Raw genomic sequence first — 57,671 nt, forward strand, 5'->3', positions numbered from 1 at the left:
CGTTTGTTAGTTTGCGTGCCAAAGTGACACAAAGATTGCTTATTGAACACTTTAACGCCATAATGCCCATGTGACAGTTTGACACAACAGGAGATAAAACTATGGCAACGACTTTGCCTCGCATCACCGCTAGAGTTGATGTCGATACTCAAGATTTACTCGCTAAGGCTGCTGCTCTTGCTGGCATGTCTAGTATTAACTCATTTGTTTTGAATGCAGCAATCGAAAAAGCAAAACAAGTCATTGAACGTGAGCAAGCTCTAAAGCTTAGCCAAGCTGATGCCGTATTGCTGATGGAAGCTCTTGATAATCCAGCGGTAGTAAATGCAAAGCTCAAATTGGCATCCGAACGTTATGAGAGCAAAACTCAATGATGAATACGGTACTTCTCGATAAAGATAAGCACGATAGGAACCGTTTCAATTGTGGCATTGAAGCCCTCAACAATTACTTAAAAGTAATGGCGAGTCAGCAAGCCAAAAAAGACAACACCAGAACCTTCGTTTTGGAAGATGACAATAATAGTGCTTATATCATCGGCTTTTACACTCTGACTTTGACACCCATTGATTTGAAAGCCTTGCCCGACAAGTTACAAAAGAAGCACCAATCTTCAACCTCTGGAGGGCTCATTGCTCGTTTAGCTGTCGACGATAGATACAAAGGAAAAGGTTTTGGTGAGTGGCTACTCATTGACGCTCTCAGAAAGCTACTCGCAGCCAGTGACAGCGTAGCGTTCCCTGTTGTGATCGTTGATGCCAAAGATGGTGCAAAACATTTCTATGAGCGCTATGGGTTTCAAGCGTTTCAAGATGCCGAAAACAAACTCTTCATCACCATTGCTGATATCAGAGCAAGCTTAGGCTAGTTATCCACTACCTTTAGCAAACTAACGCCCGCCTAAGGGGCTGGCAACGCATTACCACTAAACTCAAACACAACAACTGCAACCACCGCGGTTCAATGGGACTGGAAACGCCACGCGTTGACAGTCCCGCTTGAGGCGTTTGTTAGCTTCGTAGCCTATTGTTTAGCAATAACTTTTAAACACATTTGCTTGAAAAATATTTTACGTAAAAGCATCACTCAAACACACGTCCAACACCAAAAGCTGTGAAGTTGGCTGCCAAAACTCAAAACGCTCAAAGCCAAGTTGGCCACGGTTAAGAGTCCGCGACAAAGAAAGCCAGATCACAGCGATGATGCAGCATTTTGTAAAACTAAGCTGACCGCGCTGAATGTCCAACAACACTGAAGCATCGAAGCTTGATGGGTTTCAGCGACTTGAAAACTGCTTAACATTCAACACTTTCTACCAAATCAGCATCAGGCAAAACTAAAAAGCCAAATAGTATTACTTGAACGCTAAAAGCTGATTTTTCAGAACGATTGAGTTTGGATTTTGATGATTCCAGCCTTTAAGAAGCTAACGCCGCATTAAGGTGTGAGCAGCGCTCGCCTATACTTTGAGCGAAGCGAAAACGGCGAGCGTTGCGAATCACTCTTAAATGCTTTGTTAGAACTTTATAGCTCACGTGCATGAAAGTACTGACCGTGAGTCTTCGTAGTTTGTACCCAGTCAGCAATGATTACTTTAAAGCCTTGTGTTTTGATTTTATTACCAATTTGTTCCAAGTAGTCTGTGTTCATTGGGAATACACCTAACCTCAAGACCTCCAAGCCAAGCTTAGTTACTTTGTAAATTTCAAACTGGGCTTTTTTACTACTACTTTCATGAGTAAATCGGAGAATTTTATTGTTATGGAAAAGGACTTGCTCATATGAATCAGCAATGCGGGTACCTAGTGTAAGCTGTAACCCACCTCCTTTGACACCACTTAGAATACCAATATCTTCCATTTCTAAAAAGTAACTAAAATCCAACCCTGCATCTTCAATGGCTTTAACTTGGTAAACACTATCTGAAATAGCAAAAGGCGCAAGCCTAGATATTTCATGAGCCTCTGATTTAGAGATGTTTTTAATAAACTCAAGGGTTCTAAGTGAATATGAACCCGGACTAGCCAACTCACCAGCTAAAGCTTTAGCCCATAGTCTTTGCAACCGACATTCCGCAGCTAATTTAGGAATAAACTACCTCATAGAATCTACCGAGTAATTTGAGTAGTTGTGTTTGGTGCTCTTGAAGTCCAGTGATGAACCGTTGGCCGTTGATTTCTAACGTATCTATGCCTTCGAATTGCAAGAAGACCCAACGTGCCGTCGGTCTGGAGGTCGTCTTGTTCTTTACCATACTTGGGAAGAACGCTTCGGTTTGTGCGAGTTGCTCTCTGATTTTGTGTTCTAAACTGGCGTAAACAAGCAAGCTCAACGTCATTATCATTAGCAACGCTTCAATGCGTTCAGGCTTTTTCAAGAAGATGGAAGAGGTTAAAAATTCAGGGCTTTTTAGAAAGCGGAAGCCGCGCTCGACTTTTTGTTGCGATTTGTAATGTGCTAGAAGAGCCGTCATGGTGAGTTCTTCATTGTCGGTGTCATTTGTCGCGAGGATAAACATGCCTACTTTGAGCTTAGCCAGTTTTACTTTTTCTAGGTCGGTGAAGGGAGCGGCTTCGATAAAGTATTGGTATCCTGTCGGTGCTTCATCTGTCTTTGGGCGGCCCGAATGAGAGTAAGTCGGCAGTTTGATGAGAGTGCCTTGTTCAAACCCTAGTAAGTCAGATTGTTTCTTGAAATCGTTAAACGCTAATTCTGCGTCAACTTCACAAGCGAATGGTTTTTTACTTAGCTTTTCCAACGCTTTGATTTCTTTTGCTATGTTTTTCTCTAAGTTCTTGAAGAAAGTGATTTCTTCCCGCTTGGTGGCCTGTTCACTGTGAACGAGCAACCAACGTTGATTGACCTTTCCGTAATCCGAGTCTATCCAACATCCTGAGTAGCCATCATCAATAGCGATTAATTGCTCTGGCTCTAGCGCAAACAGTGCTTGTTTTGCGAGCTTGATGGTCATGGGTACACGGGTAATGAACTTTTGATTTTGCTCATCTAGCGAGGAGATGCTTTCTTCGGTGTACAAGGCGGCATCAGCGATAAAGTAACGACTATTTTGCGCGGCTTTTAGGCAATGTATGTGTCTTTTAGTGACTTCAGCGAATGCCTTGGCATCATTGGTGTTGCCACTCAGTGCTTGCATGTAAACAGGAATACCTGCTTGGTTTTCACAGATGAGTTCAAGCACCACTTGGTTAAGCTCTGGCCTATGATCCCGACTGTAGCCTCTTACAAGCTTAATGACGTTGGTGTTTTCATCTTGTGCATACTCACCATCAACGTGGAAGCTAGTGATATCAAGATGAACAGAATCCGTCGTCAAGCCCAGTTTATCAACAACACGCTCAGCAATAACCTGATAGAGCGCTGAGACATCGGCTTCGTATAGAGCATCTAAGGTGCGGCCTAGTACATCATCAGTAAGGTGGTGTGCTTCAATGTCTTTGGCGAGTAGCTTAGACACAGGCTTGGTCTTAAAAAAGTCCGAGAACATGTGCAGTGTTCTGCTATGAAAGCCAAGTCCATTTAGGAGCATGGCCAATACCGCGTCACCATGAGAAACATTGTGGTCAGAATATTTTGGGATAACGGCATCTATCATCCGTGGCAGGCCAATTTCGTGTATCCGCCCCATGAACCCACGGGGCGATATTGTTAGTGTTTGAAGTTCCAAGGCAGGAGTGCATCGATATCAGGTTCCGCTTTCGCTAACTCCTGCATGCACTTGACCATGTAGTCGTAAAGGATAAGGCCGTTGGCTTTCGCTGTCTCGACGATACTGTAAAGCATCGCGCTCGCTTCCGCCCCGTTAGGGTTGGTCGAGAAGAGCCAGTTCTTTCTCCCAATAACCAGCGGTTTTATTGCGCGTTCAGCTCGGTTGTTGTCTATCGATAAGTGACCGTCATCGATATAGCGGGTGAGCTTCGGCCATTGGCCGAGCGTGTATTTTATCGCTTTACCCAGCGGGCTAGACTCAAGCACTTTCTGAGTTGTCATCCATTCATAAAGCTCATCCAGTATCGGCTTAGCATGCTCTTGGCGCTCTGCTTTTCGTTTTTCCGCAGACTCACCTTTTAAGCGTGATTCTATTCCATAAAGCTTCTGGATTTTGGCCAGCGCTTTATCCGCTTTACCTGACTTGCCTTTGCCTTGAAGCTTCTTCGCCTCCATGAACTTGCGCCGAGCATGCGCGAAGCAACCGACATTGGTGACGAGATGAAGCCCATCATAAACACCATAGCCATCGGTTTGTAGATAACCACTGTAATCCCCCAAGAAGGCAACAGGGCACGCCCTAGCTCGACTGTTTTGATAGTCGTACAAGACGATATTTCTCACATTAGGGAGGGCGGCATCTGGCGAGTCTGCGCCCGAGCAGTAAAGCCACATATAACACTGTTTATCTTCTTTGAGGACATTGAGCGGCGTTTCATCCGCCTGAATCACCACTTGCTCAAGTAGGTGCGTTTTTAAGGCCGCGTAAAGTGGAGCGAACTTCTCACTGACTTGGATAATCCACCTTGCCATGGTGGTTCGTGAGAGTTCGATACCCGACTGGGTAAACAGGGATTCTTGACGGTAAAGTGGCATCGCATATTGGTATTTGCCGAGGATGATATTGGTCAACAAGCTTTCTGTGGCGAAGCTCTTCGGGATAATGCTTTGCGGCGCTGGCTTTTGAACAATGCGGCTGTTGTCCTGAGTTTGCTCGCATTGGCGGCAAGCATATTTAGGACGAACATATTCCAACACTTTAAGTACCGCAGGTGTGAACTCAAGTTTCTCGCTACGGTCTTCACCGATTTTATGCAGACTATGTTGGCAGCAAGCGCACTGCTTTTCATCGTCGTCTAAATCGAGTTCGATAACCTCACGAGGCAAGGTCTTTGGCAGTGGCTGACGTTTACCGCGTTTCTTCGTTGTGATGGTCGTTGTGACAACTTCAACCTCTTCTTCCTTAGCGGCTTCACATTCCGCTTCGTTGAAGAGGTCACCTTGTGATTCATTGTAAGGCTTTAACGCCTCCGAGCGTTTAGCGAACTGACGGTCGAAGGCAAGTTTGAGTTGTTCAAGCAGCGATTGGCGCTCTTGTTTCAATTGGTTTTCTGACGCCAACAGTGCTTTCACCATCGCTTGTAGCTCGGCAACATCTTGGCTTTCTGGGTTGATATTTGGCGTCTTTTTCATGGCATTGATGATACTAAAATCATGCCGTTAATGCTTGGTGGATAAGACTTTATTATCGCTTAAGTCATTGTAAAATCGTTTATTCTAACGGGTTTATGGCCGATAATCGTGAAGCCAGAAAGCAGTCTATCAAGCTCGAATTGAGTTAGGGTAAACACCTCATTTTGCTCTTTTGATGGCCACTTGTACTTGGCTTTTTCAAGGCGCTTATACCAAAGAGCAAAGCCTGTTTTATCCCAGTACAACACTTTGATTTTGTCGCGCTGTTTGTTGGTGAACAGGAACAGTGCGCCGCTGCCCAAGGGCAAGTCGGTGTCATTTTCGATAATCGCAGCGAGGCCGTTGATGGACTTTCTAAAATCGACGCTTTCACGATACAAGTAAATCTTTGGAGCGCTGAGCATGCGTTTCATGATAACGCACCGATAAGCTCTGCGAGATAGGTCGCTGGTGTGCCTTGTGGGATGCTCAGTTCAACATTGTTTACAAGTAGTGTCATGTTGGCAACGACAACGTGAGTGGCTTGATACTTTGTCGTCTTTTCAACGACTTCTGCTTTAACAAAGCCAACCGTGTTCGGTTTTTCGATGTGCTTTAACTGTTGGCGCTTAGCGTAAAAAGTGGAAAGGCTCAGTCCGTTACGTTCACAGAATAATCGTTGTGATAGCTGGCTGGATTCATAGTGTTCGAACAGGGTTCGCCATTCTTGGTTAGTGCGTCGTTTGGCCATTTCAAATCTCCTTTGGGTTGGAGGTTTGATCTTATTATTCGGGCTAGACGATTAGAATGCGGGGTTTATGATGCGCTTACAATTTCGTGACAAAAGGCGGCAATGAGACCAAGGTGATCTAAGCGTTTAATAACAGGATGGGTAGACATATTTTGAGACCGTCAAATAGCAGTAATAGATCAAAACTGTCGATCGCGGTCAAGATGGTGTCGTGGTTTTTATGAAAAACTGATCGCCAGATCACACTATTTAAATTCTGGAATTAGCTGCGGAATGACGGTTTGAGTTGTTAATGAACCTTTTAGCCTGAATTTCGTAGCATTAAGTTCGTAACTTTCCAGAGGCAAAACTCTCCTATTGCTAAACACATACTTATACCTATTAGCATATAGTGACGAGTTAACCATTTCTGGAAAACTAATGTCTGTTTTCAAAAGTTCGGGAATCGGTGACATCAACACCAAACAATCTGGTGACAAAGAAAAGATCCGTACCAAAAAACCATTAACAGAAAGATCCATTACTGGGTTATCTGATGTTATAAAATACTCTTCACCAGAACACCTATAAACAGATAAATAGCAAAAGTATCTACGAAACTTAGATTCAATTTCGGTCAGATAATGATAATTTTTAGAATAGTCCATTTCGTCATATGACCTAAACTTTTGATTCCTCAATAAATGAAGTTCAGACCACATAAATAGCTTTTCGGCCTTATCGTTGTCTATCGGTTCACCTTTTTGTAGAGCACGTATAACTTCAATTGCTGGCTTCTCAATATTTCGATTTTGAAAGTGCTCGGTATCGTGATTCTGAAAATCAACCTCCATAGTGCATTTTTTTGCTGGTATATGACGTGGAGGTTTTGTCGCCATTTCATGAGCCCAGATGCGGCCATTATCTTCAAAGGATTTTAAGTATGCTTCTTGTACACTATGTTGCTTCATTTCAATATTCCTAACGCCGCGTTAAGGGGCGCAGGCACGCAATAAAAAAGCTACCGCACAGTACCGTAACCACAAAACTCAACGCAAACTGAAAATGCCACGCGTGCCAAGTCCCACTTGAACGCATTGTTATATTTTTATTTGTGCACCACTTTGAACTGTTCTAGAACTAGCAGCATATCTTCCGACGGTGATATTCCTAGCTCTACGCACTCTCTCGAGAAGAAGTTCCAATGCGCCTCCCGCCACCAAGCTAAAGTCTTGTCACCCTCACCTTCTAAAGCCGCGAACTCAGGTGTTACTTCGCTGTATTTTTGCTTGGTTACAGACGTCATTTCTATAATACAAATAGGCATACCATCCCAATTTGTCACCACTTGAAGGTGCCCAACAACTGGCATTGGCTCGCATTTTTCGCTGTACCAATAGTCTAAGCTGCATGATGCACGCTTTTCACCACGAAGGATTAACTCGGCACAGAGATTTGCATTGCGTTCATCTGCACAGAAATAGTCTGAGCTGAACGAAGTGTATTTGGAAGCGACTTCATCAGGTAAAGAGTTCAGATATTGTTCCAGATAAACTCTACCTCTTTCATCCATGATTTTGACTCGAAAATTGATTAAAAATATAACGCTGCGTTAAGTGGTGAATGCCGCATAAACCAACTTTCCGCAAGCCACTTTCACCACCAAAACTCACAGTAAACCAAAAATGCCACGCGGCATGAATCCCTCTTGAACGCCTTGTTATGTTTAAGACTCAAAGGATTAAGTTTTACGATACCAAGAGCTTAACTCGACTTACCTTTGCACACCAAAACCATAGGCTAAAAAACTGAATTAACTCATAAAATTGATTGAATTTGCATTGGGTCTCAACGTGAGAAACGAAAGCTGAAGCTCTAACTTTGAAACTGAGCAAGCTGCACTCACCTCACCCAAACACTGCATTTCAATGAGGCAACTCTCTGAATTTTTTGCGCCCACGAATTAGAGTCCAGAAAACAGCGACCACTGAAGTCAACTTGCCGACAAGACCAAAATTAGAAAGTCGAGAAAACAAAGAAAAGATGCAACCAACTGATTTTACGTAATTAAACATAACGCTGCGTTAAGGGGTGAATGCCGCATAAACCAACTTTCTGCAAACCACTTTAACCACCAAAATTCGCTGCATACCAAAAATGCCACGCGGCATGAATCCCTCTTTAACGCTTTGTTATGTTTAAGCTTCAAGGGCTTACGTTTTACCAAAACCAAGATTAACTCGACTTTGATTCATAAACAAAAACCAAAACGTAGAAAACCGAAATGACTCATAGATTTGAAAAACAGACTTCGAATTTTGGCAATTCAAGCCTAAAAACTTGTGGTCAAAATACTGATTGAGCCAACCGCACTAACCTCGCGCATGCCCGAGAATTGACTGAGGCAACGCTCTGAATTTCCAGCGCCAAAGAATAAATGTCCAGAAAACAGCGCCAAATGAAGCCAGATTGCCAACAAACACAAAACCAACAAGGCAAGGGAGCAAAGAAAAGATACAACCAACTGATTTTGCGTGATTAAACATAACGCCCGGTTAAGGGGCTGGCAACGCAAAACACTGAACTCAAAATAACAACCGTAATCACAAAGGCCGATTTGAACAAAAACCGCCACGCGTTGGCAGTCCCTCTTTAACCGTTTGTTATGCAAATTCAATGAGATAAACTGACTTTACACGACCCAAAGCCACAATTGCAATGGTTGAGTGATTCAAGAATCAACCCAAGCCAGATCTGTGATAAATGAGCCGCCAAAACAAAGTCCACCTTTCAGCAACAAACCAAGCTTTTGTGTCAGGAAAGCTCAACGAGCGAAACCTTCAGCAAGTACAAAATGCTGGATAAACTTGCCCTTTCCACACTTTGCGCCCGCTAAATTCACAACAAACCAACGCTAAAACTGATTGAGGCAAACAAAGAACTTTACCTGTTTTACGGCTTGAGTTCACCACGAATTTGAGGGTGAAAGTGCTCATTTGCCGACAATGCAAAACAAATGGCCGGAGAAATCTAAAAAGATTGAACCCCTAAATTTCCCTGAGTTGCATAACGCCCGCCTAAGGGGCTGGCAACGCATTACCACTAAACTCAATCACAACAACCGTAACCACCGCGGCTCAATGGGACTGGAAACGCCACGCGTTGACAGTCCCTCTTGAGGCGTTTGTTAGCTGCGTGCCAAAGATTAAATTGTGTAATCAAAAACCACGATATCCTCAAGCAACGGACGAAAGACTTTTTTCAGGACTTCATGCTCTGGATGAGGCAAGTAATTTTGCCTGCCTTTCTCATCTGAAAATGTCATTAAAACCGAATGTGAATAGCCTTGATTTTTACCTTCAGGACTATCATTTTCTCCCCACTCAACAGATAAAACTCCATCCACTTTATCCGGCATTGAAGCAAACAAGCCTTTTAATTTTTCAATTTCGGATGGCTCTGCCGACGCTTTAAACTTTATAAGCAATATGTGCCGGATCATTTCTCTTCCTCTATAGCTGCTAACGCCCGGCTAAGGGGTTGACAATGCACCGCTGAACTTAAAAAACACACTGTAAACACTGAACTTCAATTTTGCACTAAAGTCGCCAAGCGTTGGCAATCCCTCTTGAGCCGTTTGTTAGGTGTATTACCCAAATGCCGATTATGTCCAACCTTGAGACCATTTTTCTTCATTTTTTAACTCAAGCCAATCAATGGAATATTCATTTTTGGAAAGAATAGATTCTAACTTACACAAAGTTACTGAACCGTCTTCTTCATAGTCAACCTCTGACACCAAAAAGTGTTTCTCTCGATTTATCGGTTTTACAGCTGTCCATTTGCTATTACACAATTTTGCCGGATTAATCTGATTCATTTTTAACTCCGTAATATTATGAATTCATTATTTTACGGACATTTTGAAAAATAAGTTCAATTGATGGCTGCGTTACTAAAGACACCTAACGCCGCGTTAAGGGGTGAGTGCCGCATAAACCAACCTTCCGCAAACCACTTTCACCACCGAAACTCACCGCATACCAAAAATGCCACGCGGCACGAATCCCTCTTTAACGCTTTGTTATGTTTAAGCTTCAAGGGCTTACGTTTTACCAAAACCAAGATTAACTCAGCGTTGATTCACAAACAAAAGCCAAAACCTAAAAAACTGAAATGACTCATAGATTTGAAAAACAGACTTCGAATTTTGGCAATTCAAGCCCGAAAACTTGTGGTCAAAATACTGATTGAGCCAGCCGCACCTACCTCGCGCTTTCTCTGAATTTCCAGAGCCAAAGAACAAGTGTCCGGAAAACTGCGTATTTCGGAGCATTCCGATCAGTCATTTCCCCCCTGTGTCAGCATAGTTGTCGCCTAGATTTTTAAGGAGATAACTATGCCAGCCAATCCAGTTCCAATTGATGTGAAAACGAAAGGCCAAACTTGGCTGTTACCACCATATAATTGGTCTCATCGAAGAATTGCTAAAGAATTAGATGTGAGTCCATCCGTGGTATCTAAGTGGAGAAATGAACTTGTTGAAAGCGGCCTATTGTCTACAGAGCTGCCCTTAGAAAATGCTACTACTGATTATTCAGCGGAGCAGAGATTTTTCATAGTGATTGAAACTGCAACAATGTCTGAACGCGAGTTAGCTGAATACTGTAGGTCTAAAGGGTTATTTGTCGATGACGTTAAAACCTGGCGAGCACTGTCTATCAAGGCGCAGAGTACAACATCGGCTTCAATGTCACACAAAGAAAATAAGCTACTACGTGATGAACGCAGAAAGGTAAAAGCGTTGGAGAAGGAGTTGGCACGTAAAGATAAAGCACTTGCTGAAACGGCTGCGCTACTGGTTTTGCGGGAAAAGTTCAATGCCCTCTGGGAAATCAACGAGGAAGACTTATTCCTATCTCAGAGCGGCTTAAAATAGTCACACTTGTTGATGAAGCTGTACGTAAAGGGGCAACAAAGACAAAGGCTTGTTCCACCGTTGGGTTATCAATACGAACGTTCCAGCGTTGGACACGGAACTCTGCCGAAATCACAAGTGATATGCGTCAGCATCCTCGGCAGCACGAGCCTCATAATAAGCTATCAGAAGCCGAAAGGCAGCAGATATTAGATATCTGCAATACACCAGAGTATGCCGATTTACCTCCGAATATCATCGTTCCAATGTTGGCTGATGAAGGCATTTACATTGCCTCAGAGTCCACATTTTATCGTGTATTAAAAGCAAACAACCAGCTAGGTAAGCGAACTCGTAACAAAGCTGGCACAAGTCCTTCTCGACCAAAGGTTCAAAAAGCCTGCAAACCAAATCAGGTATGGAGCTGGGATATCAGTTATCTGCCATCGAAAATACGAGGGAAGCACTATTACCTCTATTTGATAATGGATATCTTCAGTAGAAAAGTAGTAGGTGCAGAAGTGTATGATCAGGAGCTAGGCGAATATGCAGCGGAGTTACTCCAAAGAACAACATGGCGGGAAAAGTGTGTGCAAGGCAACATTACTTTGCACTCTGACAACGGTGCTCCTATGAGAAGTTACACCATGCTTGCAAAGATGTATGACCTTGGGATTGCAAGCTCTTACTCTAGGCCAAGAGTAAGCAATGACAACCCATACTCTGAGTCGTTGTTCAAAACAATAAAGTATTGTCCTTCATGGCCAATGGATGGGTTTTCTTCCATTGAAGACGCTCGGTGTTGGGTTGGTAATTTTGTTGATTGGTATAACAATGAGCATAAACACAGTGGCATAAAGTATGTAACACCTCAGCAGAGGCATTGCGGGGAGGATAATGAAATTCTCCGACAGCGTATGCAAGTCTACCGACGTGCTCAATTGACTCATCCAGGCAGATGGAGTCGGCAAACGAGAGACTGGAGTTATATCGATGAGGTGTACTTGAACCCTGAAAAGTGTGCAGCGTAATCATTCACGTTACTAAATTGTAAAAAAGACGACAACTTGCTTGAAAAACAGCGGAAACGAGCGATCGCAATCACCGAAATACGCAGAAAACAGCGCCAAACGAAACCAACTTGCCGACAAGCACAAAACCAACAAGCCGAGGGAGCAAAGAAAAGATACAACCAACTGATTTGACGTGATTAAACATAACGCCCGCTTAAGGGGCAGCCAACGCTACTACTAACTTACCGCACAATACCGCAATCACAAAAACCAACGCATGGTAAAAATGCCACGCGTTGGCTGTCCCTCTTGAAGCGTTTGTTATGCTTAAGCTTCAATGACTTACGTTTTACCTAAACCAAGATTAACTCAGCTTTGATTCACAAACAAAACCCAAAAACCAGAAAACTGAAATGACTCATAGATTTGAAAATCAGACTTTGAGACTGTGGCTACTAATGCTCAAAAACCTAAGATCAAATTTCTGATTGAGCTAACCGCCCTAACCTCGCGCTTGCCAAAAAATTGATTGAGGCAATTCTCTGAATTTCCAGCGCCAAAGAATCATTGTCCGGAAAACAGCGCCCACTGAAGCCAACTTGCCGAGAAACACAAAACTCACAAGCCAAGGGAACAAAGAAAGACCATAAACCACTGATTGTTGGTGATTAAGCATAACGCCGCATTAAGGTGTGAGCAACGCTACCACCAAGCCTAAACCATTGCACCGTAAACACAAAACCCAACGATGGAATGAAAAATGCCAAGCGTTGGGAATCACTCTTAAATGCTTTGTTATAACGAAGCTTCTTAGTGCGCTTGTGGCTTAACTAACCCGTTTACTGAACCTTTCTATGTTTAACGAAGGTAACAACCAAAGCCACTAACGCCAGTAGCTGAAAAAGCCAAAATAAAGGAATGAACCCAAATGGCTCAACTAAGAAGCCATTCTCATCTACGTATGAACCGATGGTGTTATAAGCAATTAAACACAAAATACCACTGACACAGAAAAGAACGCTTATTTTATACTTACGGAGAAATTTCATCGGAGCCTCAATATTTGAATATCTAACAATGTTAGACATTTTGTAAGAGTACATGGTTCACCCCAATAATCATGATTGGACAGACAAGTTATAACGCCCAATTAAGGGGTGAGCAACGCTACCACCCAACCTGAAGCATTGTACCGTAACCACTAAAATTGAAGTAGAAGCAAGAATGCCAAGCGTTGGGAATCCCTCTTAAATTGCTTGTTAGGTAGCAGTGTCAAATTTCTGAATCATTTGACTTTGTGATATAATTAAAAATGTAGCTTATTCCGCTATCTTTTCGTCTCAAATATAACACCAAACACCTCACCAAGCCATACGCGTCCTGCCGTAAGGACTTTCGCATGCCCAAAATACTTGAAGGTAAATAGTAATATACATATATACATATATACATATTGATATAAGGAGTTCCATTGGATAAAAACTACCATATTACAACAGGTAATTATCTAGATTATGAATTGCATCCAAGTAAGACGTACATCACCGAATACCTAGATAAACTAAACTACATTATTGAAGAAATAACCACACAGTACAAGCGAGTTCTCTACGTCAGATTTGACTTACGATTCCAACAACAAGGTGAATATGATGGAAAAGCCATATCCGAGTTTTTCGCCAAACTCAACAACATTTTAAAATCTAAGAAATACAACCAAACCAATGCCAAATACTTCTGGGTGCGTGAGATAGATACATCTTCCAAACCACATTACCACTGCCTTTTACTTCTCGATTATAACAAAACTCGATATGCCGGATTCCCCAATGGATACAAGGCAGCTGGTTTAATGAAAACTGTCAATGAAATTTGGTGTGGCATTTTGAACACTCAAGAAACCGCACTCGTGAACCTTTGTGACAGCAACCCTAATTTCAATTTTATAAACAGGAATGAACCTGAATCAAAGAAGGCTATTTTCACTCACTGCGCATATTTGTGTAAATTTGAGACAAAAGCTTTCAATATTTCAGGGAAAAACATAGGTCACTCACAAATAAAACATATACATCAAAAATAAGCCACCTAGAACGCATCAGGACAAACAAAACACAACAACCAATACCAACCCTAGACCATAGCCAGAAAATCACTCAAAATTGATTACAGAGCGATTAATGAGAATCATTATCAAAGGAACAAGGGTATCAGGTGTTAGGTGTTGTTCCTTTAAATTCTCAAGCAACCTAACGCCCTGCTAAGGGGTGAGCAATGCACTGCGAAAGCTACTGCACACCGACTGAATCACAAAACCCAACGCATGCTAAAAATGCCACGCATTGCGAATCCCTCTTAAGCAGTTTGTTAGCTTAAATTTCAGCACCTTAGATTTACCAAGCCTGAGATTAAACCGATTTGGAAAACCAACAAACCACTTAAGCTTTGAAACCCGAAATAACGCAAACTTTGTGGCCGTTCATTTACATTAAAAATCAGAATATTTTGACAACCCGTTTTCGCACAACTCAAAGCGAACGCCAAACTTCCAAAGCGACTTTGCGCCAAACTGGCTAACCTCGCGCGATCCCAAAACTCAATTGAGGCAACGGCTCAAAACTCGCGTTGGCAAACAATGCTGATTTGCCGAGAAACCTGACCGAATTGCCAATGGAAGAAAGAAAAGAGCACAACCAATTGATTTTATTTGTTTTAAGCTAACGCCCGGTTAAGGGGCAGACAACGCCACTACCAAGCTTCCGCATAACACTGTAATCACAAAAACCAACGCATAGTAAAAATGCCGCGCGTTGGCTGTCCCTCTTGAACCGTTTGTTATATTTTCGCTCTCAGCACTAATGTGACCAACAACTTAAGATTACAGAAAAACCATTAACAAACTGATACTTCTCGACTTTCTAAAACCGTAGCTGCGTCGGCTCGCTCAATAATTTTCAACAATACCGATTGAATTGCTTCATCTTCACGAACATCCTTATCACTCGTAAATCTCTGAATTTGCGCTTCAGCGTTTTCTTCAGGAACAAAAGTGATGACTACTTCGGTAGCAAAATCTGTCGTTTTCCCGAAATACTCTAAAGATATTTGCGGATAACCTTTGAAACCTCTTTGTACTCGTTTCAATATGCGTTTTTTCGCTTTATCCACGTTCATCATGAATCCTTTTGATTGCTGAACTTAAAAAAATATAACGCCCAGTTAAGGGGTGAAGCACGCAATGACCAAGCCACTGCATTGCTCTTCAACACCGAAACCAACGCATACCAAAAATGCCACGCGTGCTGAATCCCTCTTGAACTGTTTGTTATGTTCACAGTTTAAAATGCATAACAATTTCTTTAGGTTGACTTGCAACACGGACAAAACCAAATTTTTCATAAGATTTAATGGCAGCAAGATTACCGGAATAAACCGTTAACTCTAGCCTATCCTCATTGCGATCCTGTAACACCGACTTGGCTTTAGTTAAAAGAGTTTGTCCGATTGACTTCCCACGTGCATTTGGTGATACGTACATTTGAACTAGCTCTAATGAGTGCGATTGTTCCAAGGAAATCAAGCCACATAACCCGACTAATTCCTTATTGTAAAAAGCACCCAGCATAATGTGATCATTGCTCTCCTTTTCGATCATTTGTTCGAAGAACAACTTCGGCAATTGGGATTGAGTTTTGTAATCAGATCCAAATGCCTCAGGGTATAACCGTAAGCTTTCTAACCGTAACTCTCGATATTTCAGGCTATCTTGTGGCTTTAAAATTTTACAATAAACTTCCATGTTTCCTCATGTGAACATAACGCCCGGTTAAGGGGCAGCCAACGCCATTACCAAGCTTCCGCATAACACCGTAACCACAAAAACCAACGCATGATAAAAATGCCGCGCGTTGGCTGTCCCTCTTGAACCGTTTGTTATGTTTAAGCTTCAATGACTTACGTTTTACCAAAACCAAGATTAACTCGGTTTTGACTGACAAACAAAAGCCAAAACCTGAAAAACTGAAACGACTCATAGATTTGAAAAACAGACTTTGAATTTCGGCAATTCAAGCCCAAAAACCTGTGATCAAAATATTGATTGAGCCAGCCGCACCTACCTCGCGCTTACTCGAAAATTGACTGAGGCAACACTCTGAATTTCCAGCGCCAAAGAATAAATGTCCGGAAAACAGCGCCAAACGAAGCCAACTTGCCGACAAGCACAAAACCAACAAGCCGAGGGAGCAAAGAAAAGATGCAACCAACTGATTTGACGTGATTAAACATAACGCCGCGTTAAGGGGTGAATGCCGCATAAACCAAACTTCCGCAGACCACTTTCACCACCGAAACCACCGCATACCAAAAATGCCACGCGGCATGAATCCCTCTTAAACGCTTTGTTATGTGCGTAGTTCAAACTCATACTCGGTAAGACACCATTGCTTTGGGTTTCTCCAACTGATTTCTTTAAATGAAGTTGTTAAATCACCACTTAATAAAAGCTGCTTCATATAGTAGCTAGGTGAAATATAAGCTTTATAGTCGTAAGCAAATACAAAACCCTGTCTATTAAGCTCAAGCATTGCCTTCTTGGTTTCTTCGGATTCAATTCCATTACAAGCCATAACTGCATCAGTATAGCCACTGTCAAGGATATCTTGGCTGTTTCCACTCAACCGTATTGAGGTATTGTCTATAGAAGTAACGTGCATAGGTGGAACCTCTCCTAGCTGGCCAAACTCAACTTTGTAAGGGGGCTGTTTTATCAATTTTCCTCCTAGCACATAACGCCCGGCTAAGGGGTTGACAACGCACCGCCGAACTCAAAAAACACACTGTAAACACTGAATTTCAATTTCGCACTAAAGTCGCCACGCGTTGGCAATCCCTCTTGAGCCGTTTGTTATGTGATTTTTCGTTTTAACTCCATTTCTTGCTCTTTGAACAAAACGTAATCACTAGATTTTCTACTCTTCGCCGCTGTAAACCATTGAACCCCAGTTTCATCTAAGTGATTAAACTCTAAACGAAATTCATACTTATTACTGCTAACAAAACCCAAAAATGCACCGAATACAAATGCTACCAATGGCAAAAAGGATGCATACGCTAATCCATATTCCTGATGCTCTGATGGGATAAAGATAAAAAGTAAACTCGATGTAATTGCACCCAACAGAAACATTCTCATAAGATAGTCTTTGAACGTCAAAACTTTCACTTCAACACCAACAATTCGACTTAAATCATAAGCATCTGAATTTACTTTCAATTGATTATCTAATTGCTGAATTATCACTGAATTAGCCACTAAATTCTCCTTTATGTAGCTGAATTTACAAGATCACATAACGCCCGGCTAAGGGGTTGACAACGCATAGCCGAACTCAAAAAACACACCGAAAACACTGAACTTCAATTTTGCACTAAAACCGCCAAGCGTTGGCAATCCCTCTTGAGCCGTTTGTTATACGCGTGCTTCCGACCACACTGCAAATTCGTTACCGCTTGGCTCAATAAAATGGAAACGACAGCCTCCGGGAAAATCAAAAATTGGGCGAATAATTTGGCCACCGCTATTCTGGACTTTGGCTAAAGTTGTTTTTATGTTTGAGCTATAAAAGATAAGAAGTGCACCACCCGATGCTGTCTGACTACAACAGTCAGCTTTAAAAAAACCGCCATCTAAACCCTGATTTGAGAATGCTGTATATTCAGGACCATAATCAGTAAATTCCCAGCCAAAAACTGAAGAGAAAAATGATTTTGTTGCCTCTAAATTTTTTGCTGCAAACTCGACATAATTCAGCTTTTCATTCTGATTCATTTCACGACTCCATTGTTAAATTTCCATATAGCGTATAACGCTGCGTTAAGTGGTGAGCAACGCGACCACAATCCTAAACCATTGCGCCTTAAACACAAAACTCAACCTAGAGTCGAAACTCCCAAGCGTTGGGAATCCGTCTTAAACGCCTAGTTAGCTGCTTCACTTTCGCTAGCAAATTACGCCAAAATGCCTAATTTGAAACACATTATTGCTTTCAAACGGCAAAGTAAAACAGACAGCTGTGAAATTAAAACCCAATCCACGAAATGCGCTTGGCAAAGAAGAAATGACCGAGGAAATCACCATTCCTGAGCTCGGTAATTTGCAAAGAATTCTATCGAAAAAGCCAACGACAAAGCACACAAAACGAATTTAGGCATTCATGAATTTCAACAACAAAGAAACCACACCAACGAACTTAACAAACACAACACTTCCCGTAAGCAGACTTCGCTAAGTTCAAACACTTCCCGAAAAGTGCCACTGGCGAGATAGTTAAGAAACTGAGAATTATCCGGTGTGTAGCTAGAAAACCCAAAGCCTTTCCACCCCAAATTCACCGTTTTTCTTAACCCCAGCTAACGCCCGGCTAAGGGGTTGACAACGCACCGTCGAACTCAAAAAAACTACTGTAAACACTGAACTTCAATTTTGCACTAAAGTCGCCAAGCGTTGGCAATCCCTCTTGAGCCGTTTGTTATGCAAATTCAATAAGATAAACTTAACTTACACGACCAAAAGCCACAATTGCAATAGTTGAGTGATTCAAGAATCAACCCAAGCAAGAGCCGTGATAAATGAGCTACCAAAACAAAGTCCACCTTTCAGCAACAAACCAAGCTTTTATGTTAGGAAAACTCAACGAGCGAAAACTTCAGCAAGTACAAAATGCTCGATAACATTGTCCTTTCCACACTTTTCGCCCGCTGAATTGGCAGCAAGCCAACGCTAAAAATGATTGAGGCAAACCAAGAATCTTGGGTTCATCCGGAAAATCGATACTTCGCCTCATGACTGGCTTTGATTTTTAACTCAAAAAATTCCCAATCACGATACCCATAGGCGACTTTGTTCAGCGTCTTTATTCGGTTGTTCACACCCTCTACTCGACCACTATTCATCCTTTCATCATAAAATGCCAATATCCCATCCTTATGCTTCCTCAGGGTCTTAGTAAACTTCTCTAGCATCACAATGCCTGAGTGGTTCGCTTCATCTATCCAGCTTTCTAGCCATCTCTCACCCTCTATCTTTGATGGCTGCGACCACAGCATTCTTAACTTCTCTTTTAAATAATAAACCACCGCTAAGGGCTGATTGGCTGCGAGTGCTCGCTCCAATCTCGCTTGGCCTTGCTCATCTAACCTATCGGGATTACTTACCAATAACCAACGAGTATTCTTAAGGTATTGAGCGTCATTTTTGTTACTCATCGAATTTTGTAGTTCACGCCTGAACTCTGTCAGCTTTTCATTAAAACGCTTCACCACGTGGAAACGGTCAATGACCAACTTCGCCTTCGGGGCGTGCTGTTTTACCGAAGAGATGTATGCCTGTCCCATATCGGTGGCGACGGCTTCAATCGGCTTTTTACAACGCAGCTTCCGTTTCCAAAAACCGTCAAGGCTTTCGGCCTTCTTTCCTTTCTCTGTATAAATGACGGCACTTGTCTTCATATCAATCACAACCGTCATGAAGCCACTTTTTGAGCCACAGTAAATCTCATCAATTCCAATGTGAGTGACGTTTTTAAGACAAGGTTGAGAGTATCGCTTTTGCAGGTAATGCTTCTGAATATCTTTCACTGTATCCCAACAGACACCACATAGCTTGGCAATGGCATTGATGGTGACGTTCAATGCTGACAGCGAGAGAACATACTGTTCAAAGCCCTTTGTGTAACGCACTTTGGGACGAGGAACAAAGTTAAGCGGCAAATACCCGAGTGTATTACAAGCTCGGCATTCAATCCGCTGGTTTGCTATCTGGATGTAACAGGGGCTAGTGCCGATTGGCGTAGCGATGAAACGGCGAACCTTACCTCCTTTTTTTTATGACATCACGACTACGACATGATGGACATTTAATATGAGGATTGTGTGCTACGTGAAAGATGGTCGCGTCACCATCAAACTCTGTAGAGCAATAATGGAAAGGGCCGCGTATTCCAAAGCGATGGTAAAGAAGTGAAGTTGACATTAACTGGCTATTTTTGGCGATATGGTATCAGAAAAGCCATTCAGGTATCGATTTTCCGGATGAACCGAATCTTGTCTGTTTTACGGTTTGAGTTAACCACGAATCTGAGGGTGAAAAAGTTCATTTGCCGACAACACAAAACGAATAGCCGGAGAAATCCCAAAAGATTGAGCCCCTAAATTAACCTGAGTTGCATAACGCCGCGTTAAGGGGCGCAGGCACGCAATACAAAAGTGACCGCATTACGCCTTAACCACTAAACCCAACGCAAATTGAAAATGCCACGCGTGCCAAGTCCCTCTTTAACGCTTTGTTATATGCCTTTTAAATGACGCCATTCTTTAACTTTTGTCTTAACGTCTTGGCTAAACCCAGAACGAACATTGTTCATTAAGATATTGTCACTCCCATGTGCCGACTTTAGACCCCATAAATGACTTGATCTACACATGATGAGTAAAATATCACCCGCTTTAGCCTTTGGGATAAGGACTGTTCTAAGGTAGTTTTGCGCTATCCAGACACTTGGGAGACAATTGGCAATTTTTTCCACTTTGTCCATATTTCTAGACGCATAAGGGACCAGATTGAAAACAGACATATATTCACATGCGAGTTCAATGTCACCATCAAACAAGCTATTAGCTCTGGGACTGAACCATTCATTCCAACCAGCCAAATGGTGCGGATATTTATGAACACCTGTTAATTGCTTAAATAGTTCGTCTTTAAACTCAGAATCTTGAATTGTATTTAATGACAAATCATCGATTCCGGGGTTCGCATAACATAGTACAATTTTTGCAGTTTTTAGAGGACCAAATATTGGACCCGGAGGGAATGAAAAGTCCATATCATTCTCAACGAGGTGACTAAGTTCGATTAAGATATTTTCATCTTCTGGATGGATATATCGACCCGACTGATCATCGATTACATTGTTCCAATATTCAAAAATCATCGTAAACCTTCTCCTTTTTGGGTATCACCGTCGAATTGCATATAACGCCGCGTTAAGGGGATGCCACAAAGATAATTAACACTTATATTTCATAGATTTATATAAAAAAACGAATCACACCCCCATACCAATGTAGCAAACATGTAGCTTCCCAATATCTCTCGTCACCTAACCATTGGAGACATAAATAATTTATAAGGAATGCTCTTGTTTAGTTAATTTCGATTAGGCAAAGTAAGTCAAAACGTTACGAAGCAAAAGGCAATAGTTGATCCTGATGAATCCCGTGGCTAACAAACTGGTTTGATTTAGTTGATCTGCACCACCAATGCTGGATTCTTGATTATTGTGTATTTTTTAGTATTTCGTTCAGTCAGTTCGAGATTACCCGCCCTTAGCTGGGCGGGAAGATGGCTTTACAGATTTAATGAGTTAGCAAAGAGCCTCTATTTCAATCCAGATTTTTTTTAAGTTATGAGACGACTTTTTTACTGCACCAGAGAATGCCTCAATGTATGCATTTGTCGTCACTTTACTTGCCTGCCCTAATTTCTGCCATGTGTAATTTTTCGACAAATCATTTTCAAATGGTTGCAGAATAATTGAAGGTAACATACTTAAAAATGCGTGAGCAATTGCGGTAGAGTCTCTATTAGACTCAAGCCATTTAATGAAAATAGATTCAAGGAGGCCAGTACTCGCCTGAATTGGCGAATCATATAAGCATTTTAAAATTATACTTTTTGTTATTTTTTCTATATTGTGCTTAATTACACCTTTGTCGTCGTTTGATATATCACGAACGAATAGTTCTAGGTTATGTAGTGATTCCTCAGAACCATTAACACAAACCTCATCAAAGGCTACCCAAGGAACCAATAAATTGAAGTTATGCTGATGAAGAAGCAGTATATGTCCGATTGTTTCAGCATCAGAATTATCGAACATAAAGGCTTTTACATCTGCTGGTGCAACATTGACTTTAATAAATTCAGGTCTGGATAAGAACCCTCTTAGTTGATTGTCAACGGTAAAGTAACTAAAACCATTGGTAGCTGCTAAACCAAGAGAGCTTTTGGTGCTAGAAGTTAGCAGATCATTAGCAAAAATTGTTAATTTTAAAGGAACATTATAATTACGATCATTATGAACGTTACATTTTTCTAAAAGTTCTTCTGTTACGTTTCTCAGCTTTAACTTTTGTGCTAGCTTTTCTTCATCTCCTACAGCAACAAAGTCATCTTTTTGGGGATCAAAATCAATACCAAAATCCCCATAAGAACAGCACCATTCTTTTATTTTTTTATCTGTTTCACTTGTTACATGTATGTTGCACTCTATTTTTTTTGAGAGGCCGGACACAACAAGGAATGCGAAGGAGACTTCATCAAGAACGATATCATTACTATTCGACTCATTAAAAGAGATATTATTACCACTGAATAACTCCATATAAACTTTCTTAGAAAGCATTGCCGTAAGGGCTTTACCGTATGAGCTATTACCTTTTATGAAATTATATTTAAATATACAAGGAAAGTTACCACTTAAACACTCTTTCATAGCAGGTGTATAGCTGTATCTGCTCTCTACAATACTGTTAATAATATTTAATATTTCTTCAGCCGTAGGATTTTCCGGTAGAGACAGCAGAGAAAAGCATTGATTTTCATCATTATCCAAAATTTCAATTGCAATACGGTATGCTGCTAATGTCGGTGGCAGTATCTCTTTAATTGAGCAATGTTTAGTTCTGTTCAGAAAGTAAGTATTTATTGCTTTACTTTGTAGTGTATTGGCGAGGTCAGTACTTGAATGAATCAAGTACTGTGGATGTTCAGTTGCTAATATTTGGTCATCAACTTCTATACGGTACTTTGCTTGGCGGTTTTCTGTATATAGATAACCTTTTTTGAAAACTTTACTGTTATACCCTATATTCGATATATTAAAAGGTATATTCATAAACACTTTAAATAACTTGTTAGCATACCTGTTTGGGTCTTTAAAAAACCAAGTTAAGACCATATCCTCAACTTCTACATATCGTTCTCCAAAGAAGGATATGAGATCCCACGCGAGTTCATTGTCAGGTGTGGTAAAGATAGAGATTGGTATTTTCTTTACATATTCCGTTACAGAGGCGTTAGACGTGGCGTTACTTAAATTAACCAATAGATTTAGCCAGAGATATATGCAATGTTTTTTCTCTGATTCAGATAGCTCTTTGTCTTGATATTTTTCTAATAGCTCTTCGATGAGCTTTACTGCTTCGGGGAATTTATCTTCTCTAGTAGCAATACATGATTTTAGGTTGGCAATTTCAGGGTGAGACTGCTCTTGGTCGTTCATTGTACTTAGACGCGAGTTTAAGGAGTTGAATTGTTCATTTTCGTATAATAATGAAAGATATTGTACGTATGTATCCGATATCCACGGACGACTATTTTTAAATAACAATTCCAGAGCACACAATGCCAAACCATTATGACCTGCCATAGATAGCAGATTAGCAGTTGGAACTAAAAAGTCAGAATGAAGCCTTGTTTCCTTAAAGTCATCTGTAAGAATAGTTTCAACCTCAATCGAAGGAAATTTATTTTTGTCTAAAAAGTCAGCAGCTTTTGCAGCGAGCGCACAATAGTACCCCAAGCTTTCGTTAGTTCTTTCTAGCTTTAATAGTTCACTAAGAGTGAACTCCACCCATTCTGCACTTTTTAGTTCACATAATGAGAGTATTTTTTGGGTAGAAAACACTCCAGCTTTAACATCTTCGATGATTTCAAGAGCTATATCATGAGCAGATTTCTGCGTTTGTAAAGTTTGCCTAGGTTCTTCATGATCTAAATATGATACGACAACCTCTTTACCTATGAAGTCTATTTGGTTGAGTAGGGAACGGTGGTCTTGAACTAACTTGAGGAGTTTAGAGTTACTTAATTTAGTATAATTCAATAATTGACCAGCTATACCGATATACCGCTTATCAAGAACTCGTTGGCCAGCAGCGTATTCAATTAGATTTTCAATAATGCTATCAAGATGTTGCTTTTGTTCCGTTGATAATAACAAGTAGTCATTAACTTTAAAATTATTAATTGAGATGCATTCTAAAATTATTTCTTGTCCTGATAAATCAGTGAAAATGGCTTTCTTCTTTAGTTCATCAAATACTTGTTGACATACATCTACCTGCCCTGAAGCAAATGCTTTTTCCAGTAGTAAATGGAGGACAGGAAAAGAGAAGGTATCTAATTCTCTAGAAATATCATCGAGTGAGCTTATCTGATTTAATGTACTATAATATGCGATATCTGAGCAGATATTTGCTGGAAGGGCGCAATAAAAATCCTTTAACTCTTGCTCAGATTTTTGTTCTTTTAGCAGGTTAATTGCTGCGGCATTTAAAAAGTCTTGAAAATCTTTATCAGAACTAGAATTTAACTGGTAAGTGCTTGTTATTAAGTCTTTTTCCTCGCCAGTCAGTTCCAACGAACTTACCGCTTTTAAACATGCGATAGCAACTTTTGTTGATGAGTTTAGATTTCCCAGCATACTTAAGGTGTTTAGTGAAGCTACTGCTTGTTCCTTCTCACCTTCACCGAGTTTGTGGACAACATCTAACAGCACAGGTTTAAGTAACTCTAAAGATACGTCACTTTGTACTATGGTGACGTACTTGTCTCTCATTACTTTATCACCAAACACTGCATCACCAGTGTTCGGAGCTAACATTACCTTGTCGCCATATACTGCGTCACTACCGTTCTTCGCTAGTACACCTGTAGTATTGCTGTTTGTAAGATTCTCTGGTTTTTCGGTCATATACTATCTCTGCTAGGTGTTTTATTTATCTGTGAACACCTTGTTACCCATGATCTTGTCCCCCATCACCTTGTCACCATAAACAGCATCACCACTACCGAAAGTTTGAACAATTACTTTAGGGGAATTTGATTGATTAAGCTGACTTAGTAATGCTTGAATTTGTGTTGATGATTCAAGTTGTTGTATCACTTCGTCTTGGGATTTGCATTGGTTGATGCTCATTTTTGTCAATTCTGTACTTAGTGCTGATTCAATTGTTTCATCAAGGTTGACTACCTTACTCACCGTTTCTCGAATATTTTTTACAGTTGGAGCGGCTTGATACTTGATGAAATCCCAAAGTAATCCACCAAGTACTGCACTAGTGATAAATTCCATAATAACTCCCTAAAAATCAGAACTAAAGATTAATGGATATATAGGCTAACTTACAGATAATCAATACGTAGGCTATCGCTGCGAAAAGCACACTTACCCACCACGGGGCATCCATAAGATGCCATAGCAGCCCATCGTTCTTTCTTGCCATACTGTTTTTTTATTCATTGATTTGATATGAGTATTAAACCATATCAACGGTGTTCTTACTTTGATTTATCGCGCACTTCGCTTTCTAGACGTCAAAAATACAGTTATTCACAGAACTCCAAGTTAAAAAGCGTGACGCATGTTAGATTCGATGCGCCACTTAAACAGACGAGTGATGATTTCACGCCCTTCAATGGCCACCCCTTTCAACGCTCTAACCAGCTCGTTGGCACAGTACAACGTGGTTTTGATAACGCCTGTCTCCGTGTCGATGGAAAACGCATAGTGCGGTTTAAACACTTGCGCTTTGCGTGTGCTGAACACACCGCCCATGCGCTGCGTGAATCGCTTCCAGTCGCCTTTATCCGCCGCTTCGACAATCTCTTTTGCTACTGCTGGCAAATCTTGCATTTCTTTAAGGCGGCGCAGCTCTCGCCATACTGTGACAGAGCAGCCCCCGAGCTGTTGAAACTGGCGAATACCCCAGCAGGAAGCCCATGCATCTACTCTTGCGGCGGCGTCCTTTGGGTCTTCACCATAGACACCACAATCAAGGTCACTGCCATCAATGTTTTTCGAGATGTATTTGGCAATGTATCCGGTAGCGCTGCCTTTGGCGGGGTCGATTTTCACTTCAGTAAAACGATGCTCCGTTGCGCCCTTTTCCTCTCCCTCTTCGCGCATGGCGTAATCACGCATGGTTTGCACCATCAGGTCATAGTGTTTGGGCTCGACAAACAGCAGCAAATGCCAGTGCGGTGTGCCGTCATGTTGCGGCTCTGCTACACGAAAACCGTAGAAACGCACGCCCAAACGGTTGAGCGTTGAGCGCATCAGTTTCCAGATGTCATTAAGGTAGGTTTGCCCGTCCAGCGGGGTATACCCTGCCCATTTTGGGTTCACCTGTCCCGATGTGGAGTAACTGCGATGGTACTTTGACGGACAAGTAATCGTGAGAAAGGTTGCTACATGACCGAGTTCTTTGGCTAGGTCTTCAAAACCTCTGGCTCTGACCATCAGCTCACCTTTGCGAATGGTTGGGTCAGAAACGCCTTTTTGTGACAGTTCCAGTAAAGAGAAGGACTGTCCTAGCTCGTTGGTGGCGATGGTGTTTTCTAAATACGCCTTTTGATAGGCTTTCTGGTGACGTCTTGCCATCAGTGTTGGCATCGAGCAATAGAGGCTTTTGTGTTTGTTCACTTGGTTAATGTGATGCAAAACCAGTTCCGTGTTACGTCGTAACGCCTTGCGTAATCCTCGCAGCCACCATTTGCGGTCACTGTATCGAGCCACTTCACCCCTGAGCGAATATTGCCCCTCATAGGGCGTTAACCCTTTTTGGGCGACAAACTCACGCAACACACTTAATGCGCGTTCGTCATTGCGAAAACGGCGGCGGCGCTCCAAAACTTCCGCAGCGTTCGTTTTGGCTTTTGCGCGCAAGTCTTCTTCACTGACGTTGAGCGTGATTTTGTCAATCGGCAGCGACAACTTGGCCGCAATCGCATCGACCGTGGTTCTAAGGTAGGTATTACGTTCAAACTTGGTCGGATAGCTCAAATATTCTTTAAGTAGCAAACGCTGAATGACGTCTGAAAATGGCAAAAGCCTTTGCTGTACAAAGGCTCTGTCGTCACGGTCAATGCAAGAAAGGTCGAGTGTGCTCATCGAATGCCCTTCCCTTTTTCGGTGATAGAGAAGACATCCCAACGCAAACCGAAAAACTGTTGGGAGGTATAGCGGATAAGCCCCTCTTTCATCAGTTTGTGGATGGCTTTGTGATGCACTTGGATTGGCAAACGGGATTTCGGTTGCACATCGCCATTATGGGGGCAGTAATCCGAGCACACCTGAAAGGTGCGCCCTGTTCTCATCCATTTCAGTAGCGTGATTTGATCCGGTGTTAAATTAACCATGCAGCCACCCTCCTTGAGAAAGGTGGTTAAGTTTGGTTTGGCTATCAAGCCATGCGTCTAGGTCTTCTTTGAGGTAGCGAACCGCACGACCAATTTTAATGAACGGTGGCGCAAGAGTACGATTTTTACGCTGCCCTTCCATACGGGCCTGACGTAAGAAAGAACGGCTCATGCCAATGTAAGCGGCGGTTTCTTGCTCTGTGTACGCACGTTTCTCAACGGTCATTTTTGTCATTTGAGTATCTCCTTGTGTTGATGGAGACTCAAACTTAATCGCGAAAAACGGCATATGCCGTTTTCAAGGACGTTTTCGAAGACATTTTTTTCCATCTTTTTTTAAAGATTGGTTGCCACCCTTTTTATGATGTTCAAACACCTTTTTCAAACCGTCAGCCGTTACGCTTCCTTCGGTTAGAATCACGGTTGACTCAACCGTTGCAACAGCGGCATTCAAGTTTGTTCAAACTGGTTATCGCGTTAAATGAGTGTGTAAAGACTGAAACGGTAAGTTCAACCGACTATCAGCGGTTAACCAACCGTTGATTTAACGGTTAAGCGTGCGCTGGCTAACCTTGGAATGACGGGTCTAAGCGCTAGTTGCCAACACCCTCACCACGCTTTCGGTTGATCAGTGCATTGAAAACGCAACGTTAACCGGAACATAGCGGTGCGTTAACCGATGAACGCCTTGAATGGGATCGGTTGGCCAACCGATAATCTGAGTAGAAACATCGTATTGTCTGAAAAGAATGGCATCAACTTATCGCGTCAAATCAAGAATAACGGTTGATTTAACCGTTAAGCGTGCGCTGGCCAACCTTGATAGGGCGGGGTTGAGCGCTAGAAATCCGCAACCGCCCTATGCTTTCGGTTAAACAATGCGTTGAAACGAAACATTAACCGGAAACGTAGCGGTGAGTTACCGATGTGATCAGCGCACTCTAGCGGTAGTTCAACCGCTTAAGCAGCGCTGCTATTCGGTTAAATCCTCACAGGCTTCTATCTGGCCACATTCAGCTTGAATGTACCGTTTCACGCTGTTCACTCTATTTTTACGAAATGAGTAATAACTCATCGATGCTTCGCCCTCATCTTTTCTTGCCCACGTCAACGTGGTTGTAGTGATGGAGTCAATGATGCTATCAATATCGTAAATGGGCTCTTCATCACTGTTGCACTCTTGACGCAATAGATTCCAGATGTGATTTGATTTGGCATTCGGTTGATCCATCAAAACACGATAGATAATCTGCTCTATCGGATGAAGCAATGGCAATCGGGCTTGATGTTGTTTCACGTTATGATTCGGTAAACGCTGACTTTCACCTCTTATCACTTCCCGACCAAACACTCGCTGAACGTCTTCCAAATCCACACGCAATGCATGCGGTTCAATCGTGATGCCGCTGACAAGCAAACGCTCTGACGGCACTTCAGGGTACTGGCTTTCGATTTCGGTGCGCTGCTCTTCAGAGAGTGCGTAAGAAAACACCTTGGCCAATTTTCCCAAGTTATTTTGCAGTGTTGCTTGTGTTTTCAGTCCTGCACAAGCGGCAAACACCATTTCAGGCGGGTTTGAAGGGGCGTTTTTAGAATATTGGTATTGAGACTCTTCAATATTTGGAAACGCGTCCGCAATGGCGCGCCAACCTTTCACCTTGTCAGGTTCAAGCACAATCACTGTATTAGTGGTTTGGTTGCTTTGGGTAAAGATGAGGCGCTTTGAAACGTCTGAAAGCAGCCTAACCACTCCGAAGTAGCCAAACGCCGCACAAAGCACTTTCTGACCGTCTTTGCTTGTCAATGCGCCAAGATTGTCCGCCTCAACGCCAGCACAGAGGGGCAATTGACCTTGCTCAATGGCTGCGAAAACATCCCCTTTTGTCATTGTTGTTTTTTGTTCAATCTCGTCCAATCGGATAAATCGTCTTTGCACTTCGCTCCCTCGCTGTTCTTGTATCATCACACGGGTTCCTTGTTATCGGCTCACACAGAAAGATCAACATTTAGAATCGGATTCTGAACCCATTCTAAATACTCTACCGAGTGCGTAAATGCGCTTCAAAACGATTTAGAAAGATTCACAATCTGTTTTGTGAACTGGATTGTAAATCCTTCACCCTATCAGCCGATGAGATTCACCGCACTGGCCTTATGTTCGGGCGCAAGATGCGCATAGCGCAGCGTCATTTTTAAATCCGCATGGCCCAACAATTCACGAACCACGTTCAAATCCGCTTCTTTCATCACCAACTTACTGGCGAAGTGGTGGCGCAAGTCGTGAAAACGGAAATTCTCGATTCCCGCCTCTTTGAGCAACGACTCCCACTGATATTGATAAGAGTCGAGTGGTTTGCCATTTCGCTCAAACACCAATTCGGTATCCGGATTTTGCTCATGCCAAGCCTGTAGCATGGTATACGCCGTGTTATTGAGTGGAATGGTGCGTTTGTTTTTCGATTTGGCATTCTCAGAGCGAATGGTCAAATACCTGTCTTCCATGTTGATGTGTGACCACTTCAGCGACAGCATTTCGCCTTTGCGCATGCCAGTATTCAGTGCCAGCACAATCAACGGCTCTAAGAAATCCACATAGCGCCATGACATTATGCCTTGAGCGCGCTTGCCGTACCTTTGCAATGCTTCGTCTTTTAAACGCGCATCACGCGCTTTAAGGCTATCCAGCAACGCAGCCTCTTCACTCACCGACAGGTAACGAATACGCTTGTTATCAATGCGAGGGATTTTCACATTATCAAGAGAGTGAGAATCGATAAAACCCCACTCCACCGCCCGATTAAACACCGCTCTTAGGCGGTTGTAGGCATAGGAAATGGTGGCGGGGGCGCGACCTACTTTGCTTCGTTCGGCCACCCACTGCTGAATGTCCCAAGCGGTAATATCGACCAGTGGCTTAGTGGATAAATGTTTGAAGTTGCTTTGAATGCACATTAACGACTTTTGCGCCGTTTTTGCATTAATCGACATGAGATAGGCGGAGTAATGTTCCTCTAGGAATTTACTCAGTGTCAGGCTGTTGCGCTGCTCTCGCTTTTTGGCTTCATAACGAGTGACTTGCACATCTTCCCCCGCCGCGACTTGCCCTGCTTTTTCTTTGGCTAAGTCTCGCGCTTGCGCTGGCGTTAAAGCATTGGCTGAACCGAGCAAGAAATTGCGCTGCTTGCCGTGAATTCGATAGTAGAGGTAATACTTGATCACCCCTTTTGGGGAAATCCTCGCATGAAATCCGCTGATTTCGGTGTCGTTCAATCGCTCGTCCGCGATGGTGAGATTTTTGATAGAGCTGGCGGTGATTTTCTGCTTGATAGCCATGACACAGATTCCTTGTGTAGCGATTATGTAGCAGAATTATTGTATACGCAGGCATTTAAATGAACAACAATAAACAAGCAATCAATAGTTAAAGCATTGTTTTACATTACATTAAATATCTTTTCTGTTCTTTGTTGTTTACCGAGTAACACACACCAATCCCAGCGTTAAGGGGTGAGTGCCGCACAAACCAACTTTCCGCAGACCACTTTCACCACAAAAATTACCGCATACCAAAAATGCCACGCGGCACGAATCCCTCTTTAACGCTTTGTTATGTTTAAGTTTCAAGGACTTACGTTTTACCAAAACCAAGATTAACTCAGCGTTGACTCACAAACAAAAGCCAAGACCTAAAAAACGGAAATGACTCATAGATTTGAAAAACAGACTTCGAATTTTGGCAACTCAAGCCCAAAAACTTGTGGTCAAAATACTGATTGAGCCAGCCGCACCTACCTCGCGCTTACTCGAAAATTGACTGAGGCAAAACTCTGAATTTCCAGCGCCAAAGAATAAATGTCCGGAAAACAGCGCCAAACGAAGCCAACTTGCCGACAAGCACAAAACCAACAAGCCGAGGGAGCAAAGAAAAGATGCAACCAACTGATTTGACGTGATTAAACATAACGCCGTATTAAGGTGTGAGCAACGCCACCACCAAACTAAACTCTTGTGCCATAAACACAAAACCCAACGCGGAGACAGAAATGCCAAGCGTTGGGAATCACTCTTAAATACTTTGTTAGGTGCGTTGGTTGATATCTTCGACGCTATAACCTCGATGCTTCAACAGGCTGAATGCCGTACCCTTTTCTTTTTGAGAACTACCAAAAAAACCGTCATTCTTAACGACTTTAAATAATTCGTCATCTGACATTTTTTCAAGTTTTTGTTTTATCTCTCTGGCTTCATTTGCTTGTTTTTCTACCTCACTTACGACCGCGGTTCCTACATCTTTAGCAACATTTAATGCTTTTTTCCAAAATGACATTTTTTACCCTCTAAGAATTACTCAAAAGTAGTCGCGTTACAGTTTGAGCAATACCAATAACCGGGTTTCTTCTCGTGCATTGTCCACTGCCCACAGCTTGGACATTTTTTACCTTTTGCCATAGTTAGTGGCATTATTCGACGTATTGACATAATTGCTCTCCATTTCCCAAATTGAAAATATACATTTTAATCATTGCGCCAATTATGCAACACAGCACACTGCAAAACTGAGATAAACTTCCAATTTTGAGACTAGCACCTAACGCCCTGCTAAGGGGTGAGCAATGCGCTGCGAAAGCTACCGCACACCAACTTAATCACAAAACTCACCGCATGCTGAAAATGCCACGCATTGCGAATCCCTCTTAAGCAGTTTGTTAGTTTTTCTGCCGCCTAAGCTCAAACTCTTCAAATCGATGACCAAGAGAGTATATGTAAATCAATAAAGCTTCGGTCAAATCGAGGCAGTCTTTAGCATCCTCTTTACTGACATTGGCAGTGATTGCGTGAGCAGCATCATTGCCCAAGGCACGAATGCAGAAGTGGCCCCCGATTTTCGGACATGACTTTAAGTGGTCGATCTGTTTTGATAGTACCCAACAATACAGGGACAGATTATGACTAGAAAACGTAGAAACCACTCTCCTGAGTTTAAAGCTAAGGTGGCACTCGATGCCGCTAAAGGCGATAAAACCGTCGCTGAGTTAGCTCAGAAATACAACCTGCACGCTAACCAAATCTCGACATGGAAAAAGGAGCTGCTTGAAAACGCAGCCATGATTTTTGCCACCGAAAATCACACAGGAAAAGAGAATTCCGAAGAAGTGGACAAACTTCACGCCAAGATCGGTCAATTGACCATGGAAAATGATTTTTTGGCCAAAGTGCTCGGTCGTTAGACCGAGCCCAGCGAAAGAGTTCGCTGGTTAAATCCACCCATTGCCGATAAAGCGCCAGTGTGAGCTGCTCAATATTGCTCGCTCTACCGCTTACTATCAACCCATAGGACTCTCTGCTGAGGAGATTGCGTTGCGCCGTATGATTGACGAAATTCATCTTCAGTATCCGTTTATGGGCAGTCGGCGCATTCGAACTGAGCTGGCTAAGAAGGGTCATAGCGTTAATCGTAAGCGTGTTGTTCGACTCATGCGCGATATGGGGATTGGGGCGATTTACCCCAAGCCCAAAACGACGCTGGCGAACAAAGCACACAAGGTGTATCCCTACCTGTTGCGTGATATCGAAGTCACTTACCCAAACCAAGCTTGGGCGATTGATATCACGTACATCCCAATGGCGAAGGGGTTCCTGTACCTCGTTGCTATTATCGACTGGTATAGCCGCAAAGTGCTGGCTTGGCGACTATCCAACACCATGGACACGAGTTTTTGTATCGAAGCGCTTGAGGAAGCGCTGAAGCATTATGGGCCACCTGATATCTTTAACTCAGATCAAGGCAGCCAGTTTACCAGCACAGAGTTCACACAGAAGTTAATTGAACATGACATACGTATAAGCATGGACGGGAAAGGCCGCTGGGTTGACAATGTTTTCATTGAGCGATTATGGCGAAGCCTGAAATATGAGGAGGTTTACTTAAAGGCTTATACCACGCCCCGTGAAGCCGAGCTTGAAATCGGCAACTACATGGTGTTTTATAATGAAGAGCGTAACCATCAAGGACTCAATAACCTCACTCCTGATGAGGCCTACTTCGGTAGGCAAAGATACGCAGCATGAGCTGGGTCAACCACTTAAGAAATGAGCTTATGCGTCCAACCATTGGGGTCCACTTCTGTAAGTTCACCAACTCAGTAGATTTAAGTACCGGGTATAACAGTTCTTCTTCTACCACTTCTTCAAACTCTGCAGGGATTCCCATTAATTTTTTTCTTATGAAAAACGGATGGTCACACTTTTTACACAATGAAACTAGGTAGTAATCAGAATGGTAAATAGAATCAACTTCATCTAGTGGGTTTTTCGCTTCACTCTGAAATCGACCTACCCCCTGTAGCACTACATCACTTACAACCATCATATTGCAGTCAGGACAAAATACATCTATGAGCTCTTTACTCAAACTTTAGCTCCGATTCCTATTAAAAAACTAACGCCGCACTAAGCGGCTAAAAATAGTGGGCTAAAATATGAGCGCAGCGAAATAGCCCACTGTTTTTAGTCCGTTTAAGTGCTTTGTTAGTAGGCAATTTCAATGTTGGAATGCCCTTGCAAATCTTTAACGAAACCATTTCCAAGTTACGATGCACAAACAAGCGATAACGTAACAAATAAAAAATAGCTTTGCTAAAGCAGAACAGTATTGACGAAATGGTTATACAAAAACCGTTTCACCAACTGCTACAAATTTCCAGCTTAAACGCGGCTGGTTTACACAAAACTGCCAACGACCGGCAACGTAACAATCACAAAAATCAATTCGTAACGCGGAAACCGATTGACGAAAGCACGACACAAAAACAGAGCCATAACCGCTTCGATTTTCAACCTTTACCCACGCTACCGCCAGTTTAGTAAACTCACTAAACCACAGATTTCGTTGCCAACTAACGCCGCACTAAGCGGCTAAAAATAGTGGGCTAAAATACAAGCGAAGCGCAGTAGCCCACTGTTTTTAGTCCGCTTGAGTGCCTTGTTAGTTGCCGTTTTGTAACGACACAAACTGCAACACATTACGCTTTACTAAAACCTAACTGCCCCGCTTGTTGCCGAAAGCCAATACAAGAATGAAGCCCGTATTTAGCATGCAAAAGTCTGGTGAGCTTTATGCCGCTAAGGTTTTAATAAAAAGCAAAGCTCTATTAGCGGCAGACTCAACACTGCGGCTGAATGAGCAGGCTTGTAACTGCCAGCAGATTAGAATGGATGAGTATTTCATAACTCAAAACAAATTCATAACCGCCTGATCTGTTAATGCAAAGCCAATCAACATTACGGCCAACTAACGCCGCACTAAGCGGCTAAAAATAGTGGGCTAAAATATGAGCGCAGCGAAATAGCCCACTGTTTTTAGTCCGTTTGAGTGCCTTGTTAGTTGCCGTTTGGTAACGACACAAACTACAACACATTACACTTTACTAAAACCCAACTGCCCCGCTTTTTGCCGAAAGCCAATACAAGAATGAAGCCCGTATTTAGCATGCAAAAGTCTGGTGAGCTTTATGCCGCTAAGGTTTTAACAAAAAGCGAAGCTCTATTAGCGGCAGACTCAACACTGCGGCTGAATGAGCAGACTTGTAACTGCCAGCAGATTAGAATGGATGAGTATTTCATAACTCAAAACAAATTCATAACTGCCTGATCTGTTGATGCAAAGCCAATCAACATTACGGCCAACTAACGCCCAATTAAGCGGACGGAAACAGTTGGCTATAATGTGGAGCGAAGCGGAACTCAGCCAACTGTTGGAGTTCCGACTTAAATTGCTTGTTAGGCGCTACACTGGCAACCACAGCTCGTTTTTATTTTTTTGAGTTAGCTTTGTTGAACCAATAAACGGATTCGGTTTTGCTTTTTCATTATAATAATTAACATCTTCGGATATTACGTTAAACTCAATTTCTATATGAGTACTATCAAGTACTTTTAAATTTATTTCAGCGTTCACTTCACAGGCATGAAAGGAAGTATAAACATAAATATTTGGAGCTTCGTCATTTGGATTCGTCGAAATATTAATGATTTGGCTCTCTATGCCATTGCTAAGTTCAAAACCATCAATAGCAAAAAGATAGCAATCAGGAAATGCTTCTTCATCGACAGCTTTAGATTCAAGAGATAAGAATAACTTACCATCGGCAATAGCAAAACCGCCTTTGCTGAAGGTGTATTTAATATCTTCATCTTGATGCTTTAATATAAACATGTGACCTCGTATTGTACGCCTAACGCCGCACTAAGCGGCTAAAAATAGTGGGCTAAAATACAAGCGAAGCGCAGTAGCCCACTGTTTTTAGTCCGTTTGAGTGCCTTGTTAGTTGCCGTTTTGTAACGACACAAACTGCAACACATTACACTTTACTAAAACCCAACTGCCCCGCTTGTTGCCGAAAGCCAATACAAGAATGAAGCCCGTATTTAGCATGCAAAAGTCTGGTGAGCTTTATGCCGCTAAGGTTTTAATAAAAAGCGAAGCTCTATTAGCGGCAGACTCAACACTGCGGCTGAATGAGCAGTCTTGTAACTGCCAGCAGATTAGAATGGATGAGTATTTCATAACTCAAAACAAATTCATAACTGCCTGATCTGTTAATGCAAAGCCAATCAACATTACGGCCAACTAACGCCGCGTTAAGCGGACTAAAATTGTGGGTTATAATGTGTAGCGAAGCGAAACGTAACCCACTGTTTTAGTTCCGTTTAAACGCCTTGTTAGGCATTTACTCTGATGTATTAAACACATCACTTAAATATATGAAGCCAACAGTTAAACCAATTAACGCTGAAAATATAGATCCTGAAGCTATTGTAACTGCATGGCCCACTGTAGGAGATATAAATGCAGACATCACAAACAAAGCGATATTAGTATAAATATATGGTTTTATAGCCCAACTTTTTAGTCGGTATAAGTATATTGAAGCAACGATATAAACCAGTGACAAAGGAATAAATGAAAGCAACAACACTTCTCCAAAAGTATTCAAATTAATGTTTTGTTCAAATTGAACATATTCTTTTAATGCAACTGGTAAGCTGTCTAAAAAATAAAAATCACTCCCGACAGACACAAGTAAAAAGAACAATTGTAAAACGATTAGTGATTTAAATGCTGATTGATGATTCATAGTTACCTCTGATGCCTAACGCCCGCTTAAGGGGCAGCCAACGCCACTACCAACTTACTGCATAACACCGTAACCACAAAAACCAACGCATAGCAAAAATGCCACGCGTTGGCTGTCCCTCTTGAAGCGTTTGTTATAACACAGTTTCACACATCATGTTCCGTGAGCAATTGACGACAGTTACGGACTGTTAGAACACGTATTTCGAGGCCCAAACTATAAATAATGCGGTAATGGCCAAAAATTATTTCACGGTAGTTCGTATGAGGCATTTCAGGAACCATGCGGCCCATTTCTGGCATTGAGCCGAGCAATTCCGTTTTGTCGAACACATCATTCACCCACTTTTCTGCAGCTGAGGGGTTATCCAAAGCAATAAACTCTGCGGCATCACCAAGTTTTTGTAACGCTAGAGGTGACCAAACTACTTTCATTTGATGATGCGTCCCAGAATTTGTGAACGAGCATCTTCGTTTGATACACCCAAACCTGCAGCCAATTGAGCTTCTGCAGTACGCATTTCTTCAAGTAATTCGATTTTCTCTTGCATTGCTTCATACTCCGCAACGTCAAGAACAACGGCTACACCTTTACCTCGTTGTGTAATAACTAATGGTCGACGAGTTTCATTGATCTGTTTGATAAATGATGCAACGCCAGCACGGAACTCAGACAAAGGCTGAATATCTTGATCAAGGTGAATACGGCTCATAATGAACTCCATTTAGTACAATTTAACGTACAAATAGTAGTTCAATTGAGATTTACGAGCAAGGAATTGATTCTGTGTTATAACGCCGCGTTAAGGGGTGAGTGCCGCATAAACCAACTTTCCGCAGACCACTTTCACCACCAAAATCACCGCATACCAAAAATGCCACGCGGCATGAATCCCTCTTTAACGCTTTGTTATGCAAATGTTCTTAACGGCAAAATGTATCTATATACAAAGCCTCAACCTTGTCTCTCGCCCACTGCGTACGACGCAAAAACTTAAGAGAAGACTTGATTGATGGATTGCTGTAAAAACAGTTAATTTTGATTTCTCTATCTAACCCTTCCCAGCCATAGTGCTCTTGTAAACGAACAAGAATTTTCTCTAAGGTTAAACCGTGCAAAGGGTTGTTTTGCTGCTCTTGGCTCATTGCTTGGGTCCTAATAATAATGCTTAGTTTGGACGCAGTTTACCAGAATGCTTCAACCAGTTAGCCAATTTATTTACATCCGCAGCCTAAGATATAAGCACTGGGAAATGGGCTAATTTGAATATTTGCATAACGCCGCGTTAAGGGGTGCAGGCACGCAATACAAAAGCTACCGCACAGTGCCGTAACCACTGAACCCAACGCAAACTGAAAATGCCACGCGTGCCAAATCCCACTTTAACGCCTTGTTATGCTTAAGCTTCAATGGGTTACGTTTTACTAAAAACAAGATTAACTCGACTTTGATTCATAAACAAAAGCCAAAACGTAGAAAACCGAAACAACTCATAATTTTTGAAAATCAGACTTTGAAATTTGGCCGCTAAAACTCAAAAACCTAAGATCAAATTGCTGATAGAACCAACAGCCCTAACCTCGTGCTTACCCGAAAATTGATTGAGGTAACGCTCTGAATTTCCAGCGCCAAAGAACAAGTGTCCGGAAAACAGCGCCCACTGAAGCCAACTTGCCGACAAACTCAAAACCAACCAGCCGAGGGAACAAAGAAAAACCATAAACCACTGATTTAGGGTGATTAAGCATAACGCCCGCTTAAGGGGCAGCCAACGCCACGACCAACTTTCCGCATAACAACGTAACCACAAAAACCAACGCATAGTAAAAATGCCGCGCGTTGGCTGTCCCTCTTGAAGCGTTTGTTATGTGCCGTGGCTAATGTTTTTCACAATCCTTTTTATCTTTGAACAGATTCGTCAATGCCGTCGCTTCCGTTCTCTCTAGATCTTGATAAGCATCGAAAATGTCACCATCCTTGTACCCAAGAAGGCACAGCCCGCCTTGAATAATTAGGGTGAAAAATGACACAACTAGAATCAGAAATGGAATGACACCAAACATATCAAGAGACAGTAAAAGCGAAGACAGCGCTATAGCTACAGCTGAAATTACCAATTTAACTTTGCTACTAAAAACCATAACACCCTCTAAAATATGAATTTTTAGCCATTCTATAAGTTAATGGTTGCACATAATGTTGTTTGCTTCACAGGAAAGGCACATAACGCCCTGCTAAGGGGTGAGCAATGCACTGCAAAAGCTACAGCACACCAACTTAATCACAAAACTCACCGCATGCTGAAAATGCCACGCATTGCGAATCCCGCTTAAGCAGTTTGTTAGCTTAAATTTCAGCACCTTAAGATTTACCAAGCCTGAGATTAAACCGATTTAGAAAACCAACAAACCACTTGAGCTTTGAAACCCGAATTGACTCAAACTTTGTGGCCTTTCATGCGATTTGAAAACCCGAAAATTTTGATAACTCATTTTCGGAAAACTCAAAGCGAAAGCAAAACTTCCAAAGCGACTTTACGCCAAACTGGCTAACCTCGCGCGATCCCAAAACTCAATTGAGGCAACGGCTCAAAACTCGCGTTGGCAAACAATGCTGATTTGCCGAGAAACCGGAACGAGCTGCCAAGGGAAGAAAAAACAGGCTGCAATCAATTGATTTTCATTGTTTTAAGCTAACGCCGCGTTAAGGAGCGCAGGCACGCACTACAAAGGTGACCGCATCACGCCCTAACCACTAAACAAACCGCAAACCGAAAATGCCACGCGTGCCAAGTCCCTCTTGAACGCTTTGTTATGCATTACAAACCACCGGCTAAATCCAGAAAGTTACCTGTAGAAAATGATGATTTTTCAGACGCTAACCAATAAATGGCCTCAGCGACTTCAGCAGGCAAACCACCCCGTTGCATTGGAATTTTATTTTTGAGTCGTTCTATACGGTCAGGCTCTCCACCGTCAGCGTGCATATCGGTATAAATCAATCCAGGGCGAACACAGTTAACTCTGATACCTTCCGCAGCAACTTCCAACGACAGACCTTTTGTTAACGTGTCAATTGCACCTTTTGACGCTGCATAATCGATGTATTCATTCGGTGAACCTGTTCGAGCGGCTCCCGAAGAAACATTAACTATGACACCTCCGAGACCATCATGACGAGTTGACATTCGTTTCACTGCTTCACGACAACACAAGAAATAACCTGTCACATTGTTTATGAGAATTGAGTTAATCCTCTCTGCGCTCATTTCGTCTAAGCGCATCTGCTTCTTTAAGATACCAGCATTATTGACAAGAACAGAAACAACACCAAGCTCTTGGTCAACGGTTTCAAACAGTTTAACAACATCACCTTCTTTGGAAACGTCAGCTTGAACCGCAATACAATGACCACCTAACGCTTTGATTTCTTCCACGAGAGTATTAGCAGCCTCAGCATTAGATTTGTAATTTATGCATACGGAAAAACCGTTTTGAGCAAAAAGCTTTGCTGTCGCTGCACCAATCCCTCGGCTACCGCCAGTAATAACAACTACTTTTTGAACGCTCATTATTCATCCTTTTAACGCTGAATTTGATGTAATGCATAACGCCCAATTAAGGTGTGAAGCACGCAACCACAACACTCAATTTAACCGCCGTAATCACCGAACTTAACCCAAACTAAAAATGCCAAGCGTGCTGAATCACTCTTAAATTGTTTGTTAGGGCAATTTTTATAGGCTTGTAACTTTGACATTCCTCTTACTATTTTTCGTTTCACGCCAAACCTCTACTCTAAACTGATCTACAGCAGGAGCTGGATTTCTAGGTTGTTGAGGCTTCCGTGGTTGCTTTTGGGGCAGATGAGGAATGGCTAACTCTTCTCCATTCACGTCAACTAGCTTCAATTCCATTTGCTGTGGAATTACTTGTGTTTTCTCCAAAGATTCTTTGAGGTCATTATAAAACTCTGGAGCCTCCTCTAGCTCTGCACCGAAGATAGCTTCCGTTTCTTGCATTGCCATTTCGACAGTTAATTCACCGCGCTGAACTTTGATAAAAAGGTTTTCTAGACGAGCAAGAGATTCCCCTCGTTTTCGCAACTTAGGCTGAACTCGACTTAGATCAAATGGTGAACTAGCTCTTTCGCCTAGATAATCACCAACAGCCTTAACTTGATTATTTATTGTTTGTAGACCGGAGATGAATGAACCATATTGGGCAATACCAAAATACAAAACACTCGCGGTAGCAAGTATTTTACCTTTGGCTTTTATTGAACCTTCCTCAACTTCTAGAACAAGAGAGTAGTCACTTAGCTCCAAGTTTTGGCCAACATAAGCTTCCCATTCGTCAAAAAGCTGTGTCGAATAGTTTTCAAAGTCCTCGCGAGGTAAACTTGGCACTCCGATATAGAAATCAATTGTACCTATATTTGCCATTTTTACTCCTTCCGCCAAACTAGAATTGCCCTAACGCCCGGTTAAGGGGCAGCCAACGCCACAACCAAGCTTCCGCATAACACCGTAACCACCAAAACCAACGCATAATAAAAATGCCGCGCGTTGGCTGTCCCTCTTGAACCGTTTGTTATGTTTAAGCTTCAATGACTTACGTTTTACCAAAACCAAGATTAACTCGGTTTTGACTGACAAACAAAAGCCAAACCCCAGAAAACTGAAACGACTCATAGATTTGAGAAACAGACTTTGAATTTCGGCAATTCAAGCCCCAAAACCTGTGTTCAAAATACTGATTGCGCCAACCGCTCTAACCTCGCGCTTGCCCGAAAATTGACAGAGGCAACGCTCTGAATTTCCAGCGCCAAAGAACAAGTGTCCGGAAAACAGCGCCAAACGAAACCAACTTGCCGACAAGCACAAAACCAACAAGCCGAGGGAGCAAAGAAAAGATACAACCAACTGATTTGACGTGATTAAACATAACGCCCGGTTAAGGGGCTGACAACGCAAAAACACCGAACCTAAAATAGCAACCGTAATCACAAATGTTGATTTAAGCAAAAACCGCCACGCGTTGGCAGTCCTTCTTAAACCGTTTGTTATGGCACTATTTATTGATTATATATTCTACTTTATTTAATAACGCTGAATATCTCTTTAGAGTATCACTAACCCCAAAATTGATGAGCCATGAATCTTTTGACGGCACGTCGTCTCCCGTGTAGCTAACACCAAAATCAGCCTGAGGATCTTGTAATAACAACCCACGATTGAAAAATTCTTGCACATATGCATATATTTCATCAACTTCGAATTCAAAATTAGCATCATTGTAATTATGACTTCCAACTGAATATATCGGATAGACTAATTCATAACTAATCGGTCTTAACGCACAGAGTTTCATGAATAGTTTAATTTTTCGATCACTTAAGCCCTTTGTGCATAATACAAATCGCTCAATTTGTACATCTGTAAATGAAAATTGAGGATCAGATAAGAAAAGTAATGAATAAGCCCCTAGTATAATTTCACTTGGTGTTTCTGTTACAGCTAAAGCAAAATCAGCTGCCAATTTTTGCCCTTCTTTACTTAAACACTTATTTTTAAACTCTACTCTCTCTTTTTCCGTCATTCGTTCAGTATTTAATTGTACACTCGTTAAAAAACTTTCAACTCTAAATTGTTGGTATTCAAACCTAGCGTTTTTTAAAATTGAAAACAAATCAATAACCACACTAACCTCAGAAGAGCAAGCCGCAATTATTTTCTTCATTAATACCACCAAACCTTTTGATTACCGGTGCCATAACGCCCTGCTAAGGGGTGAGCAATGCACTACAAAAGTTACCGCACACCAACTTAATCACAAAACTCACCGCATGCTGAAAATGCCACGCATTGCGAATCCCTCTTAAGCAGTTTGTTAGGCTTGTGCTGACTGTTAGCAATGAACCCTTAGCTTTGCTGCTTCTTTCTTAGGTACTTGCCACTTTTTTCATAGACCAATGTTAACGCAGCATAAATAGACACAAACAACACTAAGTCTAATGCAGCCAGTTTTACGTTAAATGGATCTGAGAAAATGTTGTATGTGAAACCAAGTTGCGCTTCTACAAATTTCACCAAAACTATCGTTGCAATAAAAACTAATATACCCATCAACTTACCTATCGAAAGTGGCAACAACATTCGTCGAAAATATGATAGCCCCGAACAAAGAAAGAACAAAAATTACGTCATTAATGCGAGTCAGTTAGTGATGTTACCGACTAGCCTAACGCCCGGTTAAGGGGCAGACAACGCCACTACTAAGCTTCCGCATAACATCATAACCACAAAAACCAACGCATAATAAAAATGCCACGCGTTGGCTGTCCCTCTTGAACCGTTTGTTATGTTTTATTCCAACCAGCTGATTTTGTTAAGAATAAACTTAGGAATTTCAACTAGTTTAAGACATTATTGCCTTACTTCTAAAAAGTGTTTTTTTGCATGATAAGCAAATATGTTTATAACGAGGATCTGCATGAGCTGTTAATGGTTGGAAAATCACTTTGTCTGAACCACAACTAAAGCATTTAGCACTTTCTGGATCTGCTGTTTTACATTCAGGATGCTTTATCAAATAATTCTCAAGTGTCGGCAATTTGTGCCAATCATCATCCTGTGGCTTCGAATATGATGCAAAATAGTAGAATATTGCAGCCGCGCCAAAAGCTAAAACCAACCAAATGAAATCCATCTCTTTTCCTCAAGTTATCCCGAAAACATAACGCCGCGTTAAGGGGCGCAGGCACGCAATACAAAAGTGACCGCATCACACCTTAACCACTAAACTTACCGCAAACTGAAAATGCCACGCGTGCCAAGTCCCTCTTTAACGCTTTGTTATGCCTCTTGCACTACCAGAAGACCAAGTTTCTGAGCCAGTTCCCTTGCCGCCACTTTTGGTGAGACATTACTCGTATCTACCGTTACATCATAAGTCATATGATTATGTACAAGTGGATACTCCCACTCTGCCAAACCAATTGCTCTATCACCACGAGCAATCTCGCGAGCCATACAAACCTCTAAGCTACATTGCACTTTTACACAAACAACTTTGAAATTTTCGAGAAGCTTAAAAAGCGCGTTGCGTATTTCGGTGATTGCGATCGCTCGTTTCCGCTGTTTTTCAAGCAAGTTGTCGTCTTTTTTACAATTTAGTAACGTGAATGATTACGCTGCACACTTTTCAGGGTTCAAGTACACCTCATCGATATAACTCCAGTCTCTCGTTTGCCGACTCCATCTGCCTGGATGAGTCAATTGAGCACGTCGGTAGACTTGCATACGCTGTCGGAGAATTTCATTATCCTCCCCGCAATGCCTCTGCTGAGGTGTTACATACTTTATGCCACTGTGTTTATGCTCATTGTTATACCAATCAACAAAATTACCAACCCAACACCGAGCGTCTTCAATGGAAGAAAACCCATCCATTGGCCATGAAGGACAATACTTTATTGTTTTGAACAACGACTCAGAGTATGGGTTGTCATTGCTTACTCTTGGCCTAGAGTAAGAGCTTGCAATCCCAAGGTCATACATCTTTGCAAGCATGGTGTAACTTCTCATAGGAGCACCGTTGTCAGAGTGCAAAGTAATGTTGCCTTGCACACACTTTTCCCGCCATGTTGTTCTTTGGAGTAACTCCGCTGCATATTCGCCTAGCTCCTGATCATACACTTCTGCACCTACTACTTTTCTACTGAAGATATCCATTATCAAATAGAGGTAATAGTGCTTCCTCGTATTTTCGATGGCAGATAACTGATATCCCAGCTCCATACCTGATTTGGTTTGCAGGCTTTTTTGAACCTTTGGTCGAGAAGGACTTGTGCCAGCTTTGTTACGAGTTCGCTTACCTAGCTGGTTGTTTGCTTTTAATACACGATAAAATGTGGACTCTGAGGCAATGTAAATGCCTTCATCAGCCAACATTGGAACGATGATATTCGGAGGTAAATCGGCATACTCTGGTGTATTGCAGATATCTAATATCTGCTGCCTTTCGGCTTCTGATAGCTTATTATGAGGCTCGTGCTGCCGAGGATGCTGACGCATATCACTTGTGATTTCGGCAGAGTTCCGTGTCCAACGCTGGAACGTTCGTATTGATAACCCAACGGTGGAACAAGCCTTTGTCTTTGTTGCCCCTTTACGTACAGCTTCATCAACAAGTGTGACTATTTTAAGCCGCTCTGAGATAGGAATAAGTCTTCCTCGTTGATTTCCCAGAGGGCATTGAACTTTTCCCGCAAAACCAGTAGCGCAGCCGTTTCAGCAAGTGCTTTATCTTTACGTGCCAACTCCTTCTCCAACGCTTTTACCTTTCTGCGTTCATCACGTAGTAGCTTATTTTCTTTGTGTGACATTGAAGCCGATGTTGTACTCTGCGCCTTGATAGACAGTGCTCGCCAGGTTTTAACGTCATCGACAAATAACCCTTTAGACCTACAGTATTCAGCTAACTCGCGTTCAGACATTGTTGCAGTTTCAATCACTATGAAAAATCTCTGCTCCGCTGAATAATCAGTAGTAGCATTTTCTAAGGGCAGCTCTGTAGACAATAGGCCGCTTTCAACAAGTTCATTTCTCCACTTAGATACCACGGATGGACTCACATCTAATTCTTTAGCAATTCTTCGATGAGACCAATTATATGGTGGTAACAGCCAAGTTTGGCCTTTCGTTTTCACATCAATTGGAACTGGATTGGCTGGCATAGTTATCTCCTTAAAAATCTAGGCGACAACTATGCTGACACAGGGGGGAAATGACTGATCGGAATGCTCCGAAATACGCAAGCGCGTCTATTTCGTCTTTGTTTACCCAGGCATTGTCGATGATAACTTTGCATCCCGACTCTAAGATTGCTCTGACACAACGATGATAGCCATCGACTAACTGCGCATAATCATAACCGGCTCGGTCAATAGGTTTACCAACCATCATACATTTTAGGTCCGAAGGCGGTAATGCATAGAGAACGCTGTCTACACTAAAGTTCAAATACTGCGTTGCCAACAGTTCCTGTAACTCTTTTGCCAGACTCGTTTTTCCTGAGCTTCCAGTTCCATTAAACAAGATTACATCTGGATACATAGTAATTCCTTTTACCATATTGAGGCATAACGCCGCGTTAAGGGGTGAGTGCCGCACAAACCAACTTTCCGCAGACCACTTTCACCACAAAAATTACCGCATACCAAAAATGCCACGCGGCACGAATCCCTCTTTAACGCTTTGTTATGTTTAAGGCTCAAAGGGTTAAGTTTGCGATACCAATAGCTTACCTCGACTTACCTTTGCAAACCAAAACCAGACGCTAAAAAGCTGAATTAAATCATAATTTTGATTGTGCCGACTTTGAGTTATAACGTGAGAAATCGAAAATCTGGGGCTTTAACTTTGAAATCAAAATCACTTCACTCACCTCGCATACACTCTGGATTTCAATGAGGCAACTCTCTGAACTTTTTAGCGCCCACGAATTGGAGTCCAGAAAACAGCGACCGCTGAAGTTAACTTGCCGACAAGACCAAAATTAGAAATACGAAGGAACAAAGAAAAGATGCAACCAACTGATTTTACGTGACTAAACATAACGCCCGCTTAAGGGGCTGACAACGCTACTACTAAGTTTCCGCATAACACCGTAACCACAAAAATCAACGCATAGTAAAAATGCCACGCGTTGGAAGTCCCTCTTGAAGCGTTTGTTAGGTGCCTGAACACAATCGTCTTTTTGGCTCTGTTTCATGCAAGTATCGAGTAAAAGTATCTTTCGGACGCTCAAGGCCATTTTCGGCTAACACTCTTGAGGCCATACCTCGATGATTACTGCCATGCGTCAGTAAATGAAGCAAAATTTCTTCTATTGTTAACTGTCCAAAACCACCATCGATAAAACGGAAAATCACATTACGTTTGAGTTCGTCTACACTCACTGATTTTGTAAAATCAATAAGCCATGAGTCATGCTCATTTATTATTCGTCGTAACTCAGACAATGAAGGAGTCTCGACGGTATTGTCACCACTGTACTTTTCAGGCTCACCTAAAATACGACTGATAAAAAGACTATCCACGACCGTTGTGTGATTCAAAATCCGAACGAAAAAGGTCGCATCGTTTTCTGGTAACTGTGAAAATTGTTTTTCACCTAACTCAAGCAACTCATCGTTTGCCCATTTTTTATATTGAAACGCACTAGCAAACTGCATTTTTTCTCCACGATTTATTTCTTGAAAACTGATGATAACTGATTGGCACCTAACGCCCGCTTAAGGGGCAGCCAACGCTACTACCAACTTACCGCATAACACCGTAATCACAAAAACCAACGCATAGTAAAAATGCCGCGCGTTGGCTGTCCCTCTTGAAGCGTTTGTTATGCGTTTACTCAAAGATTTCATAGTAACGTTCAACATTTACCGTCACTTTGCCCCAGTTAGAAGCCTTAACTCTTTTTTGATGGCGCTCGAAAGCAGCTTTATCAGTGAACTCTTCATAAACGTCAAAACGAAGAGGATTCTCTGAATTTTCAGTGACGCTAAACGTAATACAACCAATCTCTTCTAGAGTAAGACGCTTATGGTTCACCAACTCATTTTTTACCAATTCAAGATCCGATTCAGGAACTAAAATAAAACCTTTTAATGTTACTTCTGACATGAATTCCCTCGTGACGCATAACGCCGCGTTAAGGGGTGAATGCCGCATAAACCAACTTTCCGCACACCACTTTCACCACCAAAACTCACTGCATACCAAAAATGCCACGCGGCATGAATCCCACTTGAACGCTTTGTTAGCTTAAATTTCGCCAACAATGGTTAAATAGCCACCAAAAATTACCATTAACCACAACGCTCCCCCCAGAGATAGCCACACATAGTTAAGCCAACTTAACTTTTTGTTGGTGTCACCAAACATATCATTTTGAGATTCATTAATAACCAACTGTATTTTGTAAAGAATTTGACACATAAAAGGAAAAAGCACCAAACTTACAAAAAAACTGTATGGTAATGCTATTTCATTCTCAGAAAGACGATCTGAAATTTGGCCAAGAATACTCAATAAAACATATTTTGTCGCATCCCATTCCAGTGATTTTGGCAAATCTCCTTGGGACGACAAACTTTCACTTTGGGTCACCTTAGAGCACAGTGAATGTAAGAAGAAAATAAAAAATATCGCTCGTGCTATAGGCCAAATTTTTTCACCGGAAGCTGCTCTGTATATAGACCAATTTTTATACATCCAATAAAACCCATAGAAACCTAGGGTTCCAATATACATTACCGTAAATTTTTTAGGTGATACTACATAGAATGAAACATCAGAACTTAGTTTATCCATTTTTATTACTACTCCTTTTATAAAAATTTATGCTAACGCCCGCCTAAGGGGCTGGCAACGCATTACCACTAAACTCAAACACAACAGCCGTAACCACCGCGGCTCAATGGGACTGGAAACGCTACGCGTTGACAGTCCCGCTTGAGGCGTTTGTTAGTTTCGTAGCCTATTGTTTCAAAATGACTTTTAACCACTTTTTCTTGAAAGGCATTTTACGCAAAAGCATCACGCAAACACACGTCCAACGCCAAAAGCCGTGACGTTGGCTGCCAAAACGTTAAGTGTCCGTGACAAAGAAAGCCAGATCACAGCGATGATTCAGCGATTTTGAAACCGCTGAACTTTCAACGCGTTCTACCAAATCAGCATCAGGAAAAACCAAAAGCCAAATTGTGCAGCTTGAACGATAAAGGCTGAATTTTCAGAACCTTGTGCGTGAATTTTTGATGATTTTTCCTGAGAGAAACTAACGCCCGGTTAAGGGGCAGACAACGCCACTACTAAGCTTCCGCATAACATCATAACCACAAAAGCCAACGCATAATAAAAATGCCACGCGTTGGCTGTCCCTCTTGAACCGTTTGTTATGTTTTATTCCAACCAGCTGATTTTGTTAAGAATAAACTTAGGAATTTCAACTAGTTTAAGACATTATTGCCTTACTTCTAAAAAGTGTTTTTTTGCATGATAAGCAAATATGTTTATAACGAGGATCTGCATGAGCTGTTAATGGTTGGAAAATCACTTTGTCTGAACCACAACTAAAGCATTTAGCACTTTCTGGATCTGCTGTTTTACATTCAGGATGCTTTATCAAATAATTCTCAAGTGTCGGCAATTTGTGCCAATCATCATCCTGTGGCTTCGAATATGATACAAAATAGTAGAATATTGCAGCCGCGCCAAAAGCTAAAACCAACCAAATGAAATCCATCTCTTTTCCTCAAGTTATCACGAAAACATAACGCCCGCTTAAGGGGCAGCCAACGCTACTACCAACTTACTGCATAACACCGTAACCACAAAAACCAATGCATAGTAAAAATGCCACGCGTTGGCTGTCCCTCTTGAAGCGTTTGTTATGTGAATTTTTCACACGCCCAAAAGAGGCAGGTTTTTACGCTGATGATAGGTTAAAGCTAACTCTAGACAGGACTTGATGACCGTTTCTGGTAGCGGTTTAGATAAGGTCAGGACTATTGCTCTATTTCCCTGAAACACCAACTCGTCACCATACAACTCCCGAAATGTATCGACTAGCTTAGTTTGGCAATTAAAGAATAGGTAATAATTATTAGGAGACTTAAGCTTCCAGTCCATTCTTAACGGACTGCCCGTTTTTACACTGTAGCTTGGCTCTCCCCATTTTAGAGTTTCATCGACTTCACCCAGTTTCAACTCAGATGCGACTTGAAAGACTAAATTTCGCAGCTCTTCTAACCTAACACGAGCATTTTCCGGATACTCATCAAACCGATCTTTGACTACCTTGTCCATTGGAATCTCCTATTCACATAACGCCGCGTTAAGGGGCGCCGGCACGCAATACAAAAGTTGCTGCATAACACCTTAACCACTAAACCCAACGCAAATTGAAAATGCCACGCGTGCCAAGTCCCTCTTAAACGCTTTGTTATGCTTAAGCTTCAATGACTTACGTTTCACCAGAACCTAGATTAACTCGACTTTAATTCACAAACAAAAGCCGAAAACCAAAAAACTGAAATGACTCATAATTTTGAAAATCAGACTTTGAATTTTGGTTGCCAAAACTCAAAAACCTAAGATCAAATTTCTGATTGAGCCAACCGCCCTAACCTCGCGCTTGCCCGAAAATTGATTGAGGCAACGCTCTGAATTTCCAGCGCCAAAGAACAAGTGTCCGGAAAATAGCGCCCACTGAAGCCAACTTGCCGACAAACTCAAAACCAATCAGCCAAGGGAACAAAGAGAAAACATAAACCACTGATTTATCGTGATTAAGCATAACGCCGCGTTAAGGGGTGAGTGCCGCACAAACCAACTTTCCGCAGACCACTTTCACCACAAAAATTACCGCATACCAAAAATGCCACGCGGCACGAATCCCTCTTTAACGCTTTGTTATGTTTAAGCTTCAAGGGCTTACGTTTTACCAAAACCAAGATTAACTCAGCGTTGACTCACAAACAAAAGCCAAGACCTAAAAAACGGAAATGACTCATAGATTTGAAAAACAGACTTCGAATTTTGGCAATTCAAGCCCGAAAACTTGTGGTCAAAATACTGATTGAGCCAGCCGCACCTACCTCGCGCTTACTCGAAAATTGACTGAGGCAACTCTCTGAATTTCCAGCGCCAAAGAATAAATGTCCGGAAAACAGCGCCAAACGAAGCCAACTTGCCGACAAGCACAAAACCAACAAGCCGAGGGAGCAAAGAAAAGATGCAACCAACTGATTTGACGTGATTAAACATAACGCCGCGTTAAGGGGTGAATGCCGCCCAAACCAACTTCCCGCAGACCACTTTCACCACCAAAACTCGCCGCATGCCAAAAATGCCACGCGGCATGAATCCCTCTTGAACGCCTTGTTATGCTTAAGCTTCAATGGGTTACGTTTTAATAAAACCAAGATTAGCTCGACTTTGATTTACAAACAAAAGCCAAAAGCTAGAAAACTGAAATGACTCATAATTTTTAAAAATCAGATTTTGATATTTGGCTGCCTAAACTCAAAAACCTAAGTTAAAAGCTCTGATTGAGCCAACTGCCCTAACCTCGCGCTTGCTTGAAAACTGATTGAGGCAATTCTCTGAATTTTCAGCGCCAAAGAATAAGTGTCCGGAAAACAGCGCCCAATGAAGCCAACTTGCCGATAAACACAAAAACAATCAGCCGAGGGAACAAAGAAAAACCATAAACCACTGATTTCGCGTGATTAAGCATAACGCCCGCTTAAGGGGCAGCCAACGCTACTACTAACTTACCGCATAACACCGTAATCACAAAAACCAACGCATAGTAAAAATGCCGTGCGTTGGCTGTCCCTCTTGAAGCGTTTGTTATGCCTGTTTTACCTTTTGGGTGTAGTGTTCAAAAGCAACAATCTTATCATAACCTTCAGATTCATAGAGTGATTTTGCTTTATCGTTAGTTGCTGACGTCGCTAATTTAACGGTTAACGCGTTCGTTTCTTTCGCAAAACATTTCACTTTTTGGAGCAATGCTCTCGCAACTCCTTGGTTTCGGGATCCATCAGAAACGAATAGATCATTGAGATACCACATCGGTTTCATTGCGACAGATGAGAATGACGGGTAAAGTTGCACAAAACCAAGAGCTTAGAAGTGGCCCCCGATTTTCGGACATGACTTTAAGTGGTCGATCTGTTTTGATAGTACCCAACAATACAGGGACAGATTATGACTAGAAAACGTAGAAACCACTCTCCTGAGTTTAAAGCTAAGGTGGCACTCGATGCCGCTAAAGGCGATAAAACCGTCGCTGAGTTAGCTCAGAAATACAACCTGCACGCTAACCAAATCTCGACATGGAAAAAGGAGCTGCTTGAAAACGCAGCCATGATTTTTGCCACCGAAAATCACACAGGAAAAGAGAATTCCGAAGAAGTGGACAAACTTCACGCCAAGATCGGTCAATTGACCATGGAAAATGATTTTTTGGCCAAAGTGCTCGGTCGTTAGACCGAGCCCAGCGAAAGAGTTCGCTGGTTAAATCCACCCCATTGCCGATAAAGCGCCAGTGTGAGCTGCTCAATATTGCTCGCTCTGCCGCTTACTATCAACCCATAGGACTCTCTGCTGAGGAGATTGCGTTGCGCCGTATGATTGACGAAATTCATCTTCAGTATCCGTTTATGGGCAGTCGGCGCATTCGAACTGAGCTGGCTAAGAAGGGTCATAGCGTTAATCGTAAGCGTGTTGTTCGACTCATGCGCGATATGGGGATTGGGGCGATTTACCCCAAGCCCAAAACGACGCTGGCGAACAAAGCACACAAGGTGTATCCCTACCTGTTGCGTGATATCGAAGTCACTTACCCAAACCAAGCTTGGGCGATTGATATCACGTACATCCCAATGGCGAAGGGTTCCTGTACCTCGTTGCTATTATCGACTGGTATAGCCGCAAAGTGCTGGCTTGGCGACTATCCAACACCATGGACACGAGTTTTTGTATCGAAGCGCTTGAGGAAGCGCTGAAGCATTATGGGCCACCTGATATCTTTAACTCAGATCAAGGCAGCCAGTTTACCAGCACAGAGTTCACACAGAAGTTAATTGAACATGACATACGTATAAGCATGGACGGGAAAGGCCGCTGGGTTGACAATGTTTTCATTGAGCGATTATGGCGAAGCCTGAAATATGAGGAGGTTTACTTAAAGGCTTATACCACGCCCCGTGAAGCCGAGCTTGAAATCGGCAACTACATGGTGTTTTATAATGAAGAGCGTAACCATCAAGGACTCAATAACCTCACTCCTGATGAGGCCTACTTCGGTAGGCAAAGATACGCAGCATGAGCTGGGTCAACCACTTAAGAAATGAGCTTATGCGGGTTCATCCGGAAAATCGATACTTCGCCTCATGACTGGCTTTGATTTTTAACTCAAAAAATTCCCAATCACGATACCCATAGGCGACTTTGTTCAGCGTCTTTATTCGGTTGTTCACACCCTCTACTCGACCACTATTCATCCTTTCATCATAAAATGCCAATATCCCATCCTTATGCTTCCTCAGGGTCTTAGTAAACTTCTCTAGCATCACAATGCCTGAGTGGTTCGCTTCATCTATCCAGCTTTCTAGCCATCTCTCACCCTCTATCTTTGATGGCTGCGACCACAGCATTCTTAACTTCTCTTTTAAATAATAAACCACCGCTAAGGGCTGATTGGCTGCGAGTGCTCGCTCCAATCTCGCTTGGCCTTGCTCATCTAACCTATCGGGATTACTTACCAATAACCAACGAGTATTCTTAAGGTATTGAGCGTCATTTTTGTTACTCATCGAATTTTGTAGTTCACGCCTGAACTCTGTCAGCTTTTCATTAAAACGCTTCACCACGTGGAAACGGTCAATGACCAACTTCGCCTTCGGGGCGTGCTGTTTTACCGAAGAGATGTATGCCTGTCCCATATCGGTGGCGACGGCTTCAATCGGCTTTTTACAACGCAGCTTCCGTTTCCAAAAACCGTCAAGGCTTTCGGCCTTCTTTCCTTTCTCTGTATAAATGACGGCACTTGTCTTCATATCAATCACAACCGTCATGAAGCCACTTTTTGAGCCACAGTAAATCTCATCAATTCCAATGTGAGTGACGTTTTTAAGACAAGGTTGAGAGTATCGCTTTTGCAGGTAATGCTTCTGAATATCTTTCACTGTATCCCAACAGACACCACATAGCTTGGCAATGGCATTGATGGTGACGTTCAATGCTGACAGCGAGAGAACATACTGTTCAAAGCCCTTTGTGTAACGCACTTTGGGACGAGGAACAAAGTTAAGCGGCAAATACCCGAGTGTATTACAAGCTCGGCATTCAATCCGCTGGTTTGCTATCTGGATGTAACAGGGGCTAGTGCCGATTGGCGTAGCGATGAAACGGCGAACCTTACCTCCTTTTTTTTATGACATCACGACTACGACATGATGGACATTTAATATGAGGATTGTGTGCTACGTGAAAGATGGTCGCGTCACCATCAAACTCTGTAGAGCAATAATGGAAAGGGCCGCGTATTCCAAAGCGATGGTAAAGAAGTGAAGTTGACATTAACTGGCTATTTTTGGCGATATGGTATCAGAAAAGCCATTCAGGTATCGATTTTCCGGATGAACCCTTATGCGTCCAACCATTGGGGTCCACTTCTCTTCATTGCTTTCGGTCATAGCTAAAAAAATCACAGATTCATTATTAGCGAACCGGTTTCTCAAAAATTCTCTAGCGGCATCAATATCCGATTTTTGCCCATAAAACCGACGATAATCATCAAATAAACTCACAATCTGATCTAATTCAGAGATTGAAGCCTTTAAAATCTTCATTTAACTCTCCTTGTCCATTAACAGGCATAACGCCCTGCTAAGGGGTGAGCAATGCACTACAAAAACTACCGCACACCGATTTAATCACAAAACCCAACGCATGCTGAAAATGCCACGCATTGCGAATCCCTCTTAAGCAGTTTGTTAGCTTAAATTTCAGCACCTTAGATTGACCAAACCTGAGATTAACCTGATTTGGGAAACCAGCAAACTGCCTGAGTTTTGAAACCCGAATTGGTTCAAATTTTGTGGCCTTTCATGCGATTTGAAAACCCGAAAATTTTGATAAATCACTTTCGGGAAACCCAAAGCGAAAGCAAAACTTCCAAAGCGACTTTGCGCCAAGCTTGCTAACCTCGCAGCAATCCCAAAATTCAATTGAGGCAACTGCTCAAAACTTGCGTTGGCAAACAATGCTGATTTGCCGAGAAACCAGAACGAATGGCCAAAGGAAGAAAGAACAGACCACAACCAATTTAATTTACTTGTTTTAAGCTAACGCCCAATTAAGTGGTGAACAACGCACTGGCCAAGCCACTGCATTGCACCGTAAACACTTTACCTGACGCATAGTAAAACTGCCACGCGTTGAGAATCCACTTAAATTGTTTGTTATGTGAATTTTACCGTGAATTCAAAGTAAACCACCGTAGAAACGAAGGAATTTTAATAAGTTACGTGAAAAACCAATGCTTACCAAAACCTAAATTTCACAGCGATCTTAGCCAAAGAGAGCCACTTGCAGAATCAACAACAAAGAAAGCGCCCTTTCAGCTACAACAAAACCTTTTGCTTCACCAGATTTTCAGAGTTGAATATCAGCAAGCAAATCAGTCAAAAAGACATTTCAATTAAAGCGATTTGAAACTGACGAAATTCAACACAAACCAGATCCAAAACTCAATTGAGGCAGCCCAAGAACCTTAAAAACGATCAATCTCAGGTTGTTCAAGAATCCATTTCGACCAAGCCAACTTGCCGAAAATACGGAACGAATTCTCAATGAAATCGTAGCTTTGACCTTAAAAACTCATCCAACACATAACGCCCGGTTAAGGGGCTGACAACGCAAACCACTGAACTCCAAATAACCACCGTAATCACAAAGGCCGATTTGAACACAAACCGCCACGCGTTGGCAGTCCCTCTTTAACCGTTTGTTATGGCTAACAACTCTCTGATTTATCGAACAAAACTTTCAAGGTAAATCTGACCTTTCATCTCGACATTCATAAGAGCCCATTTCAAACTCTCGACAAATCCAAGGTCGATTCTCATAAATCGTGCACATGAATGTTTCTCGGTCTAAAGCTGAGCACCAACCATCCGCCAAACGTAGCATGGTTTCCCCACCCCATTGGTCGAAAGCAATGTGTTGCTCTGGCACACCGGTATCTGTAATGATCATGACCTCTAAACGACAGCAACAAGCCTGACAGTTTGAGCAAGAAATTTCCGTACTAGATACATTTTTAATTGGAATTGTCATCGTGTTCTTCAAATCAGTGTAATCACAGAATGGTACTCCAATTTGAACCAATTTATCGACATTCGTGACCAACTCAATTTGGGAGCCATAACGCCCGGCTAAGGGGTTGACAACGCATTGCCGAACTCAAAAAACACACTGTAAACACTGAACTTCAATTTTGCACTAAAATCGCCAAGCGTTGGCAATCCCTCTTGAGCCGTTTGTTATGTGATTGTTGCACAAGATTTACATTAAGGGCTCAGCTATAATCCATACGCACCAAGTTAACTATAATAAAATGGACATGATATGAAAGCTCTTATTTATGAAACACTTATTAGCCTTGCAAACCAAGACCCTGAACAACATGCAAAAATTCGCGAAAATCTGTATGAACAGTTGGGCTTGCCTTTGGACAAACAATTAGCTCTATACTCTAGAGCTCTTGGGCCAGCAAGTTCAGGAAAACTTGAAAATGACCAAGCGATCAATAATGCAGTTGAAAGTGCAATTAAGCTGCTAGAAACACCTGAGCACTAGCCTTGCATTACTAAATATCAGCGGCCCACGACGTCAAGGGCCGTTTTTATATGCTCATTTTCTAACAAATTCTCAGCCAACTTAGACAAAATTATCACCAGTAATACTTTTAGAGAAAGCTAAAACCTCGATTTTTGAGCCAATTCCCTTCTTTGACGGCATGCGATAAGAATCTTGTTCTTTTCAATTATCGTTGAAGAATGCCAGTCAATAATTTCATTCAACGATCTGAAACATCCCAAACAAATATCCATTTCATCTAAACAGCACTGTCTAATGCACGGTGACTTGGGGACCTCACTCATTTTCCTATCCTCCATAACAAAAATCCTATCACATTTCCGCAGTAGTCTTTATTAACGAAATCATAGTAAAGAATTCGGCGTACACTAGCACATAACGCCCTGTTAAGGTGTGAGCAACGCAATACCGAAGCCCCCTGCATACCTCCTTAAACACTAAACGCAACGCATAGCAAAAATGCCACGCGTTGCGAATCACTCTTAAACAGTTTGTTAGTATAATGAGAACAATGACATACTCAACTAGTTGATTACAGATAAAACTACGTGTAATCTCGAGTAATTTCTCGACTCTCACAACTCCGTATATTCAAACAATCAAGGAATACATACACTAATGGACTTCGTAACAAGAAACTTAGAATCATTGGAAAATGCAAAATCCAAGTTTATTTTTTTAATCTCTGAGATTGAAAAAATAGATGAGAATGATAAAGATCTTCCTCGTTATAAATCAGTTTTAGCCGATTTATCAGAGATAATCGATAACTCGGAAAGTTGGGATAAAACACTTTCCCGTTTACCTGAAAAAGCAAAAAACCAAGTCTTGAACAATTTAGATACATATAATAATGACCCACAAGGCTATACTGGAGTGTTAGCTCTTTCATCATTTGTTTTTATGCTTCATACAGCTCGAGATTTGCAAAACCCTGAAAAAATCAAAGCTATATTGAAAGAGGTTGGCGTACTTTAATCCAATGGAAGAGGCTCAGTTCCACGAGCCTTATTTCAATAACAATACAACCTTACCTGCTGCAAGCGCTTATACTAACGCCCGGCTAAGGGGTTGACAACGCATAGCCGAACTCAAAAAACACACTGTAAACACTGAACTTCAATTTTGCACTAAAGTCGCCAAGCGTTGGCAATCCCTCTTGAGCCGTTTGTTATAAGCGTGCTTCGTTTTACCATGTTTTATCTAAGTCTTGTGCGTATAAAGAAATAGCTCGCTGGTACTCTTTAATTGCATCGTATCCGCCCCATGAACCCACGGGGCGATATTGTTAGTGTTTGAAGTTCCAAGGCAGGAGTGCATCGATATCAGGTTCCGCTTTCGCTAACTCCTGCATGCACTTGACCATGTAGTCGTAAAGGATAAGGCCGTTGGCTTTCGCTGTCTCGACGATACTGTAAAGCATCGCGCTCGCTTCCGCCCCGTTAGGGTTGGTCGAGAAGAGCCAGTTCTTTCTCCCAATAACCAGCGGTTTTATTGCGCGTTCAGCTCGGTTGTTGTCTATCGATAAGTGACCGTCATCGATATAGCGGGTGAGCTTCGGCCATTGGCCGAGCGTGTATTTTATCGCTTTACCCAGCGGGCTAGACTCAAGCACTTTCTGAGTTGTCATCCATTCATAAAGCTCATCCAGTATCGGCTTAGCATGCTCTTGGCGCTCTGCTTTTCGTTTTTCCGCAGACTCACCTTTTAAGCGTGATTCTATTCCATAAAGCTTCTGGATTTTGGCCAGCGCTTTATCCGCTTTACCTGACTTGCCTTTGCCTTGAAGCTTCTTCGCCTCCATGAACTTGCGCCGAGCATGCGCGAAGCAACCGACATTGGTGACGAGATGAAGCCCATCATAAACACCATAGCCATCGGTTTGTAGATAACCACTGTAATCCCCCAAGAAGGCAACAGGGCACGCCCTAGCTCGACTGTTTTGATAGTCGTACAAGACGATAT

General features: G+C 42.1%; 58 protein-coding genes and 5 pseudogenes (1 of these 63 only partly in view). 8 read left to right on the forward strand and 55 right to left on the reverse strand.

The features are described from left to right. Nucleotides 1–101 precede the first annotated feature (101 nt). Both I3X05_RS08570 and I3X05_RS08575 read left to right on the forward strand, forming a co-directional pair. Nucleotides 102–374 (forward strand): DUF1778 domain-containing protein, encoded by a 273-nt coding sequence (locus I3X05_RS08570; protein ID WP_000246253.1) that lies wholly within the window; start codon nucleotides 102–104, stop codon nucleotides 372–374. After that, nucleotides 371–868 (forward strand): GNAT family N-acetyltransferase, encoded by a 498-nt coding sequence (locus I3X05_RS08575; protein WP_045569734.1) that lies wholly within the window; start codon nucleotides 371–373, stop codon nucleotides 866–868. The genes I3X05_RS08570 and I3X05_RS08575 overlap by 4 nt, the downstream gene beginning before the upstream one ends. A 201-nt stretch (nucleotides 869–1,069) precedes the next feature. On the opposite strand, the gene I3X05_RS08580 is transcribed toward I3X05_RS08575, so the two are convergent. From I3X05_RS08580 to I3X05_RS08635, 10 genes are all read right to left on the reverse strand, one after another. Further along, the gene (locus I3X05_RS08580; RefSeq protein ID WP_148524397.1) at nucleotides 1,070–1,252 is read right to left on the reverse strand and encodes a DUF645 family protein; all 183 of its coding nucleotides are present in this window, start codon (nucleotides 1,250–1,252) and stop codon (nucleotides 1,070–1,072) included. 272 nt (nucleotides 1,253–1,524) lie between these two features. Continuing rightward, the gene (locus I3X05_RS08585; RefSeq protein WP_337970602.1) at nucleotides 1,525–2,064 is read right to left on the reverse strand and encodes a DUF2806 domain-containing protein; all 540 of its coding nucleotides are present in this window, start codon (nucleotides 2,062–2,064) and stop codon (nucleotides 1,525–1,527) included. Nucleotides 2,065–2,083: 19 nt separating this feature from the next. Beyond that, complete coding sequence (locus I3X05_RS08590; RefSeq protein WP_337970603.1) at nucleotides 2,084–3,646, reverse strand: IS1634-like element ISSpu7 family transposase; 1,563 nt, start codon at nucleotides 3,644–3,646, stop codon at nucleotides 2,084–2,086. Between the two features lie 20 nt (nucleotides 3,647–3,666). Further along, complete coding sequence (tnpC, locus tag I3X05_RS08595; protein WP_193277853.1) at nucleotides 3,667–5,199, reverse strand: IS66 family transposase; 1,533 nt, start codon at nucleotides 5,197–5,199, stop codon at nucleotides 3,667–3,669. A 59-nt stretch (nucleotides 5,200–5,258) separates the two neighbouring features. Then, nucleotides 5,259–5,612 (reverse strand): IS66 family insertion sequence element accessory protein TnpB, encoded by a 354-nt coding sequence (tnpB, locus tag I3X05_RS08600; protein ID WP_337970604.1) that lies wholly within the window; start codon nucleotides 5,610–5,612, stop codon nucleotides 5,259–5,261. Then, nucleotides 5,609–5,929, reverse strand: a complete 321-nt coding sequence (gene tnpA / locus I3X05_RS08605) for an IS66 family insertion sequence element accessory protein TnpA (RefSeq protein WP_045569184.1) — start codon at nucleotides 5,927–5,929, stop codon at nucleotides 5,609–5,611. The genes tnpB and tnpA overlap by 4 nt, the downstream gene beginning before the upstream one ends. 245 nt (nucleotides 5,930–6,174) lie before the next feature. Beyond that, entirely contained in the window at nucleotides 6,175–6,879 is a 705-nt protein-coding gene (locus I3X05_RS08610; RefSeq protein ID WP_337970605.1) for a hypothetical protein, read from the reverse strand. Nucleotides 6,880–7,016: 137 nt separating this feature from the next. Continuing rightward, nucleotides 7,017–7,481: an ASCH domain-containing protein gene (locus tag I3X05_RS08615; RefSeq protein WP_045568625.1), complete on the reverse strand. Its 465-nt coding sequence runs from the start codon at nucleotides 7,479–7,481 to the stop codon at nucleotides 7,017–7,019. A gap of 1,632 nt (nucleotides 7,482–9,113) precedes the next feature. Beyond that, nucleotides 9,114–9,410 (reverse strand): Dabb family protein, encoded by a 297-nt coding sequence (locus tag I3X05_RS08630; RefSeq protein WP_000617998.1) that lies wholly within the window; start codon nucleotides 9,408–9,410, stop codon nucleotides 9,114–9,116. A 162-nt stretch (nucleotides 9,411–9,572) separates the two neighbouring features. Continuing rightward, complete coding sequence (locus tag I3X05_RS08635; RefSeq protein ID WP_045571450.1) at nucleotides 9,573–9,788, reverse strand: TIGR02450 family Trp-rich protein; 216 nt, start codon at nucleotides 9,786–9,788, stop codon at nucleotides 9,573–9,575. Between the two features lie 519 nt (nucleotides 9,789–10,307). On the opposite strand from I3X05_RS08635, the gene I3X05_RS08645 reads away from it, so the two are divergent. After that, nucleotides 10,308–11,857, forward strand: a protein-coding gene (locus tag I3X05_RS08645) for an IS3 family transposase (RefSeq protein WP_413470581.1) whose coding sequence is annotated in 2 segments (ribosomal slippage) — nucleotides 10,308–10,776 and nucleotides 10,776–11,857 — 1,551 coding nt in all. Because the reading frame shifts where the segments join, the coding sequence is not laid out codon by codon here. An 821-nt stretch (nucleotides 11,858–12,678) separates the two neighbouring features. Here the strand turns inward: I3X05_RS08645 and I3X05_RS08650 are convergent. Beyond that, nucleotides 12,679–12,888 carry a DUF3955 domain-containing protein gene (locus I3X05_RS08650; protein ID WP_017049961.1) on the reverse strand — a complete coding sequence of 70 codons (210 nt, stop codon included), beginning with the start codon at nucleotides 12,886–12,888 and terminating at the stop codon, nucleotides 12,679–12,681. Nucleotides 12,889–13,310: 422 nt separating this feature from the next. Between I3X05_RS08650 and I3X05_RS08655 the strand changes: the two genes are divergently transcribed. After that, nucleotides 13,311–13,922, forward strand: coding sequence for a YagK/YfjJ domain-containing protein (locus I3X05_RS08655; protein WP_337970606.1), 612 nt, complete (start codon nucleotides 13,311–13,313; stop codon nucleotides 13,920–13,922). An 809-nt stretch (nucleotides 13,923–14,731) separates the two neighbouring features. Here I3X05_RS08655 and I3X05_RS08665 read toward each other — a convergent pair. From I3X05_RS08665 to I3X05_RS08750, 16 genes and pseudogenes are all read right to left on the reverse strand, one after another. After that, a complete protein-coding gene (locus I3X05_RS08665; RefSeq protein WP_001100052.1) occupies nucleotides 14,732–15,013 on the reverse strand; it encodes a hypothetical protein in 282 nt (93 codons plus the stop codon). 157 nt (nucleotides 15,014–15,170) lie between these two features. Next, a complete protein-coding gene (locus I3X05_RS08675; protein ID WP_176246882.1) occupies nucleotides 15,171–15,638 on the reverse strand; it encodes a GNAT family N-acetyltransferase in 468 nt (155 codons plus the stop codon). Nucleotides 15,639–16,242: 604 nt separating this feature from the next. Continuing rightward, on the reverse strand, nucleotides 16,243–16,611 hold the full coding sequence (locus I3X05_RS08685) for a hypothetical protein (RefSeq protein WP_337970608.1): 369 nt from the start codon (nucleotides 16,609–16,611) through the stop codon (nucleotides 16,243–16,245). Between the two features lie 134 nt (nucleotides 16,612–16,745). Further along, nucleotides 16,746–17,153, reverse strand: a complete 408-nt coding sequence (locus I3X05_RS08690; protein ID WP_337970609.1) for a hypothetical protein — start codon at nucleotides 17,151–17,153, stop codon at nucleotides 16,746–16,748. Nucleotides 17,154–17,309: 156 nt separating this feature from the next. Then, nucleotides 17,310–17,669 carry a VOC family protein gene (locus I3X05_RS08695; protein ID WP_337970610.1) on the reverse strand — a complete coding sequence of 120 codons (360 nt, stop codon included), beginning with the start codon at nucleotides 17,667–17,669 and terminating at the stop codon, nucleotides 17,310–17,312. Nucleotides 17,670–18,655: 986 nt separating this feature from the next. Beyond that, nucleotides 18,656–19,696 carry an ISL3 family transposase gene (locus I3X05_RS08700; RefSeq protein ID WP_337971171.1) on the reverse strand — a complete coding sequence of 347 codons (1,041 nt, stop codon included), beginning with the start codon at nucleotides 19,694–19,696 and terminating at the stop codon, nucleotides 18,656–18,658. 488 nt (nucleotides 19,697–20,184) lie between these two features. Next, the gene (locus tag I3X05_RS08705; RefSeq protein WP_045569196.1) at nucleotides 20,185–20,832 is read right to left on the reverse strand and encodes a hypothetical protein; all 648 of its coding nucleotides are present in this window, start codon (nucleotides 20,830–20,832) and stop codon (nucleotides 20,185–20,187) included. A gap of 432 nt (nucleotides 20,833–21,264) precedes the next feature. Beyond that, nucleotides 21,265–24,657 (reverse strand): hypothetical protein, encoded by a 3,393-nt coding sequence (locus I3X05_RS08710; protein WP_337970611.1) that lies wholly within the window; start codon nucleotides 24,655–24,657, stop codon nucleotides 21,265–21,267. Nucleotides 24,658–24,678: 21 nt separating this feature from the next. Next, a complete protein-coding gene (locus tag I3X05_RS08715; protein ID WP_337970612.1) occupies nucleotides 24,679–25,038 on the reverse strand; it encodes a hypothetical protein in 360 nt (119 codons plus the stop codon). Between the two features lie 64 nt (nucleotides 25,039–25,102). Continuing rightward, nucleotides 25,103–25,189, reverse strand: a pseudogene (locus tag I3X05_RS23755) (restriction endonuclease); the annotation flags it as partial. Between the two features lie 122 nt (nucleotides 25,190–25,311). Next, entirely contained in the window at nucleotides 25,312–26,856 is a 1,545-nt protein-coding gene (locus I3X05_RS08720) for a replication endonuclease (protein WP_337970613.1), read from the reverse strand. Beyond that, nucleotides 26,853–27,104 (reverse strand): hypothetical protein, encoded by a 252-nt coding sequence (locus I3X05_RS08725; RefSeq protein WP_170899730.1) that lies wholly within the window; start codon nucleotides 27,102–27,104, stop codon nucleotides 26,853–26,855. The genes I3X05_RS08720 and I3X05_RS08725 overlap by 4 nt, the downstream gene beginning before the upstream one ends. Beyond that, nucleotides 27,097–27,339: a helix-turn-helix transcriptional regulator gene (locus tag I3X05_RS08730; RefSeq protein WP_065818745.1), complete on the reverse strand. Its 243-nt coding sequence runs from the start codon at nucleotides 27,337–27,339 to the stop codon at nucleotides 27,097–27,099. The genes I3X05_RS08725 and I3X05_RS08730 overlap by 8 nt, the downstream gene beginning before the upstream one ends. 738 nt (nucleotides 27,340–28,077) lie before the next feature. Continuing rightward, on the reverse strand, nucleotides 28,078–29,070 hold the full coding sequence (locus I3X05_RS08735; protein ID WP_337970614.1) for a hypothetical protein: 993 nt from the start codon (nucleotides 29,068–29,070) through the stop codon (nucleotides 28,078–28,080). A gap of 158 nt (nucleotides 29,071–29,228) precedes the next feature. Continuing rightward, the gene (locus tag I3X05_RS08740) at nucleotides 29,229–30,437 is read right to left on the reverse strand and encodes a site-specific integrase (protein WP_337970615.1); all 1,209 of its coding nucleotides are present in this window, start codon (nucleotides 30,435–30,437) and stop codon (nucleotides 29,229–29,231) included. 745 nt (nucleotides 30,438–31,182) lie between these two features. Next, nucleotides 31,183–31,431, reverse strand: coding sequence for a hypothetical protein (locus I3X05_RS08750; protein ID WP_045571287.1), 249 nt, complete (start codon nucleotides 31,429–31,431; stop codon nucleotides 31,183–31,185). A 619-nt stretch (nucleotides 31,432–32,050) separates the two neighbouring features. Between I3X05_RS08750 and I3X05_RS08760 the strand changes: the two are divergent. Next, nucleotides 32,051–33,173, forward strand: a pseudogene (locus I3X05_RS08760) (IS3 family transposase). A 1,717-nt stretch (nucleotides 33,174–34,890) separates the two neighbouring features. Here the strand turns inward: I3X05_RS08760 and I3X05_RS08765 are convergent. From I3X05_RS08765 to I3X05_RS08895, 22 genes and pseudogenes are all read right to left on the reverse strand, one after another. Beyond that, nucleotides 34,891–35,319, reverse strand: coding sequence for a hypothetical protein (locus I3X05_RS08765; RefSeq protein WP_045569229.1), 429 nt, complete (start codon nucleotides 35,317–35,319; stop codon nucleotides 34,891–34,893). A 514-nt stretch (nucleotides 35,320–35,833) separates the two neighbouring features. Next, a complete protein-coding gene (locus tag I3X05_RS08770; RefSeq protein WP_139046258.1) occupies nucleotides 35,834–36,241 on the reverse strand; it encodes a hypothetical protein in 408 nt (135 codons plus the stop codon). Between the two features lie 146 nt (nucleotides 36,242–36,387). Further along, nucleotides 36,388–36,675: a type II toxin-antitoxin system RelE/ParE family toxin gene (locus I3X05_RS08775; RefSeq protein WP_017049660.1), complete on the reverse strand. Its 288-nt coding sequence runs from the start codon at nucleotides 36,673–36,675 to the stop codon at nucleotides 36,388–36,390. Next, nucleotides 36,672–36,953: a type II toxin-antitoxin system Phd/YefM family antitoxin gene (locus I3X05_RS08780; protein ID WP_164996843.1), complete on the reverse strand. Its 282-nt coding sequence runs from the start codon at nucleotides 36,951–36,953 to the stop codon at nucleotides 36,672–36,674. The genes I3X05_RS08775 and I3X05_RS08780 overlap by 4 nt, the downstream gene beginning before the upstream one ends. A 211-nt stretch (nucleotides 36,954–37,164) precedes the next feature. Beyond that, entirely contained in the window at nucleotides 37,165–37,386 is a 222-nt protein-coding gene (locus I3X05_RS08790) for a VF530 family DNA-binding protein (RefSeq protein WP_005526706.1), read from the reverse strand. A 732-nt stretch (nucleotides 37,387–38,118) separates the two neighbouring features. Continuing rightward, entirely contained in the window at nucleotides 38,119–38,382 is a 264-nt protein-coding gene (locus tag I3X05_RS08795; RefSeq protein WP_045571769.1) for a hypothetical protein, read from the reverse strand. 677 nt (nucleotides 38,383–39,059) lie between these two features. Continuing rightward, the gene (locus I3X05_RS08800) at nucleotides 39,060–39,812 is read right to left on the reverse strand and encodes an SDR family oxidoreductase (RefSeq protein ID WP_039470334.1); all 753 of its coding nucleotides are present in this window, start codon (nucleotides 39,810–39,812) and stop codon (nucleotides 39,060–39,062) included. A gap of 165 nt (nucleotides 39,813–39,977) precedes the next feature. Beyond that, complete coding sequence (locus I3X05_RS08805; RefSeq protein ID WP_045571314.1) at nucleotides 39,978–40,685, reverse strand: hypothetical protein; 708 nt, start codon at nucleotides 40,683–40,685, stop codon at nucleotides 39,978–39,980. A 628-nt stretch (nucleotides 40,686–41,313) separates the two neighbouring features. Beyond that, on the reverse strand, nucleotides 41,314–41,982 hold the full coding sequence (locus tag I3X05_RS08810) for a hypothetical protein (protein WP_045572425.1): 669 nt from the start codon (nucleotides 41,980–41,982) through the stop codon (nucleotides 41,314–41,316). A gap of 182 nt (nucleotides 41,983–42,164) precedes the next feature. Continuing rightward, nucleotides 42,165–42,368, reverse strand: coding sequence for a hypothetical protein (locus tag I3X05_RS08815; protein WP_045571655.1), 204 nt, complete (start codon nucleotides 42,366–42,368; stop codon nucleotides 42,165–42,167). Between the two features lie 292 nt (nucleotides 42,369–42,660). Then, nucleotides 42,661–42,951 (reverse strand): hypothetical protein, encoded by a 291-nt coding sequence (locus I3X05_RS08820; RefSeq protein WP_193188569.1) that lies wholly within the window; start codon nucleotides 42,949–42,951, stop codon nucleotides 42,661–42,663. Between the two features lie 146 nt (nucleotides 42,952–43,097). Next, entirely contained in the window at nucleotides 43,098–43,394 is a 297-nt protein-coding gene (locus I3X05_RS08825) for a phosphotransferase-like protein (RefSeq protein WP_337970618.1), read from the reverse strand. Between the two features lie 36 nt (nucleotides 43,395–43,430). After that, complete coding sequence (locus I3X05_RS08830; RefSeq protein WP_337971172.1) at nucleotides 43,431–44,492, reverse strand: IS3 family transposase; 1,062 nt, start codon at nucleotides 44,490–44,492, stop codon at nucleotides 43,431–43,433. Next, nucleotides 44,441–44,980 (reverse strand): helix-turn-helix domain-containing protein, encoded by a 540-nt coding sequence (locus I3X05_RS08835; RefSeq protein WP_045570708.1) that lies wholly within the window; start codon nucleotides 44,978–44,980, stop codon nucleotides 44,441–44,443. Before I3X05_RS08835 ends, I3X05_RS08830 begins: the two co-directional genes overlap by 52 nt. Nucleotides 44,981–44,990: 10 nt before the next feature. Continuing rightward, on the reverse strand, nucleotides 44,991–45,359 hold the full coding sequence (locus I3X05_RS08840) for a phosphotransferase-like protein (protein ID WP_337970619.1): 369 nt from the start codon (nucleotides 45,357–45,359) through the stop codon (nucleotides 44,991–44,993). Between the two features lie 617 nt (nucleotides 45,360–45,976). Beyond that, the gene (locus I3X05_RS08850; protein WP_029189990.1) at nucleotides 45,977–46,480 is read right to left on the reverse strand and encodes a DinB family protein; all 504 of its coding nucleotides are present in this window, start codon (nucleotides 46,478–46,480) and stop codon (nucleotides 45,977–45,979) included. A gap of 175 nt (nucleotides 46,481–46,655) precedes the next feature. Then, a complete protein-coding gene (locus tag I3X05_RS08855; protein ID WP_045571293.1) occupies nucleotides 46,656–46,931 on the reverse strand; it encodes a putative quinol monooxygenase in 276 nt (91 codons plus the stop codon). Between the two features lie 141 nt (nucleotides 46,932–47,072). Continuing rightward, a complete protein-coding gene (locus I3X05_RS08865; RefSeq protein ID WP_052702569.1) occupies nucleotides 47,073–47,621 on the reverse strand; it encodes a hypothetical protein in 549 nt (182 codons plus the stop codon). Nucleotides 47,622–47,833: 212 nt separating this feature from the next. After that, nucleotides 47,834–47,939 (reverse strand): annotated as a pseudogene (locus tag I3X05_RS23760) (DUF645 family protein); the annotation flags it as partial. A gap of 325 nt (nucleotides 47,940–48,264) precedes the next feature. After that, the gene (locus I3X05_RS08875) at nucleotides 48,265–48,555 is read right to left on the reverse strand and encodes a hypothetical protein (RefSeq protein WP_064626913.1); all 291 of its coding nucleotides are present in this window, start codon (nucleotides 48,553–48,555) and stop codon (nucleotides 48,265–48,267) included. A gap of 158 nt (nucleotides 48,556–48,713) precedes the next feature. Next, nucleotides 48,714–49,118, reverse strand: coding sequence for a DUF1801 domain-containing protein (locus I3X05_RS08880; protein WP_045571807.1), 405 nt, complete (start codon nucleotides 49,116–49,118; stop codon nucleotides 48,714–48,716). 1,548 nt (nucleotides 49,119–50,666) lie between these two features. Beyond that, on the reverse strand, nucleotides 50,667–50,891 hold the full coding sequence (locus I3X05_RS08895) for a GNAT family N-acetyltransferase (protein WP_337970621.1): 225 nt from the start codon (nucleotides 50,889–50,891) through the stop codon (nucleotides 50,667–50,669). Between the two features lie 135 nt (nucleotides 50,892–51,026). Here I3X05_RS08895 and I3X05_RS08900 point away from each other — a divergent pair. Further along, nucleotides 51,027–52,149: pseudogene (locus tag I3X05_RS08900) on the forward strand (IS3 family transposase). 37 nt (nucleotides 52,150–52,186) lie between these two features. On the opposite strand, the gene I3X05_RS08905 reads toward I3X05_RS08900, so the two are convergent. The 3 genes from I3X05_RS08905 to I3X05_RS08915 form a co-directional block, all read right to left on the reverse strand. Further along, nucleotides 52,187–53,227, reverse strand: a complete 1,041-nt coding sequence (locus tag I3X05_RS08905; RefSeq protein ID WP_337971171.1) for an ISL3 family transposase — start codon at nucleotides 53,225–53,227, stop codon at nucleotides 52,187–52,189. 174 nt (nucleotides 53,228–53,401) lie between these two features. Then, complete coding sequence (locus tag I3X05_RS08910; protein WP_337970622.1) at nucleotides 53,402–53,674, reverse strand: hypothetical protein; 273 nt, start codon at nucleotides 53,672–53,674, stop codon at nucleotides 53,402–53,404. Between the two features lie 1,198 nt (nucleotides 53,675–54,872). Further along, nucleotides 54,873–55,163, reverse strand: a complete 291-nt coding sequence (locus I3X05_RS08915) for a YkgJ family cysteine cluster protein (protein ID WP_026028227.1) — start codon at nucleotides 55,161–55,163, stop codon at nucleotides 54,873–54,875. A gap of 291 nt (nucleotides 55,164–55,454) precedes the next feature. On the opposite strand from I3X05_RS08915, the gene I3X05_RS08920 reads away from it, so the two are divergent. Continuing rightward, nucleotides 55,455–55,685, forward strand: coding sequence for a PAS factor family protein (locus I3X05_RS08920; protein WP_013868597.1), 231 nt, complete (start codon nucleotides 55,455–55,457; stop codon nucleotides 55,683–55,685). A 119-nt stretch (nucleotides 55,686–55,804) separates the two neighbouring features. On the opposite strand, the gene I3X05_RS08925 is transcribed toward I3X05_RS08920, so the two are convergent. After that, nucleotides 55,805–56,005, reverse strand: a complete 201-nt coding sequence (locus I3X05_RS08925) for a DUF1289 domain-containing protein (RefSeq protein ID WP_082069745.1) — start codon at nucleotides 56,003–56,005, stop codon at nucleotides 55,805–55,807. Nucleotides 56,006–56,324: 319 nt separating this feature from the next. Between I3X05_RS08925 and I3X05_RS08930 the strand changes: the two genes are divergently transcribed. Continuing rightward, entirely contained in the window at nucleotides 56,325–56,684 is a 360-nt protein-coding gene (locus tag I3X05_RS08930; protein ID WP_045569190.1) for a hypothetical protein, read from the forward strand. 211 nt (nucleotides 56,685–56,895) lie between these two features. Here the strand turns inward: I3X05_RS08930 and I3X05_RS23765 are convergent. Continuing rightward, nucleotides 56,896–56,961: pseudogene (locus I3X05_RS23765) on the reverse strand (tetratricopeptide repeat protein); the annotation flags it as partial. 33 nt (nucleotides 56,962–56,994) lie between these two features. Further along, a protein-coding gene (gene tnpC, locus I3X05_RS08935; RefSeq protein WP_193277853.1) for an IS66 family transposase crosses the window boundary here: on the reverse strand, nucleotides 56,995–57,671 show its 3' portion. Its footprint extends 856 nt past the window's final position; only the last 677 of its 1,533 coding nucleotides appear in the window; its start codon lies off the right edge, out of view — the gene reads right to left on this strand; the stop codon is at nucleotides 56,995–56,997.

The sequence above is a fragment of the Vibrio navarrensis genome, from assembly GCF_015767675.1.
In the GTDB taxonomy this organism is placed as follows: Bacteria; Pseudomonadota; Gammaproteobacteria; order Enterobacterales; family Vibrionaceae; genus Vibrio.

Coding starts and splice junctions, on each gene's coding strand:
- I3X05_RS08895 (WP_337970621.1), bottom strand. CDS start 50,891: ATGTGGTATCTCAATGATCTATTCGTTTCTGATGGATCCCGAAACCAA.
- I3X05_RS08730 (WP_065818745.1), bottom strand. CDS start 27,339: ATGACAAAAATGACCGTTGAGAAACGTGCGTACACAGAGCAAGAAACC.
- I3X05_RS08575 (WP_045569734.1), top strand. CDS start 371: ATGATGAATACGGTACTTCTCGATAAAGATAAGCACGATAGGAACCGT.
- I3X05_RS08805 (WP_045571314.1), bottom strand. CDS start 40,685: ATGGCAAATATAGGTACAATTGATTTCTATATCGGAGTGCCAAGTTTA.
- I3X05_RS08715 (WP_337970612.1), bottom strand. CDS start 25,038: ATGGAATTTATCACTAGTGCAGTACTTGGTGGATTACTTTGGGATTTC.
- I3X05_RS08780 (WP_164996843.1), bottom strand. CDS start 36,953: ATGAGCCGTATTCACCTTGATCAAGATATTCAGCCTTTGTCTGAGTTC.
- I3X05_RS08590 (WP_337970603.1), bottom strand. CDS start 3,646: ATGGGGCGGATACACGAAATTGGCCTGCCACGGATGATAGATGCCGTT.
- I3X05_RS08925 (WP_082069745.1), bottom strand. CDS start 56,005: ATGGAGGATAGGAAAATGAGTGAGGTCCCCAAGTCACCGTGCATTAGA.
- I3X05_RS08665 (WP_001100052.1), bottom strand. CDS start 15,013: ATGAACGTGGATAAAGCGAAAAAACGCATATTGAAACGAGTACAAAGA.
- I3X05_RS08720 (WP_337970613.1), bottom strand. CDS start 26,856: ATGAGCACACTCGACCTTTCTTGCATTGACCGTGACGACAGAGCCTTT.
- I3X05_RS08795 (WP_045571769.1), bottom strand. CDS start 38,382: ATGGTTTTTAGTAGCAAAGTTAAATTGGTAATTTCAGCTGTAGCTATA.
- I3X05_RS08695 (WP_337970610.1), bottom strand. CDS start 17,669: ATGAATCAGAATGAAAAGCTGAATTATGTCGAGTTTGCAGCAAAAAAT.
- I3X05_RS08765 (WP_045569229.1), bottom strand. CDS start 35,319: ATGTTTATATTAAAGCATCAAGATGAAGATATTAAATACACCTTCAGC.
- I3X05_RS08855 (WP_045571293.1), bottom strand. CDS start 46,931: ATGTCAGAAGTAACATTAAAAGGTTTTATTTTAGTTCCTGAATCGGAT.
- I3X05_RS08650 (WP_017049961.1), bottom strand. CDS start 12,888: ATGAAATTTCTCCGTAAGTATAAAATAAGCGTTCTTTTCTGTGTCAGT.
- I3X05_RS08725 (WP_170899730.1), bottom strand. CDS start 27,104: ATGGTTAATTTAACACCGGATCAAATCACGCTACTGAAATGGATGAGA.
- I3X05_RS08570 (WP_000246253.1), top strand. CDS start 102: ATGGCAACGACTTTGCCTCGCATCACCGCTAGAGTTGATGTCGATACT.
- I3X05_RS08750 (WP_045571287.1), bottom strand. CDS start 31,431: ATGTCATTTTGGAAAAAAGCATTAAATGTTGCTAAAGATGTAGGAACC.
- I3X05_RS08710 (WP_337970611.1), bottom strand. CDS start 24,657: ATGACCGAAAAACCAGAGAATCTTACAAACAGCAATACTACAGGTGTA.
- I3X05_RS08865 (WP_052702569.1), bottom strand. CDS start 47,621: ATGGATAAACTAAGTTCTGATGTTTCATTCTATGTAGTATCACCTAAA.
- I3X05_RS08790 (WP_005526706.1), bottom strand. CDS start 37,386: ATGAGCCAAGAGCAGCAAAACAACCCTTTGCACGGTTTAACCTTAGAG.
- I3X05_RS08880 (WP_045571807.1), bottom strand. CDS start 49,118: ATGGACAAGGTAGTCAAAGATCGGTTTGATGAGTATCCGGAAAATGCT.
- I3X05_RS08915 (WP_026028227.1), bottom strand. CDS start 55,163: ATGACAATTCCAATTAAAAATGTATCTAGTACGGAAATTTCTTGCTCA.
- tnpA (WP_045569184.1), bottom strand. CDS start 5,929: ATGGCCAAACGACGCACTAACCAAGAATGGCGAACCCTGTTCGAACAC.
- tnpB (WP_337970604.1), bottom strand. CDS start 5,612: ATGAAACGCATGCTCAGCGCTCCAAAGATTTACTTGTATCGTGAAAGC.
- I3X05_RS08840 (WP_337970619.1), bottom strand. CDS start 45,359: ATGTATCCAGATGTAATCTTGTTTAATGGAACTGGAAGCTCAGGAAAA.
- I3X05_RS08910 (WP_337970622.1), bottom strand. CDS start 53,674: ATGAAGATTTTAAAGGCTTCAATCTCTGAATTAGATCAGATTGTGAGT.
- I3X05_RS08835 (WP_045570708.1), bottom strand. CDS start 44,980: ATGCCAGCCAATCCAGTTCCAATTGATGTGAAAACGAAAGGCCAAACT.
- I3X05_RS08775 (WP_017049660.1), bottom strand. CDS start 36,675: ATGAAAGTAGTTTGGTCACCTCTAGCGTTACAAAAACTTGGTGATGCC.
- I3X05_RS08930 (WP_045569190.1), top strand. CDS start 56,325: ATGGACTTCGTAACAAGAAACTTAGAATCATTGGAAAATGCAAAATCC.
- I3X05_RS08800 (WP_039470334.1), bottom strand. CDS start 39,812: ATGAGCGTTCAAAAAGTAGTTGTTATTACTGGCGGTAGCCGAGGGATT.
- I3X05_RS08770 (WP_139046258.1), bottom strand. CDS start 36,241: ATGAATCATCAATCAGCATTTAAATCACTAATCGTTTTACAATTGTTC.
- I3X05_RS08850 (WP_029189990.1), bottom strand. CDS start 46,480: ATGCAGTTTGCTAGTGCGTTTCAATATAAAAAATGGGCAAACGATGAG.
- I3X05_RS08740 (WP_337970615.1), bottom strand. CDS start 30,437: ATGGCTATCAAGCAGAAAATCACCGCCAGCTCTATCAAAAATCTCACC.
- I3X05_RS08810 (WP_045572425.1), bottom strand. CDS start 41,982: ATGAAGAAAATAATTGCGGCTTGCTCTTCTGAGGTTAGTGTGGTTATT.
- I3X05_RS08875 (WP_064626913.1), bottom strand. CDS start 48,555: ATGGATTTCATTTGGTTGGTTTTAGCTTTTGGCGCGGCTGCAATATTC.
- I3X05_RS08635 (WP_045571450.1), bottom strand. CDS start 9,788: ATGAATCAGATTAATCCGGCAAAATTGTGTAATAGCAAATGGACAGCT.
- I3X05_RS08630 (WP_000617998.1), bottom strand. CDS start 9,410: ATGATCCGGCACATATTGCTTATAAAGTTTAAAGCGTCGGCAGAGCCA.
- tnpC (WP_193277853.1), bottom strand. CDS start 5,199: ATGAAAAAGACGCCAAATATCAACCCAGAAAGCCAAGATGTTGCCGAG.
- I3X05_RS08675 (WP_176246882.1), bottom strand. CDS start 15,638: ATGGAAGTTTATTGTAAAATTTTAAAGCCACAAGATAGCCTGAAATAT.
- I3X05_RS08615 (WP_045568625.1), bottom strand. CDS start 7,481: ATGGATGAAAGAGGTAGAGTTTATCTGGAACAATATCTGAACTCTTTA.
- I3X05_RS08610 (WP_337970605.1), bottom strand. CDS start 6,879: ATGAAGCAACATAGTGTACAAGAAGCATACTTAAAATCCTTTGAAGAT.
- I3X05_RS08705 (WP_045569196.1), bottom strand. CDS start 20,832: ATGATTTTTGAATATTGGAACAATGTAATCGATGATCAGTCGGGTCGA.
- I3X05_RS08820 (WP_193188569.1), bottom strand. CDS start 42,951: ATGGATTTCATTTGGTTGGTTTTAGCTTTTGGCGCGGCTGCAATATTC.
- I3X05_RS08920 (WP_013868597.1), top strand. CDS start 55,455: ATGAAAGCTCTTATTTATGAAACACTTATTAGCCTTGCAAACCAAGAC.
- I3X05_RS08815 (WP_045571655.1), bottom strand. CDS start 42,368: ATGGGTATATTAGTTTTTATTGCAACGATAGTTTTGGTGAAATTTGTA.